Source organism: Streptomyces sp. NPDC048185, from assembly GCF_043202495.1.
Lineage (GTDB): Bacteria > Actinomycetota > Actinomycetes > Streptomycetales > Streptomycetaceae > Streptomyces.
Window position 1 is genome coordinate 1 of sequence record NZ_JBIDAN010000012.1, and the last position, 57,671, is coordinate 57,671.

Sequence of the window (57,671 nt, forward strand, 5' to 3'; positions counted from 1 at the left end):
CCCGCGGAGCGGGTACCCCATCGCTGCGCGATGGGCAAACGAACACCCGCGCTGCGCGCGGGTGTTGCGGTCCCGCTCCGCGTGAGCGCTGGCGGGACGCTGCGCGTCCCGCTCACCAGACCGGCTGCGCCGGTCTGGTGACGCTCCGTCCGCTGCGCTCCCGGAGCTGCGGGGGCCTGCGGCCCCCGGTGGTGGACTGTCAGCAGACCGTGGACTCCGCCCCCGGTGAGGCGGAGTCGGGGCCCGGATTGACTCGTGGGAAGAGTGATGGGCCCTCAGGCAGGCGCGTGACGGCGGGTGCTCGGCAGCCTGTGCGGGGCAGCGTGGTGTACGGGCCGGCCCGTAGCGGGAACGGCGAGACGCCGCAGGGCGAGGCTCGCGGTGACGAGCAGGACGGTGAAGACGGCCAGGAGGAGGACGGACACCCACATCTGACGGCTCCCCGGGGCCTGCCAGCCGGTCCAGGCCGCGGACCCTGCCCACAGGAGGATGGCCGCAGTGTAGAAGGAGCGGATGCGGCGCAGTTGCCGCTCGGCCCGCAGGAACTGGATGCGTTCGGTCTTCGGTGCCATGCGGCACCGTGTACCCCGATGTGCGATGCCCACCGGGGTCGGACGAGATCTCGCGGAGGGGATCGGTCGGGGGTTCCGCAAGACTGCATCTCGATGTGATGCAGCATGTAGCATTGGCGTAAAGCAGGGACACCCCAGTAGGCAGGTGTCCGCAACGCCCTGGCAAGGCCGGCGGAGAGGGAAACATGATGGATTCCGATGCGCTGAGGCCGAGCTCTTTTCCCAAAGTGGAGCCGTGGACGCCGGCGCACGAGGCCGTAGAGATGAGTGAGTATGAGACTCTCGCCAGGCTCCTGGACGCTGGGGCCGATCCGGACGAGGTGTGTTTCGGGCTCACGCTGCTGACTCACGCGATCGACACAGAAGGTGACAGTCACCTGCAGTCGGCCCATCCCCTGCACACGGCCGGTACGGCAATCGTGCTGGCGTATGGAGCCGACCCGCGCCTGCCGTCTGCCAGCGGGGAAACTCCGCTGCAGTGCGCCGAGGACTACGACCACGAGCCGGCCACGCGGCTCCTCGAGCGCTTCCTCGCACCGGCGGAAGCTTCAGGGAGTGGGCGTGGAAGTGGTCTCGGGGTTTCCGTCGAGGTGGAGTCGTGGACGCCGGCGCACCAGGCCGTGGAGGTGAGTGACTACGAGGCCCTCTCCATCCTCCTGGACTCCGGGGCGGATCCGGACGAGGTGTGCTTCGGGGACACGCTGCTGACTCATGCGATCGGCCTGGAAGGCGACGCTCACGTACAGACGGACTACCCCCTGAATACGGCCTCCACCGCGATCCTGCTGGCCTACGGTGCCGATCCGCGTCTGCCGGCCATCGACGGAGAGACTCCTCTGCAGGTCGCCGAGTACTACCACCACGAGCCGATCAAGCGGCTGCTCCAGCGCTTCCTCGCCCTGGCCCCGGCGGAGACTCCAGGGAGTGCGCGTGACGAATGACCGCGGGCCTTCGCCCCTCGATCCGGACTCCGCTTACAGGGATGCCTCGATCTACGTGGACGCGGAGGCCGCTCCGCGGGTCGTAGGCCGGCTTCGAGACTTGCTCGGCCTCGTCGAGGACGACGGCGCGGAACTGGTGGTCGGGCCCGTGCGCGTGGAAGGCGAGCCCAACGACTACGCCACAGGCCAGCACGCCCACCCCTTCGACTTCCTTCAGTGGCCGACCGTGCTGGAATGCGAGGCCCCCGCGGGAGCGCCGGCCGAGGCGGTGGTCCAGGCCGTCACAGCCGTGCTCGAAGCACTGTGGCGCGGGGGCTTCAAGGCCGTAACCGCCTGCGACTTCGAGGACGAGCTGCCCGCCCTCGGCGGCATCGACAGGTACCCGCACCCCGCCCCTGGCTCTGGCTCTGGCTCTGGCTCTGGCTCTGGCTCTGGCTCTGGCTCTGGCGGGGCCGGTGCTTCCGTGAGCTCGTGGTGGAGAAACCTGATTTCACCCGGGAAAAGAAAGGATCGAATGTCGTGATCAGTCTCCGGGAGCATCAGGTGACCCAGAAAACGGCCATTCGGGAATGGGTCCGATTTTTTGCAAGATCTTCTGTGCCTGCTAAGGGGGCGCGGGGCACGCTGGTGTCCGCGACCGGGTCGGGCAAGACGATCACGGCTGCCGCGAGCGCGCTGGAGTGCTTCCCGGGCGGGCGGATCCTGGTGACCGTGCCGACCCTGGACCTGCTCGCGCAGACCGCCCAGGCGTGGCGGGCGGTCGGTCATCGGGCACCGATGGTGGCGGTGTGCTCGCTGGAGAACGATCCCGTCCTCACCTCGCTGGGGGTGCGCACCACCACGAATGCGATCCAGCTGGCGCTGTGGGCCGGGTCCGGGCCGGTCGTCGTGTTCGCCACGTACGCCTCCCTCGTGGACCGCGAGGACCCGGAGGACCCGACGGGCCAGCGGACGGTCCGCGGGCCGCTGGAGGCCGCTCTGGCGGGCGGGGAACGGCTCTACGGCCAGCGGATGGCTCCGTTCGACCTCGCCATCGTGGACGAGGCCCACTCAACCGCGGGTGATCTTGGTAGGCCGTGGGCGGCGATCCACGACAACGCCCGCATCCCGGCGGACTTCCGGCTCTACCTCACCGCCACGCCGCGGATCCTCGCCTCACCCCGCCCGCGGAAGGGCGCGGGCGGGACGGAGGTGGAGCTTGCGAGCATGGCCGACGATCCGGACGGCACCTTCGGGGCGTGGCTTCCCGGCGCCGAGCTGGGGCTGTCGGAGGCGATTGAGCGGGGCGTCCTCGCCGGCTTCGAGATCGACGTCCTCGAGATCCACGACCCCTCCCCCATCGTCGGGGAATCCGAGGAGGCGCGGCGGGGCCGGCGCCTGGCGCTGCTGCAGACCGCACTTTTGGAGCACGCGGCGGCGTACAACCTGCGCACGGTCATGACGTTCCACCAGAGGGTCGAGGAGGCGGCGGCGTTCGCGGAGAAGCTGCCGAAGACGGCAGCCGAGCTGTACGCGCGAGATGCCTCGGACGCGGACCTGGCGGCCGCGGAGAAGCTGCCCGTCTCGTCGATCGGCGCGGAGCGGTACGAGCTGGAGGCCGGACGGCACGTGCCGCCGGAGCGGGTGTGGTCGGCGTGGCTGTGCGGCGACCACCTCGTCACCGAACGCCGTGAAGCCCTTCGCCAGTTCGCCAACGGCATCGACGCCTCCGGGCGCCGGGTGCACCGGGCGTTCCTCGCGAGCTGCCGCGTCCTCGGGGAAGGCGTCGACATCACCGGCGAACGCGGAGTCGAAGCCGTCTGCTTCGCCGACACCCGCGGCTCGCAGGTCGAGATCGTGCAGAACATCGGCCGGGCACTCCGGCTCAACCGCGACGGCTCCACGAAGGTCGCACGGATCATCGTGCCCGTCTTCCTCCAGCCCGGCGAAGACCCCACCGACATGGTCGCCTCTGCCTCGTATGCCGGGCTGGTCGCTGTGCTCCAAGGCCTGCGCTCGCACGACGAGCGCCTGGTCGAGCAGCTCGCCTCGCGTGCGCTCACCAGCGGCAAACGCAAGACCCACATCCAACGCGACACCGACGGGCGGATCATCGGGACCAGCGGTGAGATCGAGAGTGAGGACGAGGAGCAGGACGGCACCGGCGGGGCGGTCGAGTCCGCATTGCTCCACTTCTCCAGTCCGCGCGACGCGGCCACGATCGCGGCGTTCCTGCGCACCCGCGTCTACCGGCCCGAATCCCTGGTCTGGCTGGAGGGCTACCAGGCCCTCATCCGCTGGCGGGCGGAGAACCAGATCACCGGCGTCTACGCCGTCCCCTACGACGTCGAGGTCGAAGTGGGGGCGACGAAGACTTTTCCACTTGGCCGATGGGTCCACCAGCAGCGGAAGGCCCTGCGGGCCGGGGAGCTGGAGGAGCGGCGCAAGACGCTGCTGGACGCACCGGAGGCCGGGATGGTGTGGGAACCGGGCGAGGAGGCCTGGGAGACCAAGCTCGCCGTGTTCTGGGCCTACCAGCGCGCCACCGGGCACCTCGCACCCCGGCAGGACGCGGTCTGGGGCGAGAGCGAAGCCGAGGGCCTGGTGCCGGTGGGGCAGCATCTGGCGAATCTGCGGCGGACGGGCGGCCTCGGGAAAGACTCGGAGCGGGCAGCGCGGCGGGCGCAGCAGCTGACCTCCATCGACCCGGACTGGAACTGCCCCTGGCCACTGGACTGGCAACGCCACTACCGCCACCTCGCCCACCTCGCCGCCGACGAACCCAACGGAATCGTGCCCGACATCGCACCCGGCGTGACGATCGACGGCGACGACATCGGACGCTGGCTGAAGCGGCAACGCCGGGACTGGAGACTGCTGACCGCCGAGCAGCAGGAACGACTGTCGAAGCTGGGCGTAACGCCCGCGAAGCAGCCCGCTCCGGCCCCGGCAGCCAGCGGCGGCGGGAAGAGTTCAGCCTTCCAACGCGGCCTGGCAGCACTCGCGCAGTGGGTCGAACGGGAAGGCACCCAGCGGCCCGTCCCGCGCGGCGCGGTCGTGGAGATCCCGGTCGACGGCGAGGCCGAGCCGGTACCGGTGCGCCTGGGCGTATGGGTATCGAACACCCGCGCCAGACGCGACAAACTCACCACCGACCAACTCGACGCCCTGCGAGAACTGGGCATGGAGTGGACGTAGTAGGGGCTGAAGAGTGGCCAGGCAGATCGCTGAGCTGGGAAACAGCAAGGCAGCGAGATGCTGCACCGTACGATCGCGTGACGAGCAGCATGCCGCAGGAAAGGGACCGGCCGTGGACGAGCAGAACGAGGCCGCGAAGCAGCCCGACGAGGAGTACGCCGAGGAACACTTCGCGGAACTGGCCCGGTTCCTCTTCGCCCGCACAGACCCCCTGCTGATGAACCGCCCCGAGGACCCCGAAACGGACCGAGCTGCCCAGGCGCTCAACAACGCGGTACGCGCCCTGCTGGGCCAGGCACGGGCCCACCGCGAATGGGGCAACGAGCCCGCCCTCGCCGGCACGTGGGACACCCTCACCACCATCGCCCAGCAATGGCAACACCACCCCGACTTCCTCACCGACTGGGAATGGGAGTAAACCCGGCACAACACACGGCACCGGCGCGGCAGCCAACCACGCCGCCAGACAGCGCGAGCGATACCCCGCCCAACGCCAGTTCCCTCAGGTGGGTGTGCACGCTCAACCGCACCCACTACTACGCGCAGGAAGTTGTCGAGGCGTTCTGGGCTGCCTGGACGACGGAAGCCGGCACCGGCCGTCTCCGAGCTGCCGGGCGGCGCCCCGGTGACGGCCGGGGCAATCAGGGCGGTGGGCACAGCCGAGCCCGCCGCCAGCGCGCTGTCGCCATAGTGCTCGCCGAACTGCGGCAGGCCGGCGGATACCGGCGCGGCATGGCCGCCCGCCTGGCCCGCGAACACGACGGCGCCGAACGCAGCTGGCAACGCGCCATGACCGAAGCCCGCGCCCAGTACGAGCAGGGGCACGACGGCACGGTCGAGGGCCGCAGCCGAGCGGGCGGTGCCTTGACCGCCGACGCGATGCGCACGCCTTCTGTACGCTTTCCGGTCAACCGAAATAGGGGACAGGGCTGGCGGGCTGGACCGGGGAGACACGAGCCGCACCCCACTGACACAGCCCCCACCCAACCACTGGCACCGGCGCCCAGGGTCAACCGGAGCACCCCGCGTCGGCGGGGAGGACCTGCGCGCCACCGGAGCACCCCCGCGTCGGCGGGGCGGACGTGTCATCCCAGTCCGGGTGAAGCACCTTCACCGGAGACCCCCGCCGACGCGGGGGTGTGCCGCAGACCAAGCACCTCGCCCAGCCCGCCCTCTTGTTCTCCCCGCCAGCCCGCGGGGGAGTTCCGCTGGTGCGGTAGTCGCGGGCTTCCGCCTCGTCGTGCTCCCCGCCGACGTCGCCGTGGTCGGAGCCGACTCCGGCGGCCGCGGCACCTTGTTGGCGAGCCTGGCGTCACGCTGCAGGCAGCCCGTTGCGCTCCAGGCGGCCAGTGCGCCCCCGCCACCGCCCCGCCGCTGACAGAAGGGCGGGGCGGTGACTATGCAGCGGGCTAAGGAGGCCGACCTAGCGCGGCAGGGGCGGCGAGAGGTGTTCTACATCGATCTCCTCGCTACGAAGGACCCTTTCATATGCAATGTCACGGATTGTGGTGATTTCTGCATCGATCTTGCCCTCCGCGACGGCGTTGAGGACGTCGCTGGGAGCCAATGGGTCCGGCTGGCAATCGGCAACGAGGGACTGACCGAATCCCTCCCAAAGCCACAGCCTCTCGCCCCTGTCGCCAGAGGCGCCGACCTTGACGAGCCGTTCTGCGATGGCAGCTGGCCGCTGACTGACGTTGCCCTCTTCGTCCCACAGCCATTGCGCCAGCTCTGCAGGAGGCTCAGGCATCTCGTCCTCGAGGACCACAGGCAGAAGACCCGGCTTCACGATCACGAGAAGCGTCAGCTGATACGGCGGACCGGCATCCCAACTCGGTGCACACTCCAGGCGCAGGGATTCCACCCACTCGTCGAGGACGAACCCGAGCGGGCTGCTGGTCTTGCCGGCCTTGCGGATCACCGAACGCTTGAGTGGCTCCAGCCACGGCACAACCGCGTCGGGGAAGGCGAAGCGAGAGAAACGACGGCCCACCCGCATTCCGAAAACGCGCAGGGCCGCTACGTCTGCGACGCCTCTCTGCGGTGCGAGGAGCGCCACGTGTGCCTTCGAAATCGTGGCGATGTGGTCCAGGTCGGCGAAGGCGTCGGGCCCAGCCTCTGGCACGGCCACGTATCCGGGCATGGCCCCCTTCGCTGCCTGCTTCACCAGGCTCGCCGGCAGCCTGACGATGGGGGCGACCTGGAGGTACGCCTTGTTCGGCTGTACGACGTCGCACGTCTGGCTGATGATCGCTACTCCGTCCGGAGTCGAATGCCAGATCACTTCGCCTGAAGGACCGCGTAGCGGGATGCGATCCGCCTTCAGTACGTCCGCCTGCTGGAAGTCAGAGAGATCTGTTGGTGTGCTCGACAGTGAGGTCGGCGTGTCCAGCTGGTCCTCTACTGCCCCACCCGCAGGGACGGATGGCTCAGCCATGTTGCGATTGCCCCCCGCTACTCGTCAGCTATCCCCAGCAGCCCCGCCGGTGTGTAACCAGAGCCGCTGAGCGGCTGCCCAGGGCAACGATGCTCGTACAAGAATCGCTCAATCGGTGTCACTCCGTCAGCTCTTGGCGTAAAAAGCCAGGCTCTGCGTTCCTCAGCCGAAACGCCCGGGGCCGAGTTGACGAGGCGGAGCAGCTCTCCCAGGAGCTCCGTGTTCCGAGCATTCATCCGCTTGCCTGATGCCCACATGTGCACAGCCCGCCGGCTGACGCCGAACAGCTTCCCAAGTTGGTCCCAGGTCAGGCCCGAATGATCGTGGAGATGCGAGACCGACGCGGCGGTGGTTGTACGAGCCGAGGCCGGCTTCTCCCTGGTCGGGGTGGGAGCTAATTCTCCCCCTGCTGGTGAACCGTGGCCCACCTGGGGCGTGTAGGTGTGTCTTTCCAGAGGCGTTGTTGCCTCAGCAGGGGCAGCCGCAGCGCCAAAGGTCATGCTGCCTGCGAGACAGGCTGCTGCCACAGGGCCGGCCACCCAGATACGAACGCGGGATGGGAGGGCAGCCGCGCGAGGCTCGGCTGCCTGGCTGTACTGCGTCGACGTAGCGGTGTACGGCCCGGGGTTCAGCAGGATGCCGGTCATGGCTGGCCACCGAAGTGGCTCAGGAACTCAGGGGTGACAGCCCAACGGAACAGGGTGTGAGCGCGTTCAGCGCAGGCCACCGCAGCCTTATAAACCGCATCGGCGTCTCCGGGTAGCGCCTGACGCGGGTCCGGGAACTCCTCGTAGGAGTCCAGGTCCAGCACCCAGCTCGGCTCACCCACCGGGGGGAGCGTGGGGTCGAAGCTGCTGTCCTCTGGGAGGAGGCCGAACTGAACAAGCAGCTTCCCCGCCTCGTCAATAGACAGGAGTGACTGGGACAGCGTGTAAGAGAGGTGGGTGCCGCTGCCCAGCGGGGCTCCGACCAGACCAAGGAACTCGGGATGGATGAGCTTGGTCAGTTGGCTGAGCGTTTCGGCACTGGTCAGACGGTTGGTGTAGCGCACTGCGACACGGTTGTAGGCAGGGACTCGGGTCACAGCCTGGAGCGCTCCCGCCAAGCGGGCCAGCTCGCCGCAAAAGGCTGTACGCCCTTGGTAAGTCGCGGTCTCAAGGGTCAGCGCCCCGTTGGTCAAGGCGACGACGCTTTGGCGGTCCGCGGACCGCAGACGCCACACTTTGCCGACCTCGGCTTGCTGTATCGGCTGGCCAGGGGTGAAGAGCAGGGTCTGTTCAACGCCCTGCTCGATGAATGGGTAGGTCTCGGACAGTTCCTTGACGAAGGCCTGCACGGCCTCGTCCCCTGAGGCCAGCACTGACAGTGTGCCGAATCGCAGCTGCCCGATCACCCTGGCCAGGGGTGCGTCAGGCAGCGGTACGTCATCGACCAGTACCCGCTCGAAAAGCGCTCCCCGCTCAGTCCCGTCCACACTTCACACTCTACTTCTCACTAACTGGGCTGTCAGCCGCCCCAGGGCCGAGTGGGTGATTGTTACCTCTCATCTGCTTACGCGGGGAGCCCAAGCCAGCCAGACTGCTTGGGCATGCGACGAATCGGTTGCCGGTGACGTGCTCTGAGCCGAGATCGCGAACCTGGTCGATTCAGGTATCACCCCTGGTCATCACCCTCACCAGACACACTCCTCGCCCGGTTGCCGCTCGCGGCCGAGGCCTCGACGCGTCGTAGAACAGACACTGGGTCTTCACCGGTTCTCCACCTGACGCATGATGGTCGTTCAGTATCAGACGTCATGGGGGGACCATGAACATCCGTAGAACCGCCTGTGTTGCTCTTCTCGTCGCAGCGAGCGCGACCGGCTGCAGCAACGATCCAAGCGGCAATAGGGCACCGACGACCACGACCGACCAGTCCTCCAAAGCGCCAACTGCGTCGGCCGCCGCTACGGACCATACGGAGAGCCGGTCGCTCGAGCTCGGCGTCGGTCACCAGTGGACGGACACGGACTATGACGGCAGTCCTCTTAGCGGCACCACAACCGCGATCAGCTACACGCAGCCCGCGACTGGCGTCGACCTCCCTGACGAGGTCTCCGATTTTGAGAACCCCGTCTGGGCCATCCTCGAAGTCAAGGTCTGCGCCGGCAAGGACAGCTCCACACTGAACGTCTCCCAAGGACCCTGGGCCCTGGGCTTCCCCGACGACACCCGCCTGCAGGCACCCGGCACCAGCGGCTCAGGGGTACCCAAGCCTGAATACCCCAGCGGCGACGGCGCCCTCGTGAAGGCCGGTACCTGCCTTCGAGGGAAGATCACGTTTTCGGTGGAGGAAGGTACCCGGCCCAACGAGATCATCTACGCCCCCGAGGGCAAGGACCCCGTCGAGTGGGCGGTACCCAAGGCGTAGCAGGGAGGTGGCGCCCGCTGGTCGGCAACCCACCCGTATCCCGACCACCGCCACCCTCGTCGTGCTCCCGTTCACGCTCTCCACGTCCGAGTCGGACAGCATCCGGGCGTGCCTTCGACCCGCTGACCACCTGGGGAAACAGCAACGGCCATGCAGGTGAGCGCTCGCCGGAAAAGGATTCGGACGGCCTGAATGCCCTTGCCAGCCGATCCCGCCCTGCAAGGGGACGGGAATACTGCAAGGAGCAAACATGCAGCCCAAAGACCTCTCCGTTCACCGGAAGACCCTCAGGCGCCACGCTCGGACAGCGGCCATCCATGTGATCAAAGGCGCATGCACCGCACTCGGCACCATCCTCATGACTGCCGTAATCGCCTGGCTGCAACAGTGACGGCCTTATGCCGCAGGGACCGCCCGCCGCACCCCCATTGCTTTGCACACGCGGCGGGCGGCAGGTGCGCACGTGACCATGACCGCACCAGGCCGCATCCCTACAGGTCGAACTGCACATGCTCGACGTCCGTGAACTCGACCTGCCTGTGGGCGGCGGTCGCCGTCGCGGCAGTAGATCTCGCTGAGGCCTTCGACCGCGAGGTCGCGCAGCTGCTGTTCGCCGGCGCCTGTGTCCCCTGGGCGCAGATGCGGAACTGCCAGCGTTGGCGTACGGCGTCCTCCAGGCACCGCCGTGGTCGGCGGGACCATCCCCGCAGGTGCGGGGAGCAGCTCGCCGGTGGCGTCATCACCATCCAGGGCTGGGGACCATCCTCGCCGGTGCGGGGAGCAGCTGGGTACGCCGTTCTTGGCGTTGAGGTCCCAGGGACCATCCCCGCGGGCGCGGGGAGCAGGTTCGGGGGACAGCGCCCCGAACAACCCAGGGGGGACCATCCCCGCGGGTGCAGGGAGCAGCGGCACGTCCAACAGGTGCGGGTGCCGGTGCCGGGACCATCCCCGCGGGTGCGAGGAGCAGACGCCGTCGATCTCGCGGGCGTCGGGGTGGCCGGGGCCATCCCCGCGGGCGCGGGGAACAGTGGAGATGGGCAGCACGTCAGGTCACCGTGCCGGGACCATCCCCGCGGGCGCGGGGAACAGGCGCACTCGGCCCCGTCCCGGGAGTGCGGCACGGGGCCATCCCCGCGGGCGCGGGGAGCAGACTGTGTCCGCCAAGCGGAGAGCCTCGCTCGCGGGACCATCCCCGAGCACGCGAGGAGCAGCAGGTACGGATCTCCTCGGTATCGCCGGCGCAGGGGTCATCCCCGCGAGCGCAGGGAGCAGTACGCGCTTCCTGCGCTCGCCCGGTTCGGATCGGGGCCATCCCCGCCGGAGCGGGGAGCAGGACGACCAGCGCGACGGGTACGTGCGGCCCTGGGGACCATCCCCGCGGGCGCAGGGAGGAGCCCAGAGGGATCTCCGCCGGCACCTCCAGGCCGGGGCCATCCCCGCGGGCGCAGGGAGCAGCGGCAGTTGCAGGTGGTCGAGGTGGCCCGCATGGACCCATCCCCGCGGGCGCGGGGAGCAGTAGACGACACCGGCCCGCAGGTTCCGGACCCGGGAACTATCCCCGCGGGTGCGGGGAGCAGGCGCCGACCTCATCGGGCGCTTCGACGATCACGGGACCATCCCCGCGGACGCGAGGAGCAGAGCGGGTTGGTGGCGTAGTCGGTGAACCGCTGGGGACCATCCCCGCAGGTGCAGGGAGCGGGAGACCCGGTCGCTTCGGTCGCTGGTGCGGGCGGGACCATCCCCGCGGGCGGCGGGGAGCAGGAGGAGGTCTACCGCTGGTCGACGCCGTTCATGGGTCCATCCCCGCGGATGCGGGGAGCAGGTCAGCAGGCTGTAGACCAGGGGTGCCGCGAAGGGACCATCCCCGCGGATGCGGGGAGCAGAGACTACAGGACCCATCGTCGCACCCGCGGGGACCATCCCATGGGCGCGGGGAGCAGGGGATGGAGCGTCTCACCGACGACCTGGATGTCCTCGCCGACCGCCTGGAGAGCGAACTGGCCGACGGCGGGTGTGTCCTGGTGATCCGGAACACGGTCAAACGAGTACTGGAGACCGCTCGCGCTCTGCGTGACCGGTTCGGCGTCTGAACGTGACCATCGCCCACTCGTGCTTCGTCGACCTCGACCGGGCGGACAAGGACAGCGCGCTGCTCCGGCCCTTCGGTCCCTCTGAGTCCCTCAGACAGGGACCACCGCGTGCAGAAGGCTCACGTCCTGTTCAGCGCACGAGGATCAGCCCGCAACTGTAGGCACGCGCGTGGCCAACACCCTGGGTGAGGGCAGCGACGAACGTTCTGGGGTCAGTCACCGTGAGAGTGCCTTTGATTTCCGCACGAGCGATGCGTAGACCCTTGTGTGGTGCAGGACTAGAGACTCTCGGAAGCATGCGCAAAGCGAGACGCTCGGTGTCCGCGTCAGCGCCGATGCGAGTGACTCCATTGGGGGCGACCGCAGGTTCACCGGAAGGTTGCAGACGGTGCGAGAACCACGTCCTCACGTGCTCGGGGCGGGTATGGGCGACGCGGGTGCCGCGCTTCTTCATCGGTGAACCCGGCGCGGGTGGAATGTTGCGAACAGGATTGACGACCGTACGGAAGTCGACACGGTCACCGGTGCGGAAAGTGCGGTCTACGGTGAGGGTCTCCGGTGGCTCGGCCAGGGCTCCCTGGGGGATATTGTTCCAGTCGGCGGGGACGGACGACTGAACTACCAGGTTGAGCCGTGCCTGTCGGAGATCGACGGTCCAGGTCGACAGGACGCCCATCTGGGCACGGGCGTCACGACTGCCGTCGTCCACCCAACCGAGGAAACCGCTCATGACGGTCCGGTGCATGTCGTGTGCGTCGATGAGCGACTTGGCGGTGAGAGGATGTCGGGCGTCCAGGGTCAACAGGGTCTGTGTGGTGACAAACCTAGCGGCACCACCCGGACCTGAAGGCGCATGCGACGTGGCGGTTGTCGTGTTCACAGGATGATGTCCCATCCGCGGGCGTGTGAAGCAATGGTGATGCGGTGGCGGGTCTCCCAGCGGAGACTGTGGGCGCCTCCGTCAGCGCCGAACCGTACGGGCTGGTCCGATAGGGGACCGATGCCAGGGAGTGGTCGCGGGCTTTCGATCCAGGCCCACGGGCGTATGCCTGTCACCGGAGTCGGCGGCTCGCCTTCGTAGTAAGGCTCTTCCGGGAGCAGGGCGTGCGTCTCGAACGCTTCTCTGAGGGTGCCTGGGATGACGCCCAAAGCAAGGTCTCCTGAGGGCGGACAGGCCTTACGACCGAGCCAGAGCAGGCGCTTGGGATGCTCCAAAGCGTGAGCGATCCGCTCCAGAAGTGCGGTATCGGGGTGTTCCAAGCCGACGAGAAAGGCAGCGTCGGCGAGATACCAGCGTTCCGTGATCAGAGCGTGGCGGCGGACCTCTCCGGAGACGAGGGCTCCCGACCTCGGGTCTGCGGTGACGTACTTCGGAGAGCCGTACCAGGATTCCAGTTCTCCGCGGCCGAACGGGCCGGGCTTGGAGCTCTCCGGTGTCGAGGCCGTCGCAGCCTTCACGGCGCGCTGGTGGTCGGTGAGGAGGTCCCGGGGGCGCAGAGGATAGGTTCCTCCGCCGACTGTGTGATAGTCGCGAAGCGGCGTGCCGGGCCGGTCGGCGCGGACCCCAAAGAGAACCTCGGCGAGTTCCCCGAGGGGCTCCTCCCGGGGGAGGCCGAGAGCTGCGGCGCACAAACCGATCACGCCGGACTTCGTGGGACGGCTGTGTGTGTCACGGCGGGCGAATCGGCCGGTGAGGCCCCATGACTGCAGAGGTCCGGCCAGCCGAATGAGCAAGACGTGCGGTTCGTTCACGGGGTGAGGTCCTCGGCTCGCTCCACCACGGTCAGCGACTCCGGCAGTTCCAGTTCCTCCAGGAGCGTGTCGATCTCGGGGTCGTACGTGAGCACCCGTACAGTGCGCAGGTCGTCGCGGCGGCGGCTGACGAAGTTGTGGTGGCGCAGCAGCCTGCGAACGGCCGCGGGGCCTGCCGGCCCCTCCCCGCCTGCCGACACGGGACCTTCATCTACCGGCCGCTGATAAGCGGACGCGTAGTTGTAGGGGCGTTCTCCCTCGAATGCGAGAACGAGTGCGGGAAGCGACCCGGTGGACGCGGTGGAGTTCTTTTTTGCCTCCGGAAATGCTTCTACGAAGGCGTTCACGAATTCTTTCTCCGCCTCGGATGCAGCTGTCTCGGCCTCTTGCTCGTCCATTCCGGCCGCCTGCAGGTTGGTGCGCAGCTGTGTACGGTCGAGGACGGCGTGCCGGTAGAAGGTGCCGGAGATCAGCGACTGGTATCCGGTCATGCCGGCGCCTGCGTCGTCGGCGGCGTCGAGGAAGCTGAGGGCGTTGCGCTTGCGATCCAGCTTTGCGTCGTCGGCCGCCGCGTAGAAGTCCTCGATCTGTTCGGCTTCGTGCACGGTGAAGGCGTGCCCGGTCTGGACGGCGCCGTCGACGTTCGGGGAGTCGGGGATCTCGGCCAGAAAGCGGCCGTAGAGAGCGATGTCCACGGCGTCGCGGGGGGCGAGGGCAAGTAGGACGGCGTCGCGCGTGGCCTTGGGCAGCGGCGGCAGGGAGACGGACGCCGCGGCTTCTGCCGTGGACGTCTCCTCCGCCTCTTCCGTCTCCGGTGAGGCTGCGGTCTTCTTCCTGGCCGCTCGACGGGACTTCTTCGCCGCCTCCGCGCGGGCTTGGGCTTCGAGGTAAGCGTCGAGCCACTCCTCGACCTCTGCCGCATGCCCGGCGATGTGGTCTGCGATCCTCGATGCGGCATCGGACGGTGCGAAGACGAGCACCTTCGTCAGATTGGCCACCGTCTTCTTCTTCGGGTCGCCGAATTTGAGGCCGCTCGCCTCCATCACAGCGCGGGCCGTGACCAGGGCCTTCGCCTTCTCCCAGCCGTGGGCAGACTCGAGTTCGCGTCCGGCCAGGAGCGCCCATTCCCGGGTGCGGACACCCATGCTCCGTCCCTTGAGCGCCCCGCGTCCTGCGTTGGCTCGGTTGCGGGCGTGGACCCGCTCGGCGCGCCTGCGGGCCTGGCTGGTGATCATGTGGCGTTCCACGCCTCCGAAGACGAGGGTCTTGGGCTGCGCGTTCTCGTCGCGCACCGGGAGGACCGCCGCCATGGTCTCGATGAGGTGCAGCGAGAGGAATTGGCTCCGAAGTGCCTCGGTCACGAGCTGGTGTCCTTCCGCGTCGTCGGTTTGCTCTTTGCTTCCCGGCCTCGTGCCGGCGGGGTGTGGAACTCGACTGACCACCGGTAGGCGACGCGCGCCTTGCGGTCGTTCCACTTGATGAGGTCTTCGGTCAGTCCGGTCCAGGACGGGGGCGGCTGTTCGCAGGACCGCAGCCGGGTGACCGCATGCTGGAGGTGGCGCCAGGGAATGCGCCGGCTGGCGACGATCCGGTCCAGTAGGCGCTGGGCTCCGGGGTTGTCGGGCCCGCGTCCGGTGCCGTCTCCGATCCGGCGGGCTGCGGCGCCGAGGCTGGCGTGGCCGTATGAGGGCACGGGATGCCCTTGGTGGTAGATCGCGAACAGGAAAGCCATTCGCTCGAACAGGTCTCGGTGGTTGTCGCCGCCGTACCAGCCTGCGCGGATGTGGGCGTTGGTGCCGCCTCTGGCCCGGCGCAGCTCGGCGAGGGTCCCGTACTCGCGGTTGCGGACGAGGGTGGTCAGCCAGACCGTGAGTGCCGCGCTGTCGTGCGGGAATCGAGGCTGTTGCGGATCTGTGCTGGCGGACGGGTCGTGTTCAGTCACGGGCGATCTCCCCTCGTAGTTCGGCCGGAGCTCGGTCACCGGACATGGCGTCTTCGAAAAGCCGCACGGCGCGGGCCCGCGCACGGTGGTTGCGGTCGCTGGGCGGCAGGGCGTCGAGGCGTTGGAGCATCTGGGTGCGGGCCGTCGTCATCAAGCCCATCGCGTACTCGATCAACGGTTCGGAGACCGGGTCGTCGTCCTCCGGCCCTCGGTCGATCACCTCGTCCAGTAGTTCATGGAAAGGGTCCTCGGCCGCGGGCCAGAAGGCCCATCGGGCGTCGAGTCGCGCCACCTGACCGGCCTCGTCCGCCCCCCGCATGGCTGGAAAGGCAGTCTCGGCGGCCACGATGGCCGCGTGCTTCAGACTCCACGCGATGTATTCGGCGATGTCGGAGCCTCTGCGGGAGGCTCGGTAGAGGTGGGCGGCCATGCCTGGGGCGTAGGGGTAGGCGCCGTGGGTCCAGGTGACCGGCAGCGTCTTGTTGGCCAGCAGTCCCACGGCCCAGAGCTGGTAGGGGGCCCCCGCGCCCTTTCGTTCATATGGGAGGGACCGCAGCCGCGCGTACATTCCGATCCGGTCGTCCCTGACAGCGCTGTAGAGGGCGTGGGCCTGTTGCCAGAGAGCCCTGCTGGGGGACGGCCACAGCGGCTTTCGCACGCCGTTCGTCGTCTTGCTGAACACGGCGTCCTGGAGATGGCGTTCCGGGTCGAGCTCGAGGATCTCGCCGGCGCCGATCAGGACCCGGTCGACCATGATCTGCCCATGCGTTCCGCGTGCCGAACGTAGGAGCACGGACCGCCCGAGGGCGCTGTGGAGGTCCGCAGAACTCCGCGGCACCCTGGGCTTCGCCTTCTCGGTGAACGTGCGCCGTTCAATGCCGTCGGTGGTCCAGGTGGTGTTGAGGGGCTCTCCCGGCCCGTCGGGCGGGTAGAGGTTCAGGCGCAGGGTCTCGCCGAGTGTCTGTCCCAGGGCAACGACGCGGATCCTTCCCGTGAGCCGGCCTGCTGCGAGGTTGGTGACTTTGGCGCCGAGCCGTTTCCCGGGCATGCGGGCCCGCCCGTAGGGGCCGTAGACGTGTTGCGTGAGCGTGGCGCGGAACGCGTCCGCCGCCGGGAGCGGGTTGTCGAGCTCCAGGTGGTGGTGGTCGAAGTGCTGGTTGTAGTCACCGGCGTGTTCGATGACCAGTTGCGCCGTTCCTGTGCCGCTCTCGTCGAGATCCGCCGCCAGCTGGGAGTTCTGTACCAGGGGCGCCGTGGGGTGGAACAGGTCCCAGGCGTCGTCCGGCTGGCGCTCCAGCCAGACGGCTGCCGGCGAGAGGTCCTGCTTGCCCACGATCCAAGCCCGCCATTCCTCGTCCGAGGACGGGCAGACGCCGGCGGCGAAGCAGATGGCCAGCAGGTGCTCGAGGACTGCGACGTTTTCGCCGGGTGAGGCGCAGTCGAGGGCGGCCAGTTCATCGGCCTGCGCGAGGAGAGCGCACAGGGAGTGGTGCGCGGTCGCGCCATCGACGGTCACAGTAGGTATGCAGGGCATCCGACGCGGGTCCCAGCTGAGACGCTGCCCGGGGGGCCTGGGAGGGGGAGCTTCGGACAATTCCTGGCTACCCTTTCGGTCATGGACAGTGGACATGGAACCGATTCCGTCGAACGGCGCAGAAGCCAGCAACGGTGATCATTGCCGAGAGGCCGTTCTCCGGAATCAGCGCCCCCTTTTCGTCAAGGGATGGAACAACCCCCGCACCTGCGGGGAAGAACTCAGACAGAGCCCTCGAGGCCGTCGACGGACCATTCCCGCTGTCTGCGGATACGCTCCTCTGGTTTGCGCTCGACTCTCCTTTTCGAAGAGGCACCTGGCTGTCGACCTGGAGCCGGACGGATCGGGCACTTACAGTGGGAGATTGCCGAAGGATCGGCAGTCTCGGCAGGGCCGCACCGGCAGGCCGGCGAGGCTGTCGAGCGGTTCCCGTCCCGCGCGCACGGAACGGGAACCGCTCACTGCCGGGACAGGCCGTTCTTGGCGCACTCTTCGCGCCAAGAACGGCCGTCTACCAGAGGTGGTCGACTAGCTTGCCCACCACCGCGGCAGCCACGATGAGAACCAGCTCCCATCCATGGCGTCCCAGCCACTCGCGTGCAGCTTCGCTCATAACATCCTCCGTGTCGGGGCCTCCGGCCCTGCGGTTGCAGAGCAGGGGGCGCCGATACGGCTTATGGCAGAAGTCCGCACGGGTGCATTTGTACCTCAACGCCGCGTCTCCTCGGGCGAGTTTGCGTATATGGATCTTGCGGGATACTCGGCAGATGCTCTTGAGGCTGTCGAGTTGGGTCGAACGACGGCGTGGTGTTTGTGATTGTCGCCCGGGGTCCCGGGCCCAGGCGTGGGCTCTGCCCCGCGCGAGGACTCCAGTCGCCTGCCACTCACCGCGGCCGACGACGCACGAGGATGGTGAGGGTGGTGCGCGCGTCCTTGCGGCGTTCCGGGGTGCGGGCAAGGACGGATACGAGGGCCACGACGAACAGGACGCCCGTGTACAGCAGGCCGGCGCACCCGCTCAAAGCTGCGGCATAGTAGAGAAGTTGGGGGATCTCGGACACGGGCCATCCTTCTGTTTCAGGAGCCGAACTCGGCTGGGGCGGTGATGGCTCCAGAGTCGCGAGGCCGCGGGACAACGGACAGTTGCACCTTCTGCCGCGCGGCGATTTCCGCAAGTCAAGCGGGAGATTTTTGACGACGCCGACTGGAATTTGCGCCGTCGCGGGCCGGGAGGGGAACGGTGACCGATACGGGGACAGCCGCGCGCGAGGAACTGGGCACCATGCTGACGCGGCTGTGGGAGGCCGCGGGGCAGCCACAGGCTCATGCGCTGGGGCTTCCTCCTTCCACTTTCCGCAACTGGTGCAGGGGGGAGACGGCCCCCTCAGCCGAGAGAACGGACCACTTCTGGTCTGTGGTGGAGAGGTTGCAGCAGGTGGCCTCCCACCCGGTCCACACGCATACCGAGTGGGAGGCCGCCTTGCGCGCGGCCCAACAGGAAGGGGCCAGGAGGCGGCACCAGCAGATCGTCCTTGTCCGGGAAAGGGACCCGCACCACCGTTTCGTCCGCCCGCACGGGCCCGCCGTCGCAGCCGGCGTGGACGAAGTCCGTGGGCGGGAGCGCGAGCGGAGAGCCATGAACGCGTTCGTCAGGGACTCAAGTCCTGCGGCGCCGTCGTACCTGTGCTGGCACGCCGACGCCCCTGTGGGCAAGACCGCCCTGCTCGCCGATTACGTACAGCGGCCGCCGCGCGGCACCGACATCCTGAACTTCTTCGTCTCCGCGGCGCATGCCACCGACACACGGGCCGCATTCGAAATGCACATGTCCGATCAGATCGGGGCGTTCCTCCGATCACCTCAGCACTGTGCTCCCAGTGGTGTCCGGCAGTGGAAGCACCTCTTCGCCGCAGCCGCCGAGAAGAGCGTGCAACACGGGCGCAAGCTCCTGCTGGTGGTCGACGGTCTCGATGATGACGTGGCCTGGTCAAGGCCCGCTGCCGACGACAAAAAGCATGCGGCCGCAGGCGCAACCGTTCAGAGCGCCGTCCGTGGAAGCATCGCCGCGCTCCTGCCCGCTGTTCCGCCCCCCGGTATGCGCATCATCGTCTCCTTCAGGCGCGGTGTGCGCTTTCCCGACGACCTCCCCGCCCGGCATCCGCTGCGTCAACACAAGCACTTGCGTGCTCTGGCCCCTGTCGGAGAAGCAGCGCAGGCCCGGCGGACGCCGCCGGACACCACCGCTCTGGGGACGACGGTGGCGGGACTACTCGCCGCGGCGGGCGGCGGTCTGCGCACCGCGGACCTGTCGGAGCTGGCCGGGATCCCGGCCGACCGGCTCGACCGTCTGGTGCAGGGGCCGAAGGGGCGCTCCCTCGTCCTCGACGATCCGGTGTTCCAGACGTATGCCCTGGCTGAGCCCGGTCTCGTCCAGGCGGTTCGTGAAGACTTGGGGGACGAGGGGATCGCCCGGCACACCCGTACGCTGCTCGCCTGGTCCCACAGATGGCGTACGGCGGGCTGGCCCGCCGAGACGCCTCCGTACCCCTTGGCGCATCAGCTCCGACTGCTGACCGGCACCGCAGAACGTGCCGCCTACGTCCTCGACCTGCCCCGACTGCGCCGACTCGCCTCCACCGCCGGCCCGGAAGCCGCTCTCGCACAACTGGACGCACTCGAGGAAGAGATCAGCCCCCGAGACATCGCCCCCGACAGCCTGGCAGTGCTCGTTTCGCTCACCGCGGCGCGCACGGTCCTGCGCAGACAGTCACGCGAGGTGCCTCCCGGTGCTCCCGCCCTCCTCGTCCGGCTGGGCATGGTGGAGCGCGCTCGCAGCCTGGCCCGTTCCGCACCGGCCTCGGCCGCAAGAGCCCTGCATCTGGCGGACGTGACAGTGGAGATGACCCGCGCGGGGCAAGCAGGAGCCGACACCGTCGCGCGCGAGGCAGCCGGCTGGCTCACCCGCATCCAGCAGGGCTTCCCCGGTACCCACCAGGACCCCGAGACGTACACACGGCTCCTCGAAGCCGCCCGCACGCTCGTGTCACTGAACAGCCTCGGCGCCGCCCGAACGCTGCTGCGGGCCGTGGTCCGAGATCAGGCGGCCGGGACCGAAGCACTCACCGAAGCGGCCGGACTGCTGGCCACGGCCAAGGACACGGAGGGCGTTACGGCATTGCACGAACGGGCGGAGACCCTGAACGAGGGCAACACGCGCGGCCGTGCGGCCGCGGTGGACCTCTGGGGAGCGCTGGCACAGGCCATGCCCTCGCTCAGCAGTGACGCCGGTGATCGCATCATGGCCATCTGCGAGGAGTTCGGCCCCGGAGACGGACTGGACGCGGTCGACGTACTGGCCCGCGCCGCATCGGCGCTTGTCCGACTGCCTGCAAGCCGGCATGCCGCGGCTCGCGCACTAACACGAAACGCACTGGTCCGGCTCAACGAGGCGCTGGCCGCCCCCCACGCACTGTCCGACGACGATCAGGCCCACCTCGGTCGCGAACTGGCCGGAACGCTGGCACGTCTCGCTCAGGCGGTGGACGACACCATGCCCATGAGGAACGCCCTGGACGACATCGACCGCCTGCTGAAGTCCCTGCCCGGACAGCTGCGCATCGGCGTGCTCGGCGATGTCATCCCGGAACGGGCGCAGACACTCGCCGAGGCCGGTGAGGAACGCAGGGCACAACAGGCCCAGGTTGCCTCGGCCGCCGCCAAGGAAGAGAAGAACGCGTCCCGTAGAGCCAAGGACGCAGAGCGTAAAGCGCTGGCGGCATCGCGAAGGAATGACACAAAGACACGAAGTACGCAAAGGAAGACCCGACCTGCACCAGCAACCCGGCGCGCGCACAGGCATCGGCCGTCCACAGGTCTACCTCTCTCCGGCAACGGCCCGCTGCCCGATCACGTCCTTCTGCTCCAGGAAGCGGACGGTCAACTGGGCGCAGGCAATCTTTTGCGCAGCCGGGAGCTGCTGGAAACCGCCCTGCGACGCTCACCCCTCTCGTCCTCGCGTCCGCCCGTCCCGGAAGATTGGACAGTGGACCTGTCACAAGCTCTGGGTTCGGCAGGCGAGTTCAGTGCAGCGGAAGAACTCACCGAATACCTGCCAGGCACACAGAACCGTGTCCTTCACCTGGCGGCCCTCTCCCTCGGATGCTCTCTCGGAGGGCACAGATACGAAGGAGACCGCTATGCCCACCAGGCAGCACGCCTGCTCTCCGACAACACCGATCCCGTCCTGAGGAACGTCGTAGCCCGAGCCCTCGCCTATGCCGGAGACGGGCCTGCGGCATCGGCCACGGCAGCGGGACGTACCGCCGCGGAAAAGCGGCAGGCACTGACAGCCGTCGCGGCTGGGCTCACACCTCACAGCCCCGAGGAAGCGGCACGTATCGCCGAACCCCTCACCAAGGCCCTGACACGGCGGATCGATACAGGAAGCCCCTTCCGGGTCCTGCCGGAACTAGCAGCGCTCCTGCTCGCCTACCCGGACATCCGGCACCCCAGCCCACAACTACGCGAAGCGCTCCAAATCGCCTCACTCCGCATCACTGACACGCCCCCACCATGGCACGCACCGTCGATGACCGTCCTCACCCTGCTGGAACAGCTCGGCTACATCCCGGAAGAGAACACCCACGTCGTCGCGGGCATGACCAGCAGATGGCAGCGCTCGCTCCAGCCCGGGCAAGAACCGTACGCAGAACTCGCCCTGCTCTCCACCATGAACGGTGACACCACCACTCTCCGGCACCATGCCAAAACGGCACGGACACCAAACGGGCAAGCAGCGGCGCTCTACACAGCCGCGGCATACCTTGCTGGCACGCCAGTAGCCCTAGCCACAGACAGCCAAGCCGGCGACAAAGCGGTCCGCACCTGCCTGGCACTCGCCCGGACATCCAACGACACCAACCCTCCCGACCAGACGGCGGCACGGCACATCATGCGGAGGCTCCTGAAAACCGACGCATGGACCCGCACCATCCCGCTACTCCCCCAACTCGCCCCCGGAGCGCTGGCACACCTGAGCATGATCGCGCAAGACCTCGACCCTCACACAAACCCACCGGAAACCGCAGACAACCACCCCAGCCACGAAAACACCAACAACAATAAAGACGCCAGCAACACTTGAACCACGCTCCCCGCATCCGCAGGGATGGCCCCCAGACCGGCTGAGCGTTCAAGGACCGGGTCGTCCGCTCCCCGCACCCGCGGGGATGGTCCCGCCACGGCGTGCACGACGCCGTCCAGGGCGTCCTGCTCCCCGCACCCACGGGGTTGGTCCCCAGCATCCTGCCGGTCAGGCTCACGAGCCCCTTCTGTTCCCCGCACCCGCAGGGATGGTCCCAAGGGCCGCATCCGGGCTGCCAAGCTGGTAAACTGCTCCCCGCACCCATGGGGATGCTCCCATCGCCGAAGCAGGCCGGCTCGTCGGCACAGCCTGCTCCCGGCACCCGCGGGGATGGTCCCTCCGCCGGCACACGGTTCAGGACCTCGTTGTTCTGCTCCCCGCACCCGCGGGGATGCTCTCGACCGGCAGAGCTTCGGAGCCGCCGAGGTCGTCTGCTCCCCGCACCCGCGAGGATGGTCCCGCCCCGGTGGCCCACCCAGCGGTGAGACTTCTCCTGCTCCCCGCGCCCGCGGGGATGGTCCCAACGCCGGATCCGGGGCCGCGGCGGTCGCCGACTGCCCCCGCACTCGCGGGGATGGTCCCGAAGAGGTCGCCGACACGACCGCTTTCGACAGCTGTTCTCCGCACCCGCGGGGATGGTCCCCCGAGCGTCGGCATCGGTCCGGCGCTGCCCGCCTGTTCCCCGCACCCGCAGGGATGGTCCTAGGAGAGGTCGGTGCGGAGGTAACCGCCGGCCCTGCTCCCCGCACCCGCGGGGATGGTCCCGGTTCGGGGGACCGCGCCCCGAACAACCCAGGCTGCTCCCCGCAGCCGCGGGGAATGTCCCACCTTCACGTCGAGTTCCATGATCGGACGGTCCTGCTCCCCGCACCCGCGAGGATGGCCCCAGGCCGTCGTACTCCCCGCACCCGCGGGGATGGTCCCGCCCGCCCGTAATTACCCTGGAACCGGGCGATCTGCTCCCCGCACCCGCGGGGATAGTCCCCGTCAGCCACTCAGGCTTGGACCCTGTGTCCACTGCTCCCCACACCCGCGGGGATGGTCCCGACTGCCGGTATCGCGTGGTCAAGCGCGGCCGCTGCTCTCGCACCCGCGGGGATGGTCCCTCCCGGACGGTGTACGTGAAGCGGGACATGTCCTGCTTGCTCCCCGCACCCGCGGGGATGGTCCCGGCAAGGCCCGCCGATGAGCACCACCACCGTCCTGCTCCCCGCGCCCGCGGGGATGGTCCCAGCGCAGGGAACTGGCTGACGTGGGGCCGCATCTGCTCCCCGCGCCCACGGGGATGATCCCGCGCGGCTGCTCCGGCTCCGGATTGTCGGCCTCTTCTCCCCGCAACCGCGGGGATGGTCCCCGTTCGAGGGACCAGTCCTTGCCCTTGGCGTCCTGCTCCCCGCGCCCGCAGGGATGTTCCCCGGGTCATGAACGCCAACCCGGTGATGCTGGTCTGCTCGCCCCACCCGCGGGGATGGTCCCACCGACGACGTGCTCTTGCTGTAGGTGACGGTCTGTTCCCCGCGCCCGCGGGGATGGTCCCTGCATCATGCGCGGTGCCATGAACGTGCACCACTGCTCCCCGCACCCGCGGGGATGGTCCCGGCGCCTGGTCGAGCGGCTCGACCCGTCGTACCTGCTCCCCGCACCCGCGGGGATGGTCCCCTCATGGCCGCCATGAAGTACGGCGCCTTTAACTGCTCCCCGCGCGGGGGATGGTCCCGGCCGCGTCTGCGGCTACAAGAAGGGGTGCCCCTGCTCCCCGCGCCCGCGGGGATGGTCCCGACCACGGCGACCCCGGTGCGGTCGACACCCGCTGCTCCCCGCGCCCGCGGGGATGGTCCCCTGCACGATGCCGCGAAGTCGATGGGCGACGTCTGCTCCCCGCACCCGCGGGGATGGTCCCGTGCCGATGATGCCGCCGCCCTCGGGCACCGCCTGCTCCCCGCACCCGCGGGGATGGTCCCCCAGTCGGCCATTCCCCGGGCCCTGCCAGGCCCTGCTCCCCGCACCCGCGGGGATGGTCCTGTCTCCGGCGACGCGCTGAAGGTCGCGGAGACCTGCTCTCCGCGCACGCGGGATGGTCTCTCCCGGCGGGACTCGAGTCCCGGCTGGGGCGCCTGCTCCCCACGCCCCATGGGGATGGTCCCTACGAAGACATCGACACCGCGGGCACGGACCTCTGCTCCCCGCACCCGGGTCCCATAGGTCCCGCGGGGATGGTCCCTCAGTGAGCGACGTGCTCATCTTGTTCACGTTCTGCTCCCGCACCCGCGGGGATGGTCCCGGCCAGGCCGCCACGCGCGCTGCCCGCACGGGCTGCTCCCTGCACCCGCGAGGATGGCCCCTCGACGACGGCGGCGGTGAGCTGCTTCTGCAACTGCTCCCCCGCACCCCGCGGGGATGGTCCCGGCCTCGAAGGCAGCATGAAGCGCTTCGACGCTGCTCCCCGCACCCGCGCGGATGGTCCCGGCGAGCTCACCGGGTTCGCGGCCCGCTTGGCCTGCCCCCCGCACCCGCGGGGATGGTCCCGCCCAGCCGGCACGCCAGGAGCCGGACCCGCGCTGCTCCCGCACCCGCGGGGATCCGTCGTACTGGCCCGACGACCGGCTCCCCGCACCCGCGGGGATGGTCCCCAGAAGCGCCAGCGGCAGCTCCTCGACCGGCGGCTGCTCCCCGCACTCGCGGGGATCATCCCTCGGCATCGTCCTGGTGGCCGTGGAGGTCCACCTGCCCCCCGCACCCGCGAGGATGGTCCCAGCATCGGTCTGTCGTCCGGGCTGTCGTTCACCTGTTTCCCGCACCCGCGGGGATGGTCCCGACGATGGCGTCCCGTGCGTGATCACCGACGTCTGCTTCCCGCACCCGCAGAGATGGTCCCGCCGGTTGGGGACGTGTGCAGGAGTTCAAGGGCTGCTCCTCGCACCCGCGGAGATGGGTCCCGGCTACTTCCAGATCGAGGACGGCTGAGAGGACTGCTCCCCGCACCCACGGGGATGGTCTCGCCGCAGCCATCGTTACCGTGGTCGGAGCATGCTGCTCCCCGCACCAGCGGGGATGGTCCCGCAGCGTCGTCACCGCGCCCGGCGAGTGCCACGTGCTCCCCGCATCCGCGGGGATGGACCCGACTTCGCCCTGAACAACTGTTGGGCGGCAGGCCGCTCCCCGCGCCCGCGGGGATGGTCCCGCGAAGAACGGGATCCCGAGTCAGGGCCTGGCCTGCTCCCCGCACCCGCGGGGATGGTTCCGTCAGGTCCACGGGTCTCGGCACGGGGGTGTGCTGCTCCCCGCACCCGCGGGGATGGTCCGCAGCGGCATCACGGCCTGGACCAGCTGCACGACTGCGCCCCCCACCCGCGGGATGATCCCTCCGGCAGCACGCCGAAGCCCATGCCCCGTTGCTGCTCCCCGCACCCGCAGGGATGGCCCCGAACAGGACGTCATGCAGCGTGGCGCCACGCTCTGCTCCCTGCACCCGCTGGGATGGTCCAATCACGTACCACGTGGCCGACATGACGGGCGCCTGCTTCCCACACCCACGGGGATCGTCCCGAGATCCCCAGGTCGCAGTGCTCGCAGAAGACCTGCTCCCCATCCGCACCCGCGGGGATGGGCCCTACGTGGCCCGGGACAGCGACGGGGCCCGGTGCTGCTCCCCGCACCCGCGGGGATGGTGGATGGTCCCGCCGCCGGCGCCCCCGCCTCCGATGCCGATATCTGCTCCCTGCACCGCGGGGATGGTCCCATCGCCAAGGTGTCGAGGAATACGGTGGTCCACTACTCCCCGCACCCGCGGGGATGGTCCCTACTCCTCTCGGTTCCTGGAGGACTTCCCCGCCTGTCCCCGCAACCCGCGGGGATGGTCCCCTGGACGCCTGCCGGGATGCCTTCGTCCATCTTCTGCTCCCCGCAGCCGCGGGGATGGTCCGCGGAACCCCACCCGCACGAACGGCGGGACCAGCTGCTCCCCGCACCCGCGGGGATGATCCCGGCGCATCGTTCGACGACGACCGCGAAGTGTGCTGCTCCCTGCGCCCGCGGGGATGGTCCCAACACGGCCTTGGGCTACGGCCTGCTCGAAAGCTGCTCCCCGCGCCCGCGGGGATGGTCCCATACATCGCGGAGCGCGCGGATTCCTAGGCCGCTGCTCCCCGCGCCCGCGGGGGCCCCGTTCGTTCGCCATCGTGTCCTCCCCCGTAGCCCTGCTCCCCGCACCCGCGGGGATGGTCCCCACAGGGTGCAGTGCAGCTCCTCGGGCGGTTCCCGCTCCCCGCACCCGCGGGGATGGTCCCGTCCGGTTCTCGTGCGGGACCCGGTTGTCCAGCCGCTCCCCGCACCCGCGGGGATGGTCCCACGTCCGCGATGTACCAGCTGCTGATGCCCCTCTGCTCCCCGCACCCACGGGGATGGTCCCCAGTTCTGCATCGCTGAGCGGCCCCGGCCATCCTGCTCCCCGCACCCGCGGGGATGGTCCCCTCGTCTACAACAACGTGTTCGCGCCCATCGGCTGCTCCCCGCACCCGCGGGGATGGTCCCGAGCGGCGCGACCGGCACCAGGCCTGCTCCCCGCACCCGCGGGGATGGTCCCACCATCGAGAACAAGATCTTCAAGTTCGTCACCTGCTCCCCGCACCCGCGGGGATGGTCCCACCATCGAGAACAAGATCTTCAAGTTCGTCACCTGCTCCCCGCACCCGCGGGGATGGTCCCGAGACGCTCGACGAGTACAGCGACGGGCAGGTCTGCTCCCCGCACCCGCGGGGATGATCCCTGCGGGCAGAGCTGCCCACGGTTCCGACGGCCCTGCTCCCCGCACCCGCGGGGATGGTCCCCGGCTCCAGGCCGCGTTCTGGACCAGCGCCGTCTGCTCCCCGCACCCGCGGGGATGATCCCCGGCGCGGCCAGCGTGGGTTGGGGCCGAGGCCCTGCTCCCCGCACCCGCGGGGATGGTCCCGCGGCCCTGAGGGAAGCAGGCATCACGATCAACTGCTCCCCGCACCCACGGGGATGATCCCGTCGGTGCCGCCGTCACCGGAGCCGCCGGAGGCTGCTCCCCGCACCCGCGGGGATGATCCCACCGCGAAGAAAGCCGTCCAGGATCTCTTCGGCTGCTCCCCGCACCCGCGGGGATGGTCCCGAGCTGTCGGGCCCGCCCCTCCGCGGCGCTCCCTGCTCCCCGCACCCGCGGGGATGGTCCCCTCGTCTGGCGGTTGGTGATGGCGGTGTTGCCCTGCTCCCCGCACCCGCGGGGATGGTCCCCCGAGGTCGGTCCGCTCGGTCTTGTCCAGCTTCTGCTCCCCGCACCCGCGGGGATGGTCCCTGAGTATGAGTGGCTACGGTGCTTCCATGCGTCTGCTCCCCGCACCCGCGGGGATGGACCCTCGCCGAGGTGCCAGAACACGGACGTCATGGGCTGCTTCCCGCACCCGCGGGAACGGTCCCTTCAGGCCTCGTCGACGATGCGGCCGGCCATCGGCTCCCCGCACTCGCGGGAATGGTCCCGGGCGGAGCATGGGAGCCGCCTTCGCGTCCCCCTGCCCCCCGCACCCGCGGGGATGGTCCCGGCGGATTCATCCAGCGGGCGCAGCTCGTCTGCTCCCCGTATCCGCGGGGATGGTCCCGGCGGATTCATCGCCGTTATGCAGGGTTACCTCTGCTCCCCGCACCCGCGGGGATGGTCCTGTCGTACTGCGCCGCAAGCGCGCTCTCCCCTGCTGCTCCCCGCACCCGCGGGGATGGTCCCAGGGACGTGAACGCCCGCTGTCCGCCGCCGCCCTGCCCCGCCCCCGCGGGGATGGTCCCTCGGTACAGGCCCGGGGCGAGATGGACGAGCCCTGCTCCCCGCACCCGCGGGGATGGTCCCCTGCGGCGGCTGCCCCATCGGGCAGGCATCGTCTGCTCCCCGCACCCGCGGGGGATGGTCCCTTCGGCATGACCTTCACCGCGCTCGCCGCGCCCTGCTCCCCGCACCCGCGGGGATGGCCCCAACAAAGTTTCCCGCACCCCTCCGACCTGCGGCTGCTCCCCGCACCCGCGGGGATGGTCCCGGCGACGACGCCACCGCGGGCACCGAGGTCACCTGCTCCCTGCACCCGCGGGGATGGTCCCGGCCAAACCGTTCAGGTCGTGGCCGGCTCGGGCTGCTCCCCGCACCCGCGGGGATGGTCCCGAGTAGTGGCGAACACCGGCAACCTTCTGCCGCTGCTCCCCGCACCCGCGGGGATGGTCCCGGCGAGCCAAGCGCCCCGGGCACCGCGCCGGCCTGCTCCCCGCACCCGCGGGGATGGTCCCACGACCTCCAGGGCGGTGCTCTCGCACAGGCTCTGCTCCCCCACCCGCGGGGATGGTCCCCCGTCGCGTACGTGGTCGGCGTCCTCGGACCCTGCTCCCCGCACCTGCAGGGATGGCCCCCAGCCGGCCACCGCGAAGAAGGCCCGCATGGTCTGCTCCCCGCACCCGCGGGGATGGTCCCCGACCGGGACGTATTGGCACCCCGGACCCTGTCTGCTCCCCGCACCCGCGGGGATGGTCCCGAGCGCCGTGGAAATTCGTGAGGCCACCCATTCTGCTCCCCGCACCCGCGGGGATGGTCCCGGCGTCATGGCGCTGAACCCGTTCGTCCTGGTCTGCTCCCCGCACCCGCGGGGATGGTCCCACCGTCCCCGTCCCCGTCCGCGTCCTCGACGACGACGGCTGCTCCCCGCACCCGCGGGGATGGTTCCTCGTAACTGCCGATGTCGGTCTGGGTCAGCGCCTGCTTCCCGCACCTGCGGGAATGTTCCCAACGCCGGCAGCGGCGCGCTCGCGGTCGCCATCTGTTCTCCGCACCCGCGAGAATGGCCCCTTGATCGGCGGCCCACTCAAAGGCCTGTCCGACTGCTCCTCGCACCCGCAGGGATGATCCCTCGTAGTCCAGGACGTACGAGGCGGAGTCGTGTTGCTCCCCGCGCCCGCGGGGATGGTCCCTAGATAGCAAGGTTGTCCCGGAACTGAGCGATCTGCTCCCCGCACCCGCGGGGATGGTCCCGACGCCAAGGACAGCGAGCTCACGCTCACCGACTGCTCCCCGCACCCGCGGGGATGGTCCCGACCTGTTTGACCGCAAGGGAGCCTGATCAGTCTGTTCCCCGCACCCGCGGGGATGGTCCCCTCGGCATCGTCGGCCTCTCAGTCGGCCTAACTTGCTCCCCGCACCCACAGGGATGGCCCCGAACAGGACGTCATGCAGCGTGGCGCCACGCTCTGCTCCCTGCACCCGCGGGGATGGTCCCTGGAGCGCTGAGACGGTATGAGCACGGAACCTCTGCTCCCCGCACCCGCGGGGATGGTCCCCCAGATGCGGGTGCCGGCGAAGATCTTGTTCGCTGCTCCCCGCACCCGCGGGGATGGTCCCTCTGATCTCGAACTGGGCGAGCGTGATTCCGCCTGCTCCCCGCACCCGCGGGGATGGTCCCCCATGAACATCCTGATGCCGGACCTCGGCAAGCTGCTCCCCGCACCCGCGGGGATGGTCCCATGAGGACCCTCCCTCCGGAGGGTGACCACACCTGCTCCCCGCACCCGCGGGGATGGTCCCGGCGGTCGCGATGATGGACATGATCGACCGGCCTGCTCCCCGCACCCGCGGGGATGGTCCCCTCGTCATAGCGTCCCGGACGGCGTACTGGGACTGCTCCCCGCACCCGCGGGAACGACCGGGATGCGCCTGCTCCCCGCACCCGCGGGGATGGTCCCGCCAGCGACGCGTCCTGTGGCTGCTGTCCACGCTGCTCCCCGCACCCGCGGGGATGGTCCCCCGCGCGCCTCGGGGACGACGGACACGTACCCGCTGCTCCCCGCACCCGCGGGGATGGTCCCCAGGCCGCCGACCCGATCGTCGTCGCGGGTACCTGCTCCCCGCACCCGCGGGGATGGTCCCTGGCGCAGCCGGCTGGGCACCCTCGGCGACTGCTGCTCGCCGCACTCGCGGGGAGGGCCCCGCCGGAACGGCTGGACCGAGCAGGCCAACGCCTGCTCCCCGCACCCGCGGGGGGATGGTCCCCACAAGCCCTTAGCTGCGAGGGGCAGCCTGGCCTGCTCCCCGCACCTGCGGGGATGGTCCCACCTGGAAGCGCGTCGAGGAGGGACAGCCGGTCTGCTCCCCGCACCCGCGGGGATGGTCCCAGGTCGTTGGCGTAGATCCGCGTCTTGGCCAGCTGCTCCCCGCACCCGCGGGGATGGTCCCCTCGACAAGCCCATTCAGCTCGATGAGAAGGGCTGCTCCCCGCACCCGCGGGGATGGTCCCGGGGCCGCCCGGACCTGCCCGTCCGTACGACCCTGCTCCCCGCACCCGCGGGGATGGTCCCGGCGGCTCCGTGACGTGGACGACGCGCACCGGCTGCTCCCCGCACCCGCGGGGATGGTCCCGACCAGCTCCGCGACGAGCTCGCAGCGTTGAACTGCTCCCCGTACCCGCGGGGATGGTCCCCCGCGGCCCTCGCACAAGGCCCTAGACGGCGACTGCTCCCCGCACCCGCGGGGATGGTCCCTCGAAGCGGCGGCCGTTCCAGTGGACGCGGAACTGCTCCCCGCACCCGCGGGGATGGTCCCGGCCCGGTAGCGATGCTGGGGGTCAACTTCCGCTGCTCCCCGCACCCGCGGGGATGGTCACCTGTGGTCAGCGGGCCGCCGCCGCCTCGGCCTGCTCCCCGCACCCGCGGGGATGGTCCCCGGCTCGCGGCCCCCGCCGAACCGATCGGGCTCTGCTCCCCGCACCCGCGGGGATGGTCCCACGTGGCTCGCGGAGGTGTCGGTCCAGGTGATCTGCTCCCTGCACCCGCAGGGATGGTCCCTCCGCCGGCACACGGTTCAGGACCTCGTTGTTCTGCTCCCCGCACCCGTGGGGATGGTCCCCACGGATCGTCAGACACGACAGCCCACACGGACTGTTCCCCGCACCCGCGGGGATGGTCCCGGGCAGCAGTTCAGCCCCATCAGCCGGTGGCCCTGCTCCTCGCACCCGCGGGGATGGCCCCTACCTCACCTTCGAGGTCGGCGTGCCCTACCGCTGCTCCCCGCACCCGCGGGGATGGTCCCAGGAGCCGCTTCCAAGTCCGACTCTCGCCCTACTGCTCCCCGCACCCGCGGGGATGGTCCCGACCTGATCCGCCACACCGCGGGTCTGGGCTGCTGCTCCCCGCACCCGCGGGGATGGTCCCGCGGCCAGCGGCTACCTGTGCAACCGGCACAGCTGCTCCCCGCACCCGCGGGGATGGTCCCCAGTTCGACAACCTGCTGACGGTATTGCAGGACTGCTCCCCGCACTCGCGGGGATGGTCCCTACTGGACGCGGTCGACGCTCTGCTCGTGCGACTGCTCCCCGCACCCGCGGGGATGGTCCCGGGCTCCCCGGGCCGGGCCGCGTCGTGCACCTCTGCTCCCCGCACCCGCGGGGATGGTCCCCCGCCGGGCCGAGGGCGCCTGCGCCGATGAGCTGCTCCCCGTGCCCGCAGGGATGGTCCCTCGCTCAAGGCAGCCCGCGCACGGTTCGTCGTCTGCTCCCTGCACCCGCGGGGATGGTCCCGGCGAGCCAAGCGCCCCGGGCACCGCGCCGGCCTGCTCCCCGCACCCGCGGGGAGGCCGCTCCTTCTACAGGTCGAACTCCACGTGCTCGACGTCCGTGAACTCGACCTCCAGGCCTGCGGCGCGGCGGCCGCCGTCGCGGAAGTAGACCTCGCCGAGTGCTTCGGCCGCCAGGGCCCGCAGCTGCTGTTCGCCGGCGCCCTGGTCCTGGGCGTCGAAGAGGCGCGCCGCGTGCTGCGGGGGCAGGGCGAGGGTGAGGTGGCGGATGCGGGCGTCGTCGGTGGTGCCGGGTGCTGCGGTGAAGCCGAAGCGGGCCCGGGTGTCGAGGACCAGGCCGGTGCTGGTGGCGGCCTGCTTGCGGGCTTGGGCGCGGATGCGGGGCTGCCAGCGCTGGCGTACGGCACCTTCGAGGCGCTGGGCGAGGTCGGCGCGGGGCCGGCGGATCTGGTCCTTCACGTAGCGCTCGACGGTGCGCTGCGAGACGCCGAGCAGGTCGGCTACGGCGCGGGTGCCTTGAGCTGCTTGACGAGGTAGCGCATCTGCGCGCCGGCCGACTTGGGGATGGGGCGGGTGAAGGCCTGTTGCACGGCGCGGTCGAGGCCGTCTCCGATGATGCCCATGCGGGCTCTCCGTTCATGATCGGCTGGGTGGGCCGCTGGGGGGCGATCATGGCCGGGCCGGGGGAAGTTGCTCAGCTTCGGGCTGGTCGCGTCGCACAGCGGCGTCCAGGGCGGTTAGAGGGCGGGTTCTTCCGCGCCGGACATGTCGCGCAGGCGGCTGTAGTGGAACTGGTGGGCCACGGTGACGGTGGCCGTCGGCCCGTTGCGGTGCTTGGCCACGATCAGGTCGGTCTCGCCAGACCGCTCGGACTCGGGCTCGTAGTAGTCCTCGCGGTGCAGCAGGATGATCGCGTCGGCGTCCTGCTCCAGGGCGCCGGAGTCGCGCAGGTCGCTCACCGCCGGCCGTTTGTCCTGCCGCTGCTCGGGGCCGCGGTTGAGCTGGGCCAGGGCGATGAGCACCGCTCCGGTGTCGGAGGCGAGGATCTTCAGTTCGCGGCTGATCTCGGTGACCCGCTCGTAAGGGCTCTGGCGGGCGTTGCGCTGGTCGGTCTGCATTAGCTGGAGGTAGTCCACGACCACCAGCGGTGCGCGGCCGGTCTCGCGGATGATGGTCTTGATGCGGGAGCGGATCCGGGCGGGGCTGACGCGGGCGCTGTAGTCCATCCACAGCGGCAGGTTCTTCAGCTCCGGGGCGTAGCGGTCGAGGCGGTCCCAGTCGTCCTGGGTGAGGCCGTCGACGCCGTCGCGGATGTGGTGGAACGCCACGCGGGCCCGGGCCGACAGGATGCGGTTGCTGACTTCGGCCCGGCCCATTTCCAGGCTGTGCACGAGAGTGGGCGCTCCAGTGCGGGCGTTCGCGGTGGCCACACCGAGCGCGAACGCGCTCTTGCCCATGGCCGGGCGGGCCGCGACCACGATCATCTGCCCCGACATCAGCTTCATCAGGCTGTCCAGGTCACTGAACCCGGTGACCGCGGCCGGCGGGAGGGACACGGCGAGGCTGTCCAGGTGCGCGTCCAGATGGTCGCCGAACCGGCCGAAGGAGTCGTCGTCGCCCTGATCGTCGGCAGCGAGGTACTCCAGCTCAGCCTGATGGGCGGCGATCGTCTCCGGGACCGCCAACGGATCCGCATGCCGTGCGCCCTGCATCCCACGCACCAGCGCAGCCTGGTATCGGCGGACCTGGGCATAGCCGTGCACGAGGTCGGAGCAGTGGCCCGCTTCAACCGACGAGCACCTGAACGAAGGACGTCACTGCCGCCGAGGTGACCGCGCTCGTGCGGGCCTTCATCGACAAGGCCTTCCGAACACCAGCCCTCCCCATGCGAGGCAGCAGGCTCACGGTGACCGGCTCGGCTCGGGCTCGTTGAACCTGGCATCGCGTGCATGCACATCCGCCCCCCGGCGGATACGCGACCGGCCCCGGACCACCTGACGGTCCGGGGCCCGAGGCCTGATCGGTACACGGGACGTGTCCGCCCTGGGCGAGTTCCGGCGCGGGGCCGGCAGCTCGCTGGGCTTCACGTCGGCTTTGCCGGTGTCGGTGGCTCCGGCCTTCTCCAGTCCTTCAGTTGGCAGAACCTTTCTCCACGCCGGTCGCCGGGGTGGACCACTTCGCTGTACAGAACTGGCTGCTCCCCGTGCAGGCCGGCTCACCACCGGCCGGGCGCTCATGCCCCGCTGGACGCCCACCGCACCACCGCCGCCAGCCCCAGCAGCACGGCCGGTGCCGCCCACGGCCAACGCATCACCCGCCGCACCGAGGGCGCCAGCCACAGCGCTCCCACCGCGCCCGTCAGAACGAGGGTCAAGGCACAGGCGAGCTCGATCCCGCCGTACGCAGCCTGGTCCCCGCCGCTGTCCGGACGGGTGACGATCGCCAGCCAAAGGCAGAAGGCAGCCGCCAGGGTCAGCAGCACCACCGGAACGGCGAGGACCACGCGGAGCAGCCGGCGGTCGTCGTCGGGATGGTGCGGGCGGTCGTCCACCGGGTGACCGGAGTGACCGGTATTCTGCCTGTCACCGGTGTGCGAGGGTTTCGAGGACTGCATCAGCGGATCGCGTTCCTTGCCTGGTCCAGGTGATGGGCGAAGTCACGGCCATAACGTTGCGCCTGGCCGTTCTCCCAGTACGGTCCACCGTTGTACCGCGCGGCAAGCTCCTGTTGCTGCTCCACCGTCATTTCCTCCGGGGGTACGTCGGCGAAGTCGCTCTCCGCCTTGAGCTGAGCCAGGTACTCGGCGGCGATGAAGATGTTCTGCCCCGGGTCCTGGAGCGATTCCTCCACCATGGCTCGCTGTTGGTCGGTGAGGTTCCCTGGGTCGTAGCCGAGCACCTCGGCGCCACGCCGTACCTGGATGGCGATCGGTCCGAAGGACGTCTCGTCGGGGTCGCCGCCCAGTCGTGACGGCAGGTTCTCCGGCGCGATGGGGCTCAACGGGGAGTCCGCCTGTTCCCGGATGGTGTCGGTGATGTCGTCGAGTGGGCCGGGCTGGCCGGCGATCTCCTTCCAGGCGATGCCCGCCACCATCGACGGCGGCAGTCCGGAATTGTGTGCGGCGGCCTCGATGATGTCCTTGTTGGCCCGGATCCACTCGGTCTTGTCCCGGTCACCGGACGGCGGGACCCAGTAGCTGTCCGTCGCGCCCGGCAGTGAAGCGAGCTGCATCCGGATGCTCTGGAGCGTCGGGGAGACCAGCTCGCCCCCGGCCGTCGGGTAGTAGTCCTGCTTGGGACCGCTGCCCGGCAACCGGGTCACCGGGTTGCCGCTCGCCTCGGCCGCCTCGCGCCGCAGATCGGGCATGGCGGCTGCGACGTCCACCCGCTCGGTCAGGAACACCTGGAAGTCCGGCACCAAATCGTAGGCCTGCCTGAGCTCGTGGACGCAAAGGTCGCGAGCTTCCTTCTCGGTGGTCCGCGCCAGGCCGAAGTCGCCGCCCGCCGCGTCGTGCAGCCGGTTGGCCTCGTCCCGGATGTCGTCGACGTCCATGGTCAGCTCCGCGAAGAAGTCCAGGACGCCGGTCGTGTCGCGCATGTCCTCCCACTGCCGCATCGGCTCGGCCTCCTGAGCCGTGCGGGTGATCGCGGTGCCCTTGGTGTGGATCAGGTCCGCGAGCGCCTGCTCGTGGACCAGGCCATCGGAGTAGTACGCCTTCGCCAGCGTCAGCGCCTGCGCGTAGCGCCCCAGCGCGCCCGCGGCGTGTCCGTAGGCTTCGGCGAGCTCGTCGACCAGGCGACGGCCCTCGGTGAGCCTGGCCGTGTAGTGCGCGCTGCCCTTGCTGCGCCACTCGGTGTGCTTCTCCGCCCGTTCCGCCGCAGGAGCGACAGCCGTCAGGAGGGCCTGGATGCGGCGAAATTCGTCCGCGTTGCGCTCCACCAGGGGCGGGTTGCAGTTCTCCAGAAACTCGACGTCCTTGCGGTAGCTGAGTCCGTCGCTCATCGCGTTCCCGGCGAGAGGTAACGGCCGTCGAGCACAGCCTCCAGGAACCGGCGGGCGGTCTCGTCCTCGATCGCCGCGAACGTCCCCCCTGCCGTCCGCAAACGGGTCGACAGCGCCGCGAACAGAGCCATCGTGTCCAGGAACTGGTCACCCGCGAACTCGGCGAAGCGCTCCACCTGACGGGCCACATCCCCGTGCGCCCTGGGTTCCCGTGCCATGGTGGTCAGCTCGGCGTCCGGACGGCCTTCGTGGAGAAACCCAGCGATCTCCACCAGGAGGTTGGCGTTCCCGTTGATGGAGTCCGTGTTCGCGACCAGATCCTTGCCCGAGACAGCCGGCACGCCTGCGCCGGAATCCGCCGGCAACTGATTGAGTCGCATGCCACCCTCGGCCTGCCGCGCCAGCGCATCGGCTTTCATCTGCGCCCATTCCTGCTCGAAGGACACCCCGTCTCCTTCTGTTCCGTCCGTGCCTTGTCGTACATATTCACGCTCCGCGTGCCGAAACAGTTCTGAAGACGGAAGTCGGTCCCGGCCAGAAAGCCCAGGTGCCAGGGGGTTCGCATCCTGGTCACCGCCTTCGGCACCGTCGGCGGACTCGGCCTCGACGCCTTCCACGGCTGGGTGCCGGTGGAGGCCTCCGACGGCGCCTCGGACAGCGCCTTGAAGCGGCAGGCGTCCGGAGACGAGGTCGAAGTAGACCAGCACCTTCATCAGACCGTGCTCAGTCATCACCCGCAGCACCGCAAGGTGCACGACAGTGGTGCGCAGCTCACCGCCTGGTCCTCCCCGCAGCCCACGGCGGTGGCGGAGGTGGGGAGGACCAGACGGTGGCGCAGGCCGGCGTCGATGAGGGTGAGCACCACGATCCGACAGTCCGCGGCGCAGCCGTCGACCACTGCCTGCGCGAGCGAGTAATCGAAGACCTTCCGTCCGTAGACGGCCTCGTTGTCCATGGAGTTGGCCAACGCATCCACCCCCGACCCCGGCCCCGGTTGTGAGGCGCGGCGGCGCAGGCGGGGTCGTGTCGGCGGACTCGGCCAGCTCCGGGGCGGCGAAGAGCCGCGGGGTGGCGGTCACGTAGAGGCGGCGCTCCGCCAGGATCCGCTGCGCGTCGTTGACGACCGCCCACTTCTTGTCCGCCCGGCCCGCGATCCGGTGCGCCTCGTCCATCACCGCCAGATCGAACGCCGGCACCTCGAACCCCGTGCGCTGCGTCGCCTCGATCTTGTCCAGAGAGTCGTAGGTACAGATTACGGTGAGCGCGGGAATCTGGTCCTGCCCCTCCCCCACCACCGACATCAGCCCGCCCAGCGCATGCGGACTCATCGTCGACATGACCCTCGCCGCCACCAGGTCATCACGGCCACCCGCGTCCAGGGACGGGACGATCACCATGTGCTCCAGGTGTTGGTCACGGCGCCAGGCCAGCGCCGCCTGCGCCGCCAGATCCACGGTGGGCACCACGAACAGCACCAATCGGGCGCCCAGCCCGTCCGCCAACCGCACCGACACCAGCGTCTTACCGGTCCCCGTCGCCGACACGAACAACCCCCGGCTGCCCGGACGGTGCAGATGCCGCACCAGCCACTCGACCGCCTCCAGCTGATCAGGAAAGAGGTCCGGCCTGACAGGACGGCCGGACCTGAGCACGTCGACCACGGTCATGAAGCTCATCCTCGAATCCGCAGCAGACAACAGCGCGGCGACCGCATCGTCGGACAGCAGGTCCGGGCCGTCCTACCCGCCGAGGAACTGATCGGTGTAGCGCGTCGCCAGCGAGTACGGGCGCGGTGCGGGAGGGCCAGGTTCTGGGGCGTCGCTCCCGCCGTTCGTCTCCTTCTGCCGTGCGGCGTCGGTGTCCGGCATACACGGAGGCTGCCACCAGCCGCGGCCCACCGGAGCGGGGCAAGCGGCCGGCCTCCCGCGGGACGGTCGGACCGCCGGGACTCGTGATCCGTGTGCGGGGACGGTTGTGTGGGCAAGGGGGTATGCCGAACGTACGGTGACTGGCCCGCCGCCCGCCCAGTAGGGCCGTTGTCACAGGCGGCGGCTACCTTGCAGCTCAGCACAGAACCAAGGCAGGTTGCAGGAAGTGGAGCGGGGCAATGGTCGTCGAGGTGGGGTACGCGCAAGCGTGGGACCTTAAGGCTTGTGCGCCCTGGCGGCCGATATCCGCCGAGGAGGCCCGCAAGCGGGATGCCGCCGGGGTTCCGTACGTGGTGGTGTACCGGGAGCCGGGCCGTAAGGCTCCGCTGGAAGTCCGGCTCGTCTCCTGGCGGGATCACTACGTCGGGCTGTGGGTCTACGACGCCTACGGCCGCCGCACCTACGACCTGGACATGCGGCTGCTGGACGACCCGTCGCGGCTGCTGCGCCGGTACTCCGTCGGCTGGTACTACACAGGCCCAGAGATGGCGGAGTTCGACAAGGCGTGCCCACGCATCACCGTGGACCTCTTCCCGGACGGGAGGGGCCGACGGACGGAGGAGCAGCAGGGCGGGGGCTCCTACGTCACCTCGCCCGAACTCCGGGACGACGAGCGCTGGATGGACCGCCCCGCCTTCGGAGAGTGGCCGCTGCTCTCGGCCCAGGTGCAGGGGCTCATTGAGCCGCCGGCCTTCGAGACGGCTGCGGTGGCCGAGCCAGTCGAGCCAGGTGACGGAGACGCCCCCGCCACCTGCTGGCGTCCGCCGCGTCCCGCGCAGCCCGGGCCGATCAACGAGTTGTGCCGGCCCGGGGTGCGCGTGACCGACGGGTACCACCCCGAGATGACCGTCGTGGAGCCGCGCCGGGTCGGCACCCTGCGCGTACCCAGCGGGCTGCTGGCCGTCTCCGGCCCGGACATCGACCACGGCGACGGGCCGCGCATCACGGTTCCCCTCCTGCCCGGGCAGTACGTACTCGACGAGGCACGGGTCCGCTTCAGCTACCACTGCGAGTGGCGGGACGCCGAGGTCACCACCACGCAACCCACGGCCGTCCGCCTGCTCGTCAGCGAGACCCCCGCAGCGACCTGGGAGATGGCCCTCGGTCCGGATGACGATCCCCGGCTGTTCATCGAGGAGCAGATAGCCGGCTTCGACACCGACGGCGCTACCGGCTGCTTCGCCGACGCCGGGGCCTGGGAGTCGCTCATCGCGCTCTTCGAGCGGGGGCTGATCCGGGGGGAGCCGGACCTGGACGGGTATGAGGACATCGACGACGGTTCCATGTTCATGCAGCGCACCCGGGACAAGGCTTCCGGCGGCGAGCTCATGTCCTTCGCGACGACCGGGGACGGCACATACCCGGTGTGGGTCGGCCGTTGCGAAACCGGTGAGGTAATCGGCGTCGTGGTGCTGGTGGACGGAATGCCCGAGCTGCTCCCAAAACGGGACGCAACCCCCACCGATGCCGCTGTTTAGCGGGGGTCCTGCCTGCGGCCGCAGTCGCCAGCCTGATCGCAGCTGGTGACGATCTCGGCAGCACGGTTCCCAACGCTCGCGCCTGACAGTTTGGTGTACATGTACCCATCAGGTCTGCGACGGGTGCCTTTCGAACCCCGTGATCATCGACCTGGCCGCCTCCGGGGCGCCTTCCACACTCATCGGCGAACAACTCCGTTCGTGGACAAAGCCAACTGATATGCGATTGACCTGCACATGGAGATGGCAGATCAGGGCGCCCCCTGCGCGATGTGTCGGTGCCGTGTCGTGCGTCCAGCGGTGATCTCGCGACCGACGGGCCAGGCTCAGGGGCCCCTATGACGCCGCTTTTCTACCTCGGATGCTGATGCGTCTGCGGCTGGCCGAGAAGCCGGTGTCGAAGTTCGGCGGACAGCCGGTGCGGCTTCAGGAACGGTGCCCTCCTGGCCCTCAGCCCCAGGGCGTGGCTGGCGCCTGCAAAGCGGGCCTAAAAGACACGCCGCTGGCAAGCGCTGTGTGCTAAGTCCGGGCGTTCCGGGGCACAGCAGGCCGCCGGGCAGGCGGGGGCAGTTGTGTGAGCCGTGGTGGTCGTTCTCGGGGGCGGGTTCACGGTTCGAGTTCGAGACACAGGCCGACCTGGTGTCCACCCGAGCGTCCCTGAACGGCAGCTGTGGTGCCCCCAGTGGCTGCGTTCGTCACCATCGTGCCGGAGGTGACCAGCGCGTAGGCCCGGGCCAGGGATTCCAGGGCCACGCTGGATTGTCCTTTGTGCCTGTCGGAGACCTCTTTTGCTTCTGCGGCGATGGCCGACAGCAGGCTGTCACGAGCTTCGGTAGCAGCTGGCACCTCGCGAACCTTCAGGGCTACCGGAACGCGCTGAAGGCCCTCGTCGGCACTGTCGGCAGCGGCAGCTGGAGTGTTTGTGGCCATGGGGGGCCTCCGGGGCGAGAGGGCACCCTGCGGGGGTGCACGGCACCGCCACTGTAGCGATGGATGTGGGGGGGAGGTGGTCGGTGGCTGACGTGTCTCTCGTGGTTTCGCCGGCCTGGTCCGGCTGGGCACCGTCAGGCGAGTCGCGCCCCACTCGAGGCCGTGCAGGGGGATTCGGCGGGGAGGTTGCTGCCCGGGACCTTGAGCTGGGTGTCGACGGGGCGGGACTTGTCCGGCGGGCAGCAGCTAGTCGCCGATGGACTCGACGTTGAGTCATCCGCCGCCGTGTGCGCTCACGACGCCGGAGGGTTCCACCACGGCGCCTTCGGCCGAGCGGTGGTCGAAGGAGGTGCCGCCGGCGGCGATGTCGCCGGCGTGCCACGTCCTGCCCCCTGGGCAGGACGTCGACGGCTGCGTTGGTCAGGTGCCCTCTCCACCGTCGGTGGTGATCCCATCGTGGTGTAGCCGTTCGTGTACGCCGGGGCGTTGTAGATGGCGCGGACGTCGCCGTCGAGTCGAGCGTCACCCCGGTGAGCCAGCTCCGCGAGCGTGAGAGCCGTGGGTGACCGACACCCAGGGTGGGGCGGCCGCAGGCGGGGCGGCCCAGCCTTGGGTGCCGGGTGTTGCCGGGGCGGGGGTCAGCCGGGCAGGTCGCCGGTGTAGCGGTAGATGTTGCCGGCGGAGTTCACGCCCCACACCGTGCCGTCCGCCCCTGCTCCGATGTCGGTGAGGCCTCCGGGGATCTGCACCCAGGGTTTGGCGTCGTTGTTGGTGTAGCGGTAGATGTTGGCGCCCGCGTTCACGCCCCATACCGACGTGCGGGAGCCTGCCGAGATGGCCTTGAGGCCGCCGCTGATCTGCTTCCAGTGGTTGCTGTCCTGGTCGCCGGTGTAGCGGTAGATGTTGCCAGCGGAGTTCACGCCCCACACCGTGCCGTCCGCCGCCGCTCCGATGTCGGTGAGAGCACCGGGCACCTGCACCCACGGACTGGCGTCGTTGTTGGTGTAGCGGTAGATGTTCCCCGCCGAGTTCACCCCCCACACGTTCGTCCTGGACCCCACCGAGATCCGGGACAATCCGCCGCTGATCTGCTTCCAGTGGTTGCTGCCCTGGTCGCCGGTGTAGCGGTAGATGTTGCCAGCGGAGTTCACCCCCCACACCGTGCCGTCCGCCCCTGCTCCGATGTCGGTGAGAGCACCCGGCACCTGCACCCACGGACTGGCGTCGTTGTTGGTGTAGCGGTAGATGTTCCCCGCCGAGTTCACCCCCCACACGTTCGTCCTGGACCCCACCGAGATCCGGGACAGCCCGCCGCTGATCTGCTTCCAGTCGGCCATCTGCCGACTCCTTTCCCCTTGCAGGACGTTGCCCCCACAACCTCCCCAAGCGGAACGGTTCACCATGTTTGACGATACTGAGAGTGATTACCGTTTCTGTCTAGGAAGCGGCGTTTGCCAAAGCCGTGCAATGACGCACGCTGCACCGCCTCTGACCACCCGGGCAGTCAAGACGACGCAAATCCGAGTCACCCAGACGAGTGCCCCTCCCCTGCGCTTCCGGGGCACCTCGCGTCCGCGCGGGTGTTCCGGCGCTCGCACCTCACCTGCAAGTCCTCTCGGCGTCCTCCCCGCCCACTCGGGGGCAATCCTGGGAAAGGCTGGTACGTCCGGCCGACTCCGTGCGGGGTCCCTCGACCCCTTGGACGCACCTGACCGGTGGCTGCCTCTGGCCTAGCGGAGCCGGCCGGTGTCGTGGATGTTCGACCGGGCCCGCGACCAGCGGCGCGAGCAAGGGGCACTGCGACGAGCGGGGTTCCTGGCGGAAGATCGGCGCGAACGGACTGCCCGGCGAGCTGACGTGGGAGGTGTTCGTCGCCTCCAGTAGCGCCCGCCGGCATGCAGAACAACGCCGGCACCCGCCCCCTTCAGCTGCTGGCGTGGTCCGGTGAGAGCTGGCCTCTGCCGTGGGCCTACCTTGACCTCCTGGACCGCTATGAGCGGCGGAAGGACGAACTGGTGGCCCGCGCCCGGCTGTGCTCCTCCTGCGGCGACGCGGCGGTAAGGACGTCGGCCGGCTCGCCTGCGCGCTGTGACAGGACCGGCTTCGGGCGCAGCAGCGCGAGCACGGCTTCGCTGACCGTCACCGGGTGCAAGGCACCGACGGCCCGGGGCGCCCCGGCGTTCGGCCACACCCACTCACAGGAGCGACGAGCCCCCCACCCACCGAACGACACCAGCCTTCACCAGCGACGATGTGGATTCTTCGCTCTCTGGGGTGAAACGGGCCGGTCAGGAGTGTGGAGACAGGGGCGCGGGGCAGCTTTGCCCCGATTGCCGGAATCGGCTTCGGCGGCCATGAGCTCGACCACCACACCGGCCCTCACGTCGTCGCGGCATTTTTTCGGGAACTCTTCAGCCGCTACAACATCTCTCTGCCTCCGACGGTGTCGGAGGCCGCGGCAACGTAGGCAGCCAGGGCCAGGCCCCGGTGAGGCCCTGACTGTCTCTGGGACCCGTGGCAGATTGATCTCAAATCCGTGGGTACGGGTGCCCAGTCCCCCGATCCAACTGCTCCCGCCTCGGCAGAGGGGCCGACTCAGTCGGTGTTCTGCGCGGCGGCTACGAAGTGGCAGCTCGTCCAAGCGCCGCCGCATACGAACGACCACTGAAGCTGAACCCTGCGCAGCACAGGTGGCACGACCTGATCACCCAACCAGCTAACTGGCAAAGCCGCAGATCAAGCCCCTGCTCTAGCAAGGGCCCACGATCACCTCTTCCACTGGCACTCCCACACCCACCACCGCACCACAAACTGATCAGTGCAGGCCAGGCCACCAAACACTGCTCAGAAATACCGCTGCTGGACAGCAGTCGCTGCGGGAGCTCAGGGTGGAGTGGGCGTAGCAGGGCCCGGAAACTGTCCTGACAGATCGCTGCGCCAATGGCGAGGGAGTGGTGATGGACGAGGCCGGGCGTCGCGTCGGATGGTGGACGGCCGGTGGGTGGTGAGCCGGGCGTGGGTCATGGAGTACACCGGGGCGTCGGCGGCCACGGTGAACCGCTGGGCCGGCCAGCGCGAGCGCTACCCCGAACACCGCCGGTTCCCTCCCGGGGCGTGCATCGTGAACTGCACCCACTACTACGCGCAGGAAGCCGTGGAAGCGTTCTGGACCGTCTGGAAGACGGAAGTCGGCACCGGCCGTCTCGGAGCAGCGGGGCGGCGTCCGGGAGACGGTCGGGGTAACCAGGGCGGCGGGCACGGCCGGGCCTGGCGCGACCGTGCTGTCGCTGTGGTCCTCGCCGAACTCCGGGAGGCCGGCGGATACCGGCGCGGCCTTACCGCACGCCTCGCGCGTGAGCACGGCGGCGCTGAACGCAGCTGGCAGCGCGCCATAGCCGAGGCCCGCACCCAGTACGAGCACAGCCAGGGGCACGGCGGCGTGGTCGAGGGCGCGGTCGGACAGGCGGTGTCCTGACGTTGGTCGAGAGTGTCTGCTTTGGGAGCCGGGCGGTTGGGAGCTTGGCGGTGTCGCCGTACACGATCCGATCATCGGCTTGTCGCCTGCTGAATCGCGGCTGGTGCGGCATCCGCGTCGCGCGGGGCCCGGGGGGCGTTCGTGACGGCGACGGGGACCCGGCGCCAGTGCCGCCTACTGATCGCCTGGGACGCAACGACCCCTGGTGAATCGGGTGAATCCCCGGGCTGCCACCCGGCAGGTCGCTGCGCGCCGAGAGAAGATCCACTGTGGGGCGAACGCCCGCCACTCCGGATGCAGGGAGCACGATGCCAGGCGACAAGCAGCGCGCAAAGGGCAAGGTGAAGTGGTTCAACACCAGCAAGGGATACGGGTTCATCACACCCGACCCTGACGCCAACGTGGGGACCGATGAGCTCTTCGCCCACCAGACGTCGTTCCAGATGGACGGCTTCAGGACTCTCGACGAAGGCGCGCCGGTCACGTTCCTCGTCGAACAGGGCCCGAAGGGACTTCAGGCCACTGATATCCAGCTGGACGCCAGCGCCTAGACCAGTCGGCACCGCTGTGCACGCGTGCCAGGCGCACGGACCGGGCGTGCACGGCGGCCTGTCGGCCAGGGGCCGGTGCCGGCCCTTCGGTAGGCGTGCCGATTCAGGGGGTGGTGCCTCCTGCGGATCAAGCGGATCCGGGGCTGTGTTCTAGCGACTCAGCAGCACCATGGCATTGACGACGTCCCCGTCGGAGGCGCGCAGGGCCTCGATGGCCTTTTCTCTGCTGACGTCGAGCTGTCCCGTGATCGCGTCGATGTCTTCGGAGGTGAAGTTGTCGGGCCGGGATGCGTCTTCTGGCTCTGCGTGATCGTTCATGAAGTTCTTGGCTCCTGTCCGAGCGGGCGCGGTCGGCTGTGGTCAGGCGCGCACATGGAGCGCCCGACCGCATCTTCCTTCGGGGATCGGCCGTGTGCTGTTGGGTCCGTGACGTTGTCGATTCGATACGGCGGAAAGGCCGCGTGGTGGGGGGGCAGTGTTGCCCGGACGCTCCGTGAGGCGCCCGGACACGGCGACGCCCTGTACAGCCCCAGCGGGGTCGTACAGGGTGTTGTCACCCGGACGCTGGTCTACCGACCGTGTCTGGCGTCGAGGCGGTGCCAGTTCTGTGTCCTGCCGGCCACCGGGAAGCGAGCCGCATGAAAGCGGCCCGAGCCCCACCGGCACGTGCCTGCGCCCGCCTCAGAAGATCGCGTTCAGGAGGCTGTCTCCCGCGTTGAAGAGTCCTGCGACCAAGCTTTGGAGCAGAGCCATGATTTCCACACTCCTATGGGAGGAAGTCACGCGACCGCGACGGCCATCGCATGTAACACACAGTACTTGAATAATAACAAAGCGTTATCGACTGAGGTGTGTATCTGCTCGGCGCGCCACCGATGGACGGCCGACACGTTCGCCGCCCGCTACGTGAGGGCACGGCGACGGTCGCCCGAGGGCGCGTGCCGGCCAGGAGTGCCAGGTGCCTCAGCCTCCAGGCCGGGGCCCGGACCGCCGTGTCGACGGCCTGGCAGCAGGCCTGCTTGGGCTGCAAGCCTGCCGCGGCGGCTCGGTCAGGCGCCTGCCGTCCTGCCGCCACCACCTTCCCGGTCACTGCCGGCCTGCCCGTGCGACGCTGCTCGTCGACGCCGCCTTCTCGTCAGGGGATACGCGGAGCGGCCTCGTGCGTGCTGAGCAGCCTGGCGAAGAAGTTCGCGACGAGTGGGCGAGCGGCCTGAAGGTCTTGCAGTTCTGCGTGTCCGAAGCGGTAGACGTGGTAGCCGAGGAACTTCAGCTCACGGTCTGCGGCCATGGTGCCGGCGTACCTGCGGGGGCCGGGGGTTCTACCGCGGTTGTCGGTGCAGTGCTGTGATCCGTCGACTTCGAGGACGATGCGGCGTCGCCCGGGCAGGAGCATGAGGTAGTCCATGCGGATGTTGTGCTGGGCGCGGTCGCGGCGCTGGCCGATGGTCTGGTGATCCCAGTGCAGCCAGACCTCCGGGAGCAGCGCGGGCTTGTCGTCGAGGTCCTCTTTGTAGAGCTCGTAGTAGAGGTTGCCGAGGTTGTCCAGTCGTGCCCGCCCGGGCCGCGGCTGCCGTCGCAGCCGGTACAGCCGTCCTCGCCGTGGATGTGGCCGGCCATCCCCCTCTTCCGCGGACCTCAACCCAGGCCCGCACCGACGCACGCCCGACGCCCAGGCCGTCGCCGCCCGCGAAGGCCTCGACCTCGGACCGGAACTGCGGCGCGTCCTTGGCCGACGCCCCCAGCCGGCGAAGACGCAGCCGCGACCTGCCTCGCCGAGGCAAGGGGCGCCCGCCGGCACCACGCAGCAGCGAGGCCCTGCCGCCGCCCGCGCCGTGGAACGCTCCCACGTCATGCGGCTCATCGCCCAGTTCGCGCCCGCGCTTCGCCACCACCAGCTGAGCGAACACACCACCGCCTGGGACGCGCTCAGGCTGACAGCCCCGGAGCTGGAAACCTGGATGACGGCCCTGGGCATGGACGGCGCCGCGGCCGCACGGGCGTGCCGGGCCTTCGGCCTCGGGCCCGCCGCCCTCGATGTCGTCCTGGACGGCCGACAAGTCCGCCGCCGGCTGCGTGAGGGCACGACGGTCACCGCCGTGCTGGCCCTGGCCGCCGAGCACGGCATCGACCTGCGCCAACGATGACCTACGGACGACCGACCCGACGACGCATGCCGGCCACAGCGGAGTGCCGGGCGCCCCCCAGGCCGGCCCCGGACCGCCGTGTCGACGCCCCTGGCCGCATGCTGCACGCCTCGTGTCGGAGGACCGGCTCGGCCGCAAGCCTGCCGCGGCAACCCGGTCAGGCGCCTGCCGACCTGCCGTGAGCGGCAGAGCCCGGGCGTAGGGCGGCAGCGGTGGCCTGGTCAGGCCCTGCCGGCGCTGAACGACATCGGGCCGGTGCGAGACGTCAAGGCACCCCGGGACACTGGCTGGTTGTGAAGGCCAAGGCCGCGGAGGAGGAGCGAGGGATGTTCTTCCACCCGTTCACCGGCGCCCGGGGGGCCCGAGAGCGAGGGGTTCGTCGTCGCGCCTCCGCTGACGTCGACGGACGAGGACATCGCGTTCTTGACTCCCGCCCTGTCCCAACGCGCTGAGCGCCGTGTGCTGAACCGTCGGCCCACTCCGAAGCCAGCGCCCGAACCGAACCCCGGTCATTCGATCGAACACCTCAACGAGTCTGCACACAGCCCGACTTGCGACTTACTCGCCAACCGATAGCGTCTGGCAACGCACCGAAGGCGGCGTGCCCCCTGACTAGACAAGGACGACCTGCAATGCGTGTTTCCGTGATCGGCTGCGGTCACCTCGGCATCCCGCACGCTGCGGCGATGGCCGAGCTCGGCCACGAGGTCATCGGCGTGGACGTCGACCAGGCCAAGGTCGATCGTCTCAACACCGGCGATTGCCCCATCTACGAGACCGATCTGGCGGAACTGCTCGCCTGCCACACCCAGAGCGGACGTCTGCGCTTCACCACCGACATCCGCGAGGCCGCCGACTTCGCCGAGCTGCACTTCATCGGCGTCGGCACCCCCATCGACGCTGACGGCCGCTCCTACGACACCGCACAGGTCTTCGGCGCCATCCGTCAGCTCGCTCCCCACCTCGACCGTGCGTCCACGATCGTCGGGAAGTCCACCGTCACCGTCGGCACCACCGCCAAGGCCACCGCTCTCGCGCAGCGCCTGGCGCCCGCGGGCGACCAGGTCGCCGTCGTATGGAACCCGGAGTTCCTGCGCGAAGGACACGCCGTCGAGGACACCCTTCGCCCGGACCGGATCATCGCCGGCGTCACCACCACGGAAGGCGAGAAAGCGATCCGCGCCGTGTACGCCGGGATCATCGACGCAGGGGTGCCGATCTTCGTCACCGACCCGCAGACCGCGGAGCTGGCCAAGGGCGCCGCGAACACCTTCCTCGGCCTGAAGATCAGCTACATCAACGCCGTCGCCGACATGTGCGAGGCCGCAGGCGGCGACATCTCGCAGATCGTGGACATCCTCGGCATCGACCCCCGCATCGGCGCCGGCAGTATGCAGCCCGGCATCGGCTACGGCGGCGGCTGCCTCCCCAAGGACGTCCGCGCCTTCACCGCTTCCGCCCGGCAGCTCGGCGCCGAACAGGCCGCGGCTCTCCTGCGCGCCGCCGAGGAGATCAACGAGCACCGCACCGACATCGCGCTCGGACTCATCACCCGCACCCTGGGCGACCGGCCCATCAAGGGCGCCCGGATCACCGTGTGGGGCGCCGCGTTCAAGCCCGGCACCAACGACGTGCGCGAGTCGCCCGCTCTCGCCCTCTCCCAGGCGCTCCAGCAGGCCGGCGGCGTCGTCACCGTCCACGACCCGCAGGCCGTCACCACAGCCATGGTCCGCAACCCGGAGCTGGACTACACCGACGACCTGGCCGCCTCTCTCGACGGCGCGGACCTCGTCGTCCTGGCCACCGAGTGGCCCGAGTACCAGCAGGCCGCCCCGCACACCTTGGTGGAGCGCCCGGCCAATCCACTGCTTGTCGACTGCCGTACCACCCTCGACCCCGAGCCCTGGCGTGCGGCGGGATGGACCGTTCGCCAGCTCGGGCGTCCGGGGAAGTAGAACCGGGCCGCGCCATGAGCAGCGATGACGTTCTCCTGCGCGCCGCTGACGCACGCGCTGCGGCCGGCGTGTAGCTGCGCTTCTACGCAGCGGCGCTGCCGGCCGTGCGCTGCGCACACGAGACCCGGAGCGTCGATTAGGCACCCTACCGAGTAAGCGCCCAACCACCCGGCGACCCGCATGCGAGCAACGTACGCAGTACGTACGCGATCCGTACGGTGGGTGGACCAGCCACAGCAGGGCAGCTCAGGCATGCGGGCGTGGCCATGGGCCCCTGAGGCGCGCGCGGTTTGATGATCACCGTTTGGCGATCACAGCGGCGGAGCCGTCACGCAGTAGCAGCGGCAGCAGCTCACGGCCGCAGGCATTCTCCCTGCGGATCGAAGCAGACAAGGCCGTGTGCACGAGCCAGCGCAGCGGCGTACTCGGACACGTCGTCGGCCTTGCCGTAGGAGATGGCCAGGTACACGATCGGGCCCGATGCCTCCTCCATGACGGGTGCCGACGCCCATACGACGCCGTGGTCGGCGTCGTCCGGGTACCGCGCGAGGAGCGCTTCCACGTAGGCCGTGATGCGCGGCACCGGCGGCGCGACGACCGCATCCGACTCCAGGAAGCGCTCGTAGAGATCGTCGTAGACCGCACCCGCTTGATGATGATCGTGTGGGCGGTCGCCGTCCCACACCGCAAGGTCATAGCTCACCCGGGCATCGTCGCAGGCAGTCGCTCCGCCGAGCCAGCAGGTCTGCGAAACAGACCGCAGTTGAAGGAGAACCGGATGCTGCTGGAACGTGTCCGAGCGGCTCTCTTGCACGAGCCAGCGCAGCGGTGTACTCGTCAGCCCTGCCGTGCCTGATGGTCAGGTATGGCATCGGGCCCGACGGCCGGATCAGCTGACGCGCAGCTTCCTGCCCCACCGCTCGACGGCCTTCGCGTCGCAGTACTCGCACACCGGCGAGCGGGCGCCACGCCCGTATTTGTGGGTGGGCGGCGGCATGCGACGCACGGGCCGATCTGGTCGCCGGGGCAGATACGTGCGGAGGCGTCAGGCTCGGTGGGCGGCGGCACAGGGGCAGTCATCGTGGTTCCTCGTCTCGGCGGCCGGCGTCGGCTGCCTGCTCGCTGCACACCGTGCAGATGCGGGGCAGTACCGCCTGGATGCGGGCGAGGGCCTGCGCGCGTGCGGGAGGGGCCGGGGCCGGGTCCAGGCACGCAGGGTTGATGCCGTGCCGGGTGACCAGGTCGGCGGGCTCCATGGCGTCTCTCCGTTCGCCCACTGCCCTCTGACACTGAGCATGGACCGATTGCCAAGGAAGGTGGACCACTACGGCGTGATCGGAAGCAGCCGGACACGCGACCTGCAGCGGTCAGAGGTGGGCGTCGACAAACGCGGTGAGCTGGAATTTTGACATTGCACCGACTTTGGTCCCCGCCCCGGCACCGTTCTTGAACAGCATGAGGGTGGGGATACTTCGGATGCCGTACGCCGCTGACGTCGCCTGGTTCTCGTCCACGTTGATCTTTGCCACCTTGAGCCTGTCGCCGTAGTCCCCGGCCACCTCTTCGAGATGCGGGGCGATCACCTTGCACGGGCCACACCACGCCGCCCAGAAATCCACCAGCACGGGCCGGTCTGACTTGAGCACATCTCCCTCGAACGACGCATCGGTCACATGCACGATCTGCTCAGGCATCGGATCTCCTCACGGCGGCTGTCTACGAGATGCAGCACACCCAAGCGTCGCTTCCCGTAGTGATGGCTTCCACTCAACGCCGCCGAATAGAGCAGCCTCCGTGTAGGCACCTTCACCACCACGCGAGCCCTCCGTGAAGACGCCGTGGGCCCGGTTCAACTTCACTGGCAATCGGTCCAACTTCGTTGTCAGAGGACACCCACTGACCTCTGACAAACGATCTTGATCGATTGCCAAGCAATCTTGACGTTCGGCAGAGGTCGCTGATGGCGCTGATGGCCTCTTCTTGCGGCATGCCGCAGGCTGCGCTGTTGATAGTTGCGGGAAGCGGGGTCGGCTAGGCTCCGCTGACGTCTGCACCATTACGGACTGTGATGGTTCATCGCCTTACGGAAAGGGCTGAAGTGATGTCTGAATCCCGCGAGTTGCAGGTGGTGGCGTCTCCATTCGTCGGGACCCTTCATGCGGCGCCCCCGCAGCCGAACGCAAGTCCCTTCGTGGCGGTGGGCCAGTCCGTGCGAGAAGGCGACACGCTGTGCATTGTGGAGGCGCAGGGGTTGATGAACGAGATCCCGGCGGAAAGGGCCGGCGTCATCGCGGAGCGTCTGGTTGACCACGGCGCTCCCGTGGAGTACGACCAGCCGCTGTTCACCATCAAGTAGGGCGGGCCGGCCTGGACTGCGCGACTGGACGCCGAAGACCTCCGGCGCGCTCTCGTCAGCGCGCACTCGCCCGCGCGGCCGCCGGCGAGTAGCGGCTCCTGCAACGATCAGATCCCCCTCTGCTGCCGATCCGCAACAGCACCTCGCCCACCGGCTGGCGCCGTGACGCTTTTCGTGTGGACAAGCTCATCGACCTCCTGGTCATCGCGACGATCGCCTGGCGACTGACCAACCTCTCCCGCGACCGCGCCGACCGCGCCGACCGAGCAGCGGAGAAGGGTAGCCTGCGCACGCAAGCCGACGCCCTCATCGTCGCTGTCCTCGACCTCCGGCACGCGGCCGCCGTCAACCGCATCCTCTGGGAGTGGCACGCCAACCGAGTCCGCGAGACATTCCCGATGCGCATCACCCTCTCGGATCCCAGTAGACGGCTATCGGTCAAAGTCCAGTGACAATCGATCAAGATCGTTTGTCAGAGGTCACCCACCCCTGGGATTGCTGCGTGACCAGCACATCATAGAATCGAACATGTGAACGACCCAGGTCCGACCCGTCTCGTGCTGCTCCGCTTCCTGGAGCGCGTGCAGCTGCGTGACCTGGAACGCACCCGGCGGTGGATCGCCGACGAGGAGCGCCGCGAGGCCGAGCACCAGCGCGGTGTTGAGGCGAGTCCGGCCCCGCCCGACTGGCTTGTGGAACACGGCCTGAACGGACACAGCCCACCGGTCTACGTGCACGTCGGCGGCTGCTGGAATGTGGGGAAGCGCAGCAAGGGCATCGCACGGGACGAAGCCCGGCGCGCCCTGGCGGACGGGGTCAAACCGTGCCCGCAGTGCCGTCCCGATACCGCTCTGGGTGTCTTCGACTAGTGCTCTGACCGGGAAGGTTCGCCGGATTGGCGGATCATTCCTGCTCGGAGGCAGCAGCGAGGTGACGGCGGCAGAAGTCGGCAGCCGTGAGGTGGGGCCTGTGCAGCGCATCGCTGTAAAGCCGCATCTCACGAGCCGCTCGGTCCAAGTGCTGCCAGAAACTGAGGGGCAGGTCGCGGTCGTCACCGAGATCGACCAGGCAGTCGAAGGCGAGTCCCAGCTCGTTGTGCTCCAGGAACTCCAGCGTCGCTGAGAGATCGATGTCCGGCAGGCGTATGAGGTGGGCCCGGGCGGCGTCGAGGTGGTCACGGGTCTGATTCCAGCTGGCCTGCAGAGCCTCACGATCATCGGTCATGGCGCCAGTGTTGCCGGTGCCCTGACCGAGGTCACGCGACTTTCGTTGATCGTCCGCCCCAGCGCAGGCCCTTCTCGCTGCGGATGCGAGCACGCTCCTTGCGCTGGGCGGCAAGGACATGAGGGTGCCGGGCATTCTTGTCGCGCCATCGCAGGTAGGCGTGCAGGGCCCGGGTCTGGACAGTGTGGTTGCGGTGGTGGGAGTTGGCGACTGTGAACTGCCGCAGCGGCCCGAAGTGGGCCTCTATCGGGTTGGCCCAGGACGCGTAGGTCGGCGTGAAGCACAGCTCGACCCGGTTCTTCTTCGCCCAGCGCCGGATCATGTCGCCCTTGTGGGCGGAGAGGTTGTCCAAGATGACGTAGATGGGGGCACCGTCCGGGCGGGCCGCACGGATCGACCTGAGTGCGGCCAGGGTGTTGCCAGCTCCCTTCTTGCGGCGGTTGACGCCCCAGAGGGTGTCGTCGCCTACGGAATAGCAGCCGTGGAAGTAGCGGCCGCCGTGGGTGCGGTGGTAGGTGGCAGGGTGCCGTTCGGGGTGACCGGCCCGGGCCCAGGACGAGCCGGCGGTGGGCCGGAGACGAACCTTGCCGGTCAGAGCACTAGAGGACCGGGCAGCGCAGATCCCTGTGCGAGCGAACCGCGAGGGCCCGGGAGCGGGCAGATGCGAAGGGACTCCAAGGGCTGTGGCTCGGGATCCCCTGCTTGCGGGGGGCCCGGGGTGCTCATCTGGGTCACGGGTATCGGGGCATCGTGCACCGGTGTCTCGGGCTGACCAGATGAACGTCACGTACATGAACGCCGCTCCGTACCGCCGTGTCGACGGCCGTGGCCGCATGCTGCGCGCCGTGTGTGAGAGGGCCTGTTCGGGCTGCGAGCCTGCCGCGGCAGCTCGGTCAGGCGCCTGCCGTCCTGCCGTGAGCGGCAGGGCCCGGGCGTAGCGCCGCGACGGTGGCCTGGTCGTGGCCTGTCGATATGGAGGGGGCGGTGCGGCGGGAGGGGCGTGGTGCGGCGCCGGCGGGGTGCTGGGCTGCGGAAGTTGCGTCGGGGGGCGGGGGGTTGCGTACCTGGTCGAAGGTGCGGCCGAGGGTGACGGACAGGGCGAATTCGGTCTGGGTGTCGGCGTAGCGCCGCTCCAGGCTCCGCAGGTCTTCTTCGGCGGCGGCCAGGTCGTGGGCGGTGGCGGGGTCCTGGCCGTAGCGCGGGCCCTTGTCCAGGCGGGTGCGCAGTTCGGTGCAGGTGCGGCGTCGTGTGTCGATGAGTGAGGCCAGGGTGTTGAGGTCCTGGCGCAGCAGGTCTAGGGGGGCCAGGTATTGGCGCATCGCGTAGTGGCGGTGGCCGTCCCTCGGGGTGTTGGTGAGCTGCGGGATCAGGGTGGTGAGGGCTTGGTGGGTGGCGTCGAGATGGTTCTGTCGCAGGTGGGCGATGCGGGCTTCGCCGGTGGTGAGGGCGGGGGTGAGGTCGGCGGTGGCCTGTTGCTCGTCGTAGCCGTTCCAGGGCCCCCTTGCGGGGTCGTGCTGGGCGCGGCGTGCGGCGGCGATGTCCCAGATGCCTTCGTGGAAGGTGCGCTGGGCCTGGTCGAGGGCGCGGAGGGAGGTGGCCAGTTGGTGCAGGTGTCCGCGGGCGGCGTGGGTGGTCAGGTGCTCGTCGTGGAGGTGGGTGAGCACGGTGAGGTTTCGCTGGGCGGCTGCGACGGCTTCGCCTCTCTGGCGTGGTGTTCCCTCGGTGGTGTGGGCGCGGGCGAGGTCGTCGATGCGGTTCGTGTGGTCGGTTGTGTCCCAGGCGGCCTGCTCGGCGCCCCGGCCGGAGTGGCTGCGCCACAGCGCCGCGGCCTCGTGACGGGAGAGCGCCGGTGGTTCGGTGAGGGGGGTGAGCACGGCGCGCAGCACCGCCTGTGCCTGCGTCTGCGTTTCGGGCGGGCCGGGCGGCGGCCCGCCGCCGGGGGTGCGCAGGGCGAGGTGTTCTTTCAGGTATGCGGTGCGGGCCCGGTCCGTCCAGTCAGCGGTGTGAGGCCACAGCACAAGCACACGTTGCAGGTAGGCGTGGGCGGTGGCCCGGATACGGGCGGCGTCGGGGTGGTCCCGGGTGGCGGCCAGGGGCGCGGCGGTGTCGGGGTGCAGGGCAGCGATGCGCTCCAACAGCCGGTCGACAGGAGTACGCAGGTCGGTGCCGGGCCCGAACCGCGGGTCCAGTGTCCACGTGTCGAGGTCGTGCAGGAGCTTCCAGGCGGCGTGCAGGACGGCAAAGCTGTCACCGGTGGCGGGAGTGCGAGCCAGGGTTATCGCGTCCAGGACGGCGTTGGCCTCGGCGCGCAGCAACGTTCTTCCGAGGGTGGTGGAGGGGGTGTTGGTCGGGATGGGGAGCTGGTCCAGGACCGGGTCGCTGGGGGGTTCGCCCCAGACAGCCGCCCACAGCCGGCCGGCGCGGACCCAGTCCTCGGTGGCCGGCTCGTTAGGCACCCACGCCGAGACCTCGTCGACAGGCACGCGCAGCACAGAGTCCAGCCACTTCGCCTGGGCGTGCTCAATCAGACGCCTCAGGGCCGCACGAGGACGGCTGGGCCTCGGGCGGGAGGTGTCGAGCGGGACGGCGTACATGGGGGGTTTCACGTCCTGCCGCAGGGCGTTCACCGCGTCCGCACGCAGGACGCACAGCGGCAGCCGTGTCCAGGTGCGGCCGTCGGCAGTGGCACGGCAGGTGACGGCCAGCGGGCTGGAACTGCTGACCGTCAGAGCAAAGTGCAGCGCGGCGACCGCATCATCGGACAGCAGGTCCGGGCCGTCCTGCCCGCCGAGGAACTGATCGGTGTAGCGCGTCGTCAGCGAGTAGAGGCGCGGCACGGGAGTACCAGGCTCCAGGGGATCGCCCCCGCCCTTCGCCTCCTTCTGCCGTGCGGCGTCGGTATCCGGCATGCACGGAGGCTGCCACCAGGTGCGGCTCACTGGAGCGGGAAAGCGGCCGGCCTCCCGCCAGACGGGCAGGACGGTCGGACCGCCGGGGCTCGTGGTCCGTGTGCGACGACTGTGGGAGCCAGGGGGTATGCCGAACGTACGGTGACTGGCCCGGCGCCCGCCCAGCAGGGCCGTTGTCACAGGCGGCGGCTACCTTGCAGCTCAGCACAGAACCAAGGCATGTTGCAGGAAGTGGAGCGGCAATGGTCGTCGAGGTGGGGTACGCGCAGGCGTGGGACCTTTAACTCCTGCCTCCGCTGTTGCTCGGCAGCAACTACTCCTGAGTGGACGGCGTACAGGGATAGGCGGATGATGTTGCGCTTACGTCCAGCTCGGTGCCGTCCCCTTGGGGTCTCCGAACGGCACTGGCCGGCCGGTGAGGGCGTCCAGGAGGATGCGGTCACCGAGCGGCTGCGACAGTTCGACCCTCACGTTCTGTTCGATCATGTCGGCTGGGCATGTGCCGTTTTCGGCTCCCTTGATCGAGGCGTACAGCACTACGCTCTCGCCTGTCTCCAGCGCTTTGACGCTGGGGCCGTCGTCGCAGGATCCGTGAGTGGCCTTTACCGTTATGGAGCGACCATCTGCCGCCGTTCCGGCCAGCCGGGCGATGCTCCTGAGGCCGCCAGTAGCCCCTTGTCGGGCTTGTCCGATCGGCGGCTTGGGAAGCTTCGACGGGGTTACGGCGACACGCTTGAGCGGGGTGTCGTAGTCCTCCAGCGTGAACAGCCATGCAGGAACGGTTGCCTTGCCGCGGCTTGTCACGATGGTTGTCGTACCGAGCCGGGCCCCAGTCACGGTCAGGTGAGGGCCGGCGCTGCGGTTGAGGGCGAACGACTGGTATGCCTTCTTTGCCCCGATCAGTGGGCGGGCGAGATCTTTCCCGTTTCCCCAGTCCACCTTCCCGTGGGTGGGGGCCGTGCTGGGCAGATCGCCACCCAGGACGAAGTTCTTCGTTTCGTAGGCTCGCTCGTCTGCCTTGCTGTGCCAGCCGGATACCGGCTTCTGCACCGCGTCGGCCATCGGGTAGTAGCCCTGCGCCCAGGCAGCGGCGGCCGTAGATGCCCGCCAGGCATCGGCTACTTGACGGGCGCGTTCCTCCTGCATGCGCAGCGATTGATCGTTCGCATGACCATCGTCTGTGCCCTGATCATTGCCGCAACCTGCAAGGAGGCTCGTGCTCAGGAGTGATATCAACAGCATGCAGACGGAGCGCTTCGGCTGCGTATTCATGAGGTCCTCTGGGGTGGTCGAAGGGGGTGGGGGGTAGCTACGGAACACAAGGGCGCGGGGGCTCTTCTGCGCCCAGCGCTGCCCCAGTCCCACACCTTCGACGCGGAGGGGCGCGTTCGGGTTCAACTGACGGCCTCTCGCCGCCTGCTGCATTCATGTTGGTGTCGCAGGAGCGCAGGCAGCGAGAGGTCGTCCGTGGCCTAATAGACCTTCAGGCCTTCCCAGGAGAGCACCTTGTATACCGGCTCGTAGAAGCTGGAACGGTCCGCTTGGCTGTCTGAATCCCCGCAGGGCTGGTCGGCATAGCTGCCGCCCGAATTGATGCCCAGCGCCGTCTCACCGCTGAACAGGGGGCCTCCGCTGTCACCATGCACGGTGCAGTTGCTTGCCTCGATCATGTGGCGGAGCGTGGTGCCGTCGGTGTAGGTGACCGTCGCGTCCGTCGCCAGCACCATGCCCACGAGGTCCTGGCTCATGGTCCCTACGCGCTTGACCTTCTCCCCATCGAACGCGGAGGCAGAACGCGAGATCTGCCCTTCCGAGCCGTCCCTGTACTGGACCGTTCCGTACGGCGCGACGTCGCTGTTGCTGTACTCCACCACTCCGTAGTCGGACTGATTCACGTCGTTGCCGTAGACCCAGTCGATGGCTCTTCCGAGGGGAATGCCACCGCTCCACCTCGGGCACGGCAACCTGCCGCGTACCTACTGGAACACCACCCGGCACGCGGCGTTCGCGGATGCCTTCCATGAGGAGATCTTCCAGGACGCGGTCCCCGTACAGATGGCCACCCACCTGGTGTTCACACTGAACCCGTTGGCGGCCGCCGGCCTGCCCGCTTTCGCCGCCCTGCCGTCCAGCATCGATTTCCTCGCCGGCGCCGACATCGCGGTCGAGGTGGCCGCACTGGCCTGGCGCGCGGCTGGGCAGCCGGCGGTGACGCACACCGCTGCCTTCACGGAGCCGGTCGCCGCGGCCATCGCACCGCACTGGCCACAGGAGGCCAGCGCGGCCTACCGGGCCCGCTACGACGAAGCCGGATACCGGCTTGCCCCCGATACCGCACAGCCTGCCGCCGCCGGGCCCTACGCCGACCGGGCCGAGGAGATCCGCGCCATGGCCGACCGGCTCCTGACCGCCCGGGAACAGCGCACCCGGCCCGCGCAGCCGCCCACCGCACCGTCGCCGCCACGGCCACCGTCCCAGCGGCCCTCTCCCCCACCCGCACCGGGCCGGGGCCAAGGCCCGCGGTAGCGCCGACGCCCAGGATCTGCGCCTCGGTGGACCAGCTGGTGCGGATGCGCGGGGCACCCGCCGACGCGGGCTCTCGGTGCCTGTTCTGGAACTTTGCCGTGGGCGCGAGCGACAGACGCTGCGAACGCGCACGGCGCTGACGGCCAGGGTTCTGTTCACCTCACCGTCCTGCGTCCCGCAGCCGCGGCACGGCGCTGGGTGTCGCCGGTCAGGCAAGAGCCGTGCGGGTCATCGTCCGGACGCGGGTGAGGTAGGCAGTACACAAGGTCTCACCGACCGGGCAGCGTGTGCGCCCGCATTCGGTGCAGTTCTTCAGGTGGTCGACGTAGGCGGTGTAGTCGGCCCCGTGATGCTGGTCGGTGTCGCTCCGCGTGTCCACATCTGCTCCCCGTAACAGCGTCCTGCCTGCCTGCTTACCCATGATCGGAGCTGCGGCGGGGTCCGTAGCCGAAAGCCGCAATCCAGCCAGAAGAAGTCTGCTAGTGACTTGCCTGCGGCCCACACGTCCTGGACGGCGCGCAGGGCGGCGTCCACGCGGGCCATCGCCGTGGAGGCGGCAGACCAGGGCGCCCCCTGCGCGATGTGTCGGTGCCGTGTCGTACGGTCCAGCGGTGATCTCGCGACCGACGGGCCAGGCTCAGGG

General features: G+C 69.5%; 43 protein-coding genes, 2 pseudogenes and 2 CRISPR repeat arrays. Of the genes and pseudogenes, 16 read left to right on the forward strand and 29 right to left on the reverse strand.

All coding sequences use genetic code 11. From position 1 onward, the window contains the following. Positions 1-275: 275 nt before the first annotated feature. The gene (locus ACGF3H_RS28830; protein WP_362499656.1) at positions 276-572 is read right to left on the reverse strand and encodes a hypothetical protein; all 297 of its coding nucleotides are present in this window, start codon (positions 570-572) and stop codon (positions 276-278) included. A 185-nt stretch (positions 573-757) separates the two neighbouring features. Between ACGF3H_RS28830 and ACGF3H_RS28835 the strand changes: the two genes are divergently transcribed. The 4 genes from ACGF3H_RS28835 (at position 758) to ACGF3H_RS28850 (ending at position 5,108) form a co-directional block, all read left to right on the forward strand. Next, positions 758-1,513 carry a hypothetical protein gene (locus ACGF3H_RS28835; RefSeq protein ID WP_362499658.1) on the forward strand — a complete coding sequence of 252 codons (756 nt, stop codon included), beginning with the start codon at positions 758-760 and terminating at the stop codon, positions 1,511-1,513. Then, positions 1,503-2,036 (forward strand): hypothetical protein, encoded by a 534-nt coding sequence (locus tag ACGF3H_RS28840; RefSeq protein ID WP_393816551.1) that lies wholly within the window; start codon positions 1,503-1,505, stop codon positions 2,034-2,036. Before ACGF3H_RS28835 ends, ACGF3H_RS28840 begins: the two co-directional genes overlap by 11 nt. Further along, on the forward strand, positions 2,033-4,690 hold the full coding sequence (locus tag ACGF3H_RS28845; protein WP_362499662.1) for a Helicase associated domain protein: 2,658 nt from the start codon (positions 2,033-2,035) through the stop codon (positions 4,688-4,690). Before ACGF3H_RS28840 ends, ACGF3H_RS28845 begins: the two co-directional genes overlap by 4 nt. Before the next feature lie 112 nt (positions 4,691-4,802). Next, the gene (locus tag ACGF3H_RS28850) at positions 4,803-5,108 is read left to right on the forward strand and encodes a hypothetical protein (RefSeq protein WP_362499664.1); all 306 of its coding nucleotides are present in this window, start codon (positions 4,803-4,805) and stop codon (positions 5,106-5,108) included. A gap of 1,005 nt (positions 5,109-6,113) precedes the next feature. Here ACGF3H_RS28850 and ACGF3H_RS28855 read toward each other — a convergent pair. Next, positions 6,114-7,127 (reverse strand): hypothetical protein, encoded by a 1,014-nt coding sequence (locus ACGF3H_RS28855; RefSeq protein WP_362499665.1) that lies wholly within the window; start codon positions 7,125-7,127, stop codon positions 6,114-6,116. 643 nt (positions 7,128-7,770) lie between these two features. Then, positions 7,771-8,601, reverse strand: a complete 831-nt coding sequence (locus ACGF3H_RS28860) for a TIGR04255 family protein (RefSeq protein ID WP_362499667.1) — start codon at positions 8,599-8,601, stop codon at positions 7,771-7,773. Positions 8,602-8,933: 332 nt separating this feature from the next. On the opposite strand from ACGF3H_RS28860, the gene ACGF3H_RS28865 reads away from it, so the two are divergent. Both ACGF3H_RS28865 and ACGF3H_RS28870 read left to right on the forward strand, forming a co-directional pair. Further along, complete coding sequence (locus tag ACGF3H_RS28865) at positions 8,934-9,536, forward strand: hypothetical protein (RefSeq protein WP_362499669.1); 603 nt, start codon at positions 8,934-8,936, stop codon at positions 9,534-9,536. A gap of 1,943 nt (positions 9,537-11,479) precedes the next feature. Continuing rightward, on the forward strand, positions 11,480-11,626 hold the full coding sequence (locus ACGF3H_RS28870) for a hypothetical protein (RefSeq protein ID WP_362499670.1): 147 nt from the start codon (positions 11,480-11,482) through the stop codon (positions 11,624-11,626). A 130-nt stretch (positions 11,627-11,756) separates the two neighbouring features. On the opposite strand, the gene ACGF3H_RS28875 is transcribed toward ACGF3H_RS28870, so the two are convergent. From ACGF3H_RS28875 to ACGF3H_RS28900, 6 genes are all read right to left on the reverse strand, one after another. After that, the gene (locus ACGF3H_RS28875; protein ID WP_362499672.1) at positions 11,757-12,428 is read right to left on the reverse strand and encodes a type I-E CRISPR-associated protein Cas6/Cse3/CasE; all 672 of its coding nucleotides are present in this window, start codon (positions 12,426-12,428) and stop codon (positions 11,757-11,759) included. Positions 12,429-12,502: 74 nt separating this feature from the next. Continuing rightward, positions 12,503-13,378 carry a type I-E CRISPR-associated protein Cas5/CasD gene (gene cas5e / locus ACGF3H_RS28880; RefSeq protein WP_362499674.1) on the reverse strand — a complete coding sequence of 292 codons (876 nt, stop codon included), beginning with the start codon at positions 13,376-13,378 and terminating at the stop codon, positions 12,503-12,505. Continuing rightward, positions 13,375-14,670, reverse strand: a complete 1,296-nt coding sequence (locus ACGF3H_RS28885; protein ID WP_393816552.1) for a type I-E CRISPR-associated protein Cas7/Cse4/CasC — start codon at positions 14,668-14,670, stop codon at positions 13,375-13,377. The genes cas5e and ACGF3H_RS28885 overlap by 4 nt, the downstream gene beginning before the upstream one ends. Positions 14,671-14,735: 65 nt before the next feature. Next, positions 14,736-15,320 (reverse strand): type I-E CRISPR-associated protein Cse2/CasB, encoded by a 585-nt coding sequence (casB, locus tag ACGF3H_RS28890; protein ID WP_362499676.1) that lies wholly within the window; start codon positions 15,318-15,320, stop codon positions 14,736-14,738. Beyond that, on the reverse strand, positions 15,313-16,836 hold the full coding sequence (locus tag ACGF3H_RS28895; RefSeq protein WP_362499677.1) for a type I-E CRISPR-associated protein Cse1/CasA: 1,524 nt from the start codon (positions 16,834-16,836) through the stop codon (positions 15,313-15,315). Before ACGF3H_RS28895 ends, casB begins: the two co-directional genes overlap by 8 nt. Positions 16,837-17,738: 902 nt before the next feature. After that, positions 17,739-17,915 carry a hypothetical protein gene (locus tag ACGF3H_RS28900; RefSeq protein WP_355247275.1) on the reverse strand — a complete coding sequence of 59 codons (177 nt, stop codon included), beginning with the start codon at positions 17,913-17,915 and terminating at the stop codon, positions 17,739-17,741. Between the two features lie 575 nt (positions 17,916-18,490). Here ACGF3H_RS28900 and ACGF3H_RS28905 point away from each other — a divergent pair. Further along, on the forward strand, positions 18,491-21,997 hold the full coding sequence (locus ACGF3H_RS28905; protein WP_362499679.1) for a hypothetical protein: 3,507 nt from the start codon (positions 18,491-18,493) through the stop codon (positions 21,995-21,997). A gap of 3,582 nt (positions 21,998-25,579) precedes the next feature. After that, positions 25,580-29,684: a CRISPR direct-repeat array (repeat unit 24 nt; unit sequence CTGCTCCCCGCACCCGCGGGGATG). Between the two features lie 12 nt (positions 29,685-29,696). Then, positions 29,697-31,615: a CRISPR direct-repeat array (repeat unit 29 nt; unit sequence CTGCTCCCCGCACCCGCGGGGATGGTCCC). Between the two features lie 4 nt (positions 31,616-31,619). On the opposite strand, the pseudogene tpg reads toward ACGF3H_RS28905, so the two are convergent. The 6 genes and pseudogenes from tpg to ACGF3H_RS28935 form a co-directional block, all read right to left on the reverse strand. Then, positions 31,620-32,173 (reverse strand): annotated as a pseudogene (gene tpg, locus ACGF3H_RS28910) (telomere-protecting terminal protein Tpg). A 114-nt stretch (positions 32,174-32,287) separates the two neighbouring features. Continuing rightward, a complete protein-coding gene (locus tag ACGF3H_RS28915) occupies positions 32,288-33,262 on the reverse strand; it encodes a DnaB helicase C-terminal domain-containing protein (RefSeq protein ID WP_362499732.1) in 975 nt (324 codons plus the stop codon). A gap of 521 nt (positions 33,263-33,783) precedes the next feature. Beyond that, positions 33,784-34,101: a hypothetical protein gene (locus ACGF3H_RS28920; RefSeq protein WP_393816553.1), complete on the reverse strand. Its 318-nt coding sequence runs from the start codon at positions 34,099-34,101 to the stop codon at positions 33,784-33,786. Between the two features lie 62 nt (positions 34,102-34,163). Beyond that, positions 34,164-35,552 carry a hypothetical protein gene (locus tag ACGF3H_RS28925; RefSeq protein ID WP_362499682.1) on the reverse strand — a complete coding sequence of 463 codons (1,389 nt, stop codon included), beginning with the start codon at positions 35,550-35,552 and terminating at the stop codon, positions 34,164-34,166. Next, positions 35,549-37,219, reverse strand: a complete 1,671-nt coding sequence (locus tag ACGF3H_RS28930) for a DEAD/DEAH box helicase family protein (protein WP_362499684.1) — start codon at positions 37,217-37,219, stop codon at positions 35,549-35,551. Before ACGF3H_RS28930 ends, ACGF3H_RS28925 begins: the two co-directional genes overlap by 4 nt. A gap of 72 nt (positions 37,220-37,291) precedes the next feature. Beyond that, on the reverse strand, positions 37,292-37,420 hold the full coding sequence (locus ACGF3H_RS28935) for a hypothetical protein (protein WP_362499686.1): 129 nt from the start codon (positions 37,418-37,420) through the stop codon (positions 37,292-37,294). Between the two features lie 239 nt (positions 37,421-37,659). On the opposite strand from ACGF3H_RS28935, the gene ACGF3H_RS28940 reads away from it, so the two are divergent. Then, positions 37,660-38,958, forward strand: coding sequence for a DUF4241 domain-containing protein (locus tag ACGF3H_RS28940; protein ID WP_362499688.1), 1,299 nt, complete (start codon positions 37,660-37,662; stop codon positions 38,956-38,958). 606 nt (positions 38,959-39,564) lie between these two features. Here ACGF3H_RS28940 and ACGF3H_RS28945 read toward each other — a convergent pair. The 3 genes from ACGF3H_RS28945 to ACGF3H_RS28955 all read right to left on the reverse strand — a co-directional run bounded on the left by ACGF3H_RS28945 (position 39,565) and on the right by ACGF3H_RS28955 (position 42,031). After that, complete coding sequence (locus tag ACGF3H_RS28945) at positions 39,565-39,888, reverse strand: hypothetical protein (protein WP_362499690.1); 324 nt, start codon at positions 39,886-39,888, stop codon at positions 39,565-39,567. A 638-nt stretch (positions 39,889-40,526) separates the two neighbouring features. Continuing rightward, complete coding sequence (locus ACGF3H_RS28950; RefSeq protein WP_362499692.1) at positions 40,527-41,225, reverse strand: tectonin domain-containing protein; 699 nt, start codon at positions 41,223-41,225, stop codon at positions 40,527-40,529. A gap of 653 nt (positions 41,226-41,878) precedes the next feature. Continuing rightward, the gene (locus ACGF3H_RS28955) at positions 41,879-42,031 is read right to left on the reverse strand and encodes a hypothetical protein (protein ID WP_362499694.1); all 153 of its coding nucleotides are present in this window, start codon (positions 42,029-42,031) and stop codon (positions 41,879-41,881) included. An 879-nt stretch (positions 42,032-42,910) separates the two neighbouring features. Here ACGF3H_RS28955 and ACGF3H_RS28960 point away from each other — a divergent pair. Then, the gene (locus tag ACGF3H_RS28960; protein ID WP_362499696.1) at positions 42,911-43,363 is read left to right on the forward strand and encodes a hypothetical protein; all 453 of its coding nucleotides are present in this window, start codon (positions 42,911-42,913) and stop codon (positions 43,361-43,363) included. Positions 43,364-43,671: 308 nt separating this feature from the next. Further along, positions 43,672-43,914 carry a cold shock domain-containing protein gene (locus tag ACGF3H_RS28965; RefSeq protein ID WP_362499697.1) on the forward strand — a complete coding sequence of 81 codons (243 nt, stop codon included), beginning with the start codon at positions 43,672-43,674 and terminating at the stop codon, positions 43,912-43,914. Positions 43,915-44,064: 150 nt separating this feature from the next. Here the strand turns inward: ACGF3H_RS28965 and ACGF3H_RS28970 are convergent, their stop codons facing one another. Then, positions 44,065-44,232 carry a hypothetical protein gene (locus ACGF3H_RS28970; RefSeq protein WP_362499698.1) on the reverse strand — a complete coding sequence of 56 codons (168 nt, stop codon included), beginning with the start codon at positions 44,230-44,232 and terminating at the stop codon, positions 44,065-44,067. Positions 44,233-45,049: 817 nt separating this feature from the next. Then, on the reverse strand, positions 45,050-45,553 hold the full coding sequence (locus tag ACGF3H_RS28975; RefSeq protein ID WP_362499700.1) for a hypothetical protein: 504 nt from the start codon (positions 45,551-45,553) through the stop codon (positions 45,050-45,052). Between the two features lie 211 nt (positions 45,554-45,764). On the opposite strand from ACGF3H_RS28975, the gene ACGF3H_RS28980 reads away from it, so the two are divergent. Beyond that, the gene (locus ACGF3H_RS28980; RefSeq protein WP_362499702.1) at positions 45,765-46,058 is read left to right on the forward strand and encodes a hypothetical protein; all 294 of its coding nucleotides are present in this window, start codon (positions 45,765-45,767) and stop codon (positions 46,056-46,058) included. Positions 46,059-46,690: 632 nt separating this feature from the next. After that, the gene (locus tag ACGF3H_RS28985) at positions 46,691-48,013 is read left to right on the forward strand and encodes a UDP-glucose/GDP-mannose dehydrogenase family protein (protein ID WP_362499703.1); all 1,323 of its coding nucleotides are present in this window, start codon (positions 46,691-46,693) and stop codon (positions 48,011-48,013) included. Positions 48,014-48,365: 352 nt separating this feature from the next. Here the strand turns inward: ACGF3H_RS28985 and ACGF3H_RS28990 are convergent, their stop codons facing one another. From ACGF3H_RS28990 to trxA, 3 genes are all read right to left on the reverse strand, one after another. Then, positions 48,366-48,827, reverse strand: a complete 462-nt coding sequence (locus ACGF3H_RS28990; RefSeq protein ID WP_362499705.1) for a hypothetical protein — start codon at positions 48,825-48,827, stop codon at positions 48,366-48,368. 262 nt (positions 48,828-49,089) lie between these two features. Continuing rightward, the gene (locus ACGF3H_RS28995) at positions 49,090-49,269 is read right to left on the reverse strand and encodes a hypothetical protein (RefSeq protein ID WP_362499707.1); all 180 of its coding nucleotides are present in this window, start codon (positions 49,267-49,269) and stop codon (positions 49,090-49,092) included. 111 nt (positions 49,270-49,380) lie between these two features. Further along, positions 49,381-49,707, reverse strand: a complete 327-nt coding sequence (gene trxA / locus ACGF3H_RS29000; protein ID WP_362499709.1) for a thioredoxin TrxA — start codon at positions 49,705-49,707, stop codon at positions 49,381-49,383. 407 nt (positions 49,708-50,114) lie between these two features. Here trxA and ACGF3H_RS29005 point away from each other — a divergent pair, with 407 nt between their 5' ends. From ACGF3H_RS29005 to ACGF3H_RS29015, 3 genes are all read left to right on the forward strand, one after another. After that, positions 50,115-50,369: a biotin/lipoyl-containing protein gene (locus tag ACGF3H_RS29005; protein ID WP_362499711.1), complete on the forward strand. Its 255-nt coding sequence runs from the start codon at positions 50,115-50,117 to the stop codon at positions 50,367-50,369. Between the two features lie 176 nt (positions 50,370-50,545). Continuing rightward, complete coding sequence (locus tag ACGF3H_RS29010; protein ID WP_362499713.1) at positions 50,546-50,821, forward strand: hypothetical protein; 276 nt, start codon at positions 50,546-50,548, stop codon at positions 50,819-50,821. Between the two features lie 78 nt (positions 50,822-50,899). Continuing rightward, positions 50,900-51,238 carry a DUF6233 domain-containing protein gene (locus ACGF3H_RS29015; protein WP_362499715.1) on the forward strand — a complete coding sequence of 113 codons (339 nt, stop codon included), beginning with the start codon at positions 50,900-50,902 and terminating at the stop codon, positions 51,236-51,238. A gap of 34 nt (positions 51,239-51,272) precedes the next feature. Here the strand turns inward: ACGF3H_RS29015 and ACGF3H_RS29020 are convergent, their stop codons facing one another. From ACGF3H_RS29020 to ACGF3H_RS29040, 5 genes and pseudogenes are all read right to left on the reverse strand, one after another. After that, positions 51,273-51,593, reverse strand: coding sequence for a MafI family immunity protein (locus ACGF3H_RS29020; RefSeq protein WP_362499716.1), 321 nt, complete (start codon positions 51,591-51,593; stop codon positions 51,273-51,275). A 31-nt stretch (positions 51,594-51,624) separates the two neighbouring features. Beyond that, positions 51,625-52,182: pseudogene (locus tag ACGF3H_RS29025) on the reverse strand (transposase); the annotation flags it as partial. 304 nt (positions 52,183-52,486) lie between these two features. Continuing rightward, a complete protein-coding gene (locus ACGF3H_RS29030) occupies positions 52,487-54,502 on the reverse strand; it encodes a hypothetical protein (protein WP_362499718.1) in 2,016 nt (671 codons plus the stop codon). Positions 54,503-54,862: 360 nt separating this feature from the next. After that, positions 54,863-55,774 carry a hypothetical protein gene (locus tag ACGF3H_RS29035; RefSeq protein WP_362499720.1) on the reverse strand — a complete coding sequence of 304 codons (912 nt, stop codon included), beginning with the start codon at positions 55,772-55,774 and terminating at the stop codon, positions 54,863-54,865. A 200-nt stretch (positions 55,775-55,974) separates the two neighbouring features. Then, positions 55,975-56,397: a S1 family peptidase gene (locus ACGF3H_RS29040; RefSeq protein ID WP_362499722.1), complete on the reverse strand. Its 423-nt coding sequence runs from the start codon at positions 56,395-56,397 to the stop codon at positions 55,975-55,977. A 22-nt stretch (positions 56,398-56,419) separates the two neighbouring features. On the opposite strand from ACGF3H_RS29040, the gene ACGF3H_RS29045 reads away from it, so the two are divergent. Beyond that, entirely contained in the window at positions 56,420-57,028 is a 609-nt protein-coding gene (locus ACGF3H_RS29045) for a hypothetical protein (protein WP_362499723.1), read from the forward strand. Positions 57,029-57,236: 208 nt separating this feature from the next. On the opposite strand, the gene ACGF3H_RS29050 is transcribed toward ACGF3H_RS29045, so the two are convergent. Then, the gene (locus tag ACGF3H_RS29050) at positions 57,237-57,407 is read right to left on the reverse strand and encodes a hypothetical protein (protein ID WP_393816554.1); all 171 of its coding nucleotides are present in this window, start codon (positions 57,405-57,407) and stop codon (positions 57,237-57,239) included. Between the last annotated feature and the right edge of the window lie 264 nt (positions 57,408-57,671).

What these genes read in the sequence shown, in the direction of transcription:
- ACGF3H_RS28830 (WP_362499656.1), bottom strand. Translation starts at nt 572, where the DNA reads ATGGCACCGAAGACCGAACGCATCCAGTTCCTGCGGGCCGAGCGGCAA.
- ACGF3H_RS28835 (WP_362499658.1), top strand. Translation starts at nt 758, where the DNA reads ATGATGGATTCCGATGCGCTGAGGCCGAGCTCTTTTCCCAAAGTGGAG.
- ACGF3H_RS28855 (WP_362499665.1), bottom strand. Translation starts at nt 7,127, where the DNA reads ATGGCTGAGCCATCCGTCCCTGCGGGTGGGGCAGTAGAGGACCAGCTG.
- ACGF3H_RS28865 (WP_362499669.1), top strand. Translation starts at nt 8,934, where the DNA reads ATGAACATCCGTAGAACCGCCTGTGTTGCTCTTCTCGTCGCAGCGAGC.
- ACGF3H_RS28870 (WP_362499670.1), top strand. Translation starts at nt 11,480, where the DNA reads ATGGAGCGTCTCACCGACGACCTGGATGTCCTCGCCGACCGCCTGGAG.
- ACGF3H_RS28905 (WP_362499679.1), top strand. Translation starts at nt 18,491, where the DNA reads ATGAACGCGTTCGTCAGGGACTCAAGTCCTGCGGCGCCGTCGTACCTG.
- ACGF3H_RS28915 (WP_362499732.1), bottom strand. Translation starts at nt 33,262, where the DNA reads ATGCAGGGCGCACGGCATGCGGATCCGTTGGCGGTCCCGGAGACGATC.
- ACGF3H_RS28925 (WP_362499682.1), bottom strand. Translation starts at nt 35,552, where the DNA reads ATGAGCGACGGACTCAGCTACCGCAAGGACGTCGAGTTTCTGGAGAAC.
- ACGF3H_RS28930 (WP_362499684.1), bottom strand. Translation starts at nt 37,219, where the DNA reads ATGACCGTGGTCGACGTGCTCAGGTCCGGCCGTCCTGTCAGGCCGGAC.
- ACGF3H_RS28935 (WP_362499686.1), bottom strand. Translation starts at nt 37,420, where the DNA reads ATGCCGGACACCGACGCCGCACGGCAGAAGGAGACGAACGGCGGGAGC.
- ACGF3H_RS28940 (WP_362499688.1), top strand. Translation starts at nt 37,660, where the DNA reads ATGGTCGTCGAGGTGGGGTACGCGCAAGCGTGGGACCTTAAGGCTTGT.
- ACGF3H_RS28945 (WP_362499690.1), bottom strand. Translation starts at nt 39,888, where the DNA reads ATGGCCACAAACACTCCAGCTGCCGCTGCCGACAGTGCCGACGAGGGC.
- ACGF3H_RS28950 (WP_362499692.1), bottom strand. Translation starts at nt 41,225, where the DNA reads ATGGCCGACTGGAAGCAGATCAGCGGCGGGCTGTCCCGGATCTCGGTG.
- ACGF3H_RS28960 (WP_362499696.1), top strand. Translation starts at nt 42,911, where the DNA reads ATGGAGTACACCGGGGCGTCGGCGGCCACGGTGAACCGCTGGGCCGGC.
- ACGF3H_RS28965 (WP_362499697.1), top strand. Translation starts at nt 43,672, where the DNA reads ATGCCAGGCGACAAGCAGCGCGCAAAGGGCAAGGTGAAGTGGTTCAAC.
- ACGF3H_RS28970 (WP_362499698.1), bottom strand. Translation starts at nt 44,232, where the DNA reads ATGAACGATCACGCAGAGCCAGAAGACGCATCCCGGCCCGACAACTTC.
- ACGF3H_RS28980 (WP_362499702.1), top strand. Translation starts at nt 45,765, where the DNA reads ATGCGGCTCATCGCCCAGTTCGCGCCCGCGCTTCGCCACCACCAGCTG.
- ACGF3H_RS28985 (WP_362499703.1), top strand. Translation starts at nt 46,691, where the DNA reads ATGCGTGTTTCCGTGATCGGCTGCGGTCACCTCGGCATCCCGCACGCT.
- ACGF3H_RS28995 (WP_362499707.1), bottom strand. Translation starts at nt 49,269, where the DNA reads ATGGAGCCCGCCGACCTGGTCACCCGGCACGGCATCAACCCTGCGTGC.
- trxA (WP_362499709.1), bottom strand. Translation starts at nt 49,707, where the DNA reads ATGCCTGAGCAGATCGTGCATGTGACCGATGCGTCGTTCGAGGGAGAT.
- ACGF3H_RS29005 (WP_362499711.1), top strand. Translation starts at nt 50,115, where the DNA reads ATGTCTGAATCCCGCGAGTTGCAGGTGGTGGCGTCTCCATTCGTCGGG.
- ACGF3H_RS29020 (WP_362499716.1), bottom strand. Translation starts at nt 51,593, where the DNA reads ATGACCGATGATCGTGAGGCTCTGCAGGCCAGCTGGAATCAGACCCGT.
- ACGF3H_RS29030 (WP_362499718.1), bottom strand. Translation starts at nt 54,502, where the DNA reads ATGCCGGATACCGACGCCGCACGGCAGAAGGAGGCGAAGGGCGGGGGC.
- ACGF3H_RS29035 (WP_362499720.1), bottom strand. Translation starts at nt 55,774, where the DNA reads ATGAATACGCAGCCGAAGCGCTCCGTCTGCATGCTGTTGATATCACTC.
- ACGF3H_RS29045 (WP_362499723.1), top strand. Translation starts at nt 56,420, where the DNA reads ATGGCTCTTCCGAGGGGAATGCCACCGCTCCACCTCGGGCACGGCAAC.